Here is a 57,671-nt window from a genome sequence, read left to right as displayed (position 1 = left end):
ACTTCTTTAGACTTTAATTCATTTCGTTTACATCTAACTGGCAATCAGAAGCAAGTTTCGTCAGCAAATTTTAACGCCTTTACATAGACGTTGGTTTGGTGGGAACGTCTATTTCTGATAACCACCACGAGTACTAAACAAAAATATCGGCTTGTTAAAATAGAATAAATGCTAGAGAAAAAAGGGATCGGGTACGAATGGCACTGACTTAAGCCTGTTTGCCTTTATTATCAATCATACAAGGATGTGGTGAGGTAACGAACCGCATCAAGTCGGCTGAACATTCAGCTTATGCCTAATTCGCGGAAGATGCGGTTCGTGCCTCACCACGTCCTACGTAATTATATCTTTGAATATTAAAGAAAATTCGCTTAAGTCAGTGCCATTCGGGTCGGGTACGTTTTTATTTATTAGGGAAAGCAGGCTTTTTTACAAACAGATTGAAATAACCACTAAGATTCCCACTCAGTTTTAACCCTTGCAATTACCTCATTTAACAAATTCGGACCGAAGTGCAAGGTTGTTTTTTGGGGAATTGCAGTTAACAGCGCTAAAATATCGGATTTTGAACGCAAATCCCGCCTAACAGCACGGATTAACAAACCTATTGAGCCATGAGCTACAATATTTAAGCTTTTAGCTGCTAAACTAGCAGCAGTATCATCGGTAATCAAAAGGTTAATGTTATTCCTTAAGCACAGTGTCAGTGCTTCATTTTCGCCTTGATGCAATGTATACAATGTCACTATTGCTTTGATTTGCTCAACAACCGGAGGTGTTGCCAGTCTTATTAATTTTATCTTCTTATTTTTTAAAGCCTGGGGATGATGATGTTGAACCTTAAGCCAAACTGCATTTGGCACTAGAACTGCACTAAAATCACTTAAGAGATCAGGCGCATTTAGTTCGTCTTAGTGGATTAACGGCCCTGAGTCGGCGACAACTAACTCGGAGCTAGTCTTCACCATGCAACCCCCATTCAACATCTTCTCGTATAAACGCTTCGGTTAATACGCTTTGATGCGATTCCAAATGTCGCCGTAATGATTCAATTACTATTTCTTGAACATTAACGGCCCAACCTTGTTGCACTAGTGTTTGCGCCTGTTGCAATAGTTGGTCTGGAACTTCCGTTTGAATAGAGCTGCTCTTTAGTTTGCTCCTTTTTGACAGTATGTATTTTAACAGTAACTTTGCTTTAAGGATAATTGCTCATCAGCCAAGATTACTTGAATTGCAATCTATAAAAGGAGGTTACATGCCAGAAATTACCTTTTATGCATTACTCGTGCAATCGTAGTTTGTAGCTAAACGGCTTTTTTCCACTATTTGGTCATCAGCAACATAAATTTGTAACATTAATCTGATAAGTTTGTTGTTTGATGAATTTATGACAAAAACGCTAGACAGCTAGGCTGCAACCAAACGTTTTAGGGTAATAAAAGTATCCTTAATTTTGTCAACTAACTTGATGCCTATTACAGTAGTAGCCAGTTTAATATCTGCAAGCTCGACCCTGGTTAACCGAGGATCAAATATCGATTCATCTAGAAGATGAAATATTACGCCAAACAAATTTAAAGTATCGTTATGAATAAACAGATTCGTAAAACACAATCATTCGCGGCCATCGCTATTACATTGCTACTAACAGCATGCGCATCTGGGCCGACTAAAACTGTTGCATTTGATGCGAGTGCGGTGGCATTTGCTAATCAGACTGGAAATTCAATTGTTTCTGGCCAGGCATTCTATACCCGCGATAAGAATGGAGCCAATTCGGTCGACAATACAACCTATTCCTGCGCCGGGCGTAAAGTAAGGCTCATTCCCTTGTCGACCTACACAAAAGCAGAAACAGACGCTTGGGTGAAGAAGATTCGCTGGTCTGATCCAAGACCTATAGGCAGCGCACCATATAACGAGCGGTCAGCTGTTTGTGATGCCCAAGGTAATTTTACATTTGAATCGTTGCCGGCTGGAAAATGGATTGTTTTTGCATCGATTCCGTTCAAGAGTGCCAATGGTTCCTCTGTTGCAGGCGCAGATGTCAATTTCCGAGAATTTACGGAGACAGATGGTAAAAACACCGTGCGCGTCATTTTGGCCGAGGCTGCCAATTAAATTGGTCAAGTTGATTAGGTTTCTAGCCACCATTTAACTTCGCATCAGCTTAGCGAATGGCTTTTTAATTTAATCAACTCGCACACTTTGCTTCTGTATTGCCCCTTACCGAAAAAATGAACAGCTATTAAGCCAAATAGCTGTCGACCCACTTAACGCTGCCGAAACCGCACATCACCAAACAGTGTTTTCAATCCATAGGGTTGGCAACGCCAGTATTGAGGCGGTGCCTCGATCTGCGCGTTTAATTTAGCGGCTGCGTGCCATGGCCAGCGCGGATTGTAGAGTATGCCGCGCGCCAAGCCCACCATATCTGCACGGCCTGTGGCGATAATCGCTTCTGCTTCTTCAGGTTCTGTAATCAGGCCAACGGCAATGGTGGGTAAACCCGTTTCAGCGCGGATGGCTTCTGCAAAAGGGACTTGATAGTTGGGCGCTGGGTGAATTTGCTGTAAGGTAGAAAGTCCACCCGTGGAAACATGAATATACGCGCAACCCCGCTCACGCAAGGCTAGTGCAAAGGCAATACTTTGAGGCAAATCCCAGCCACCGTCAACCCAGTCTGTAGCAGAAATACGAATGCCAATCGGCATGTTGTCTGGTACCACTGCGCGCATGGCCTCAAACACCTCCAGAGGATAACGCATACGATTTTCTAAGCGACCACCGTATTCATCCTGGCGTGTGTTTGAAAGGGGCGATAAAAACTGGTGTAACAAATAACCATGAGCGGCATGAATCTCTATGGCAGATATACCTAAACGATGCGCGCGTTGCGCAGCAAGTGCAAAAGCCTGCAAAATTCGATGTAAACCAGAGCGATCCAGCTCAATGGGGGCCGGGTCGTTAGCCGCAAAGGCAAGGGCAGAAGGCGCAACGGTTTGCCAGCCGCCTTGCTCAGGCCTAACCAGTTCACCACCGTCCCATGGGGCAGCGGTAGATGCTTTGCGTCCGGCATGGCCCAACTGTATGGCAATGGGCATGTTAGAATATTGACGGATACTGCTTAATACTCTGCCAAGAGCGGCTTCGGTCGCGTCGGACCAAAGCCCCAGGTCGGCAGGAGAAATACGCCCCGCCGGTTCAACGGCTGTGGCTTCGATAATTAATAAGCCTGCCCCAGACATAGCCAAATTACCCAGATGCAATAAATGCCAGTCGCTAGCAGCACCCTCATTTGCCGAATATTGACACATGGGGGCAATTATAATTCGGTTAGATAGCGTTACTTGACCTATTGAAAACGGGGAAAACAGTTGGCTCATGCAAAGCTCCTTAGGAAAATGATTAACGCTTGGGGATTGTATTTATTTGCTGCATTGAGTGGCATGCTTCAAAACGCTAAATAGTGCTTGTTGACTGAGTGATAACCTCATAATCTTATCATTTAAACCCATAGGCAGTTGGGTGGGCTGAACACAATGAATCGCTTTTGTCGGGATTGATGCGTTACGTATATATACTTAACTCTTTGCAACTTGCTGCACTAATTGGGTTAATTTTGCCATTAACGCTTTGCGTGCCGTGGTTTTGCGCCAAACCAAGCCAATGGTACGTTGGGGTGCGGGTGTCACAAAGGGGATATAGCAAATGCCTTTATCTGCTTTACGCACGGCTATGCTTGGCATAAATGTGATGCCTGTTCCGGCGTATACCATTTGCCGCAGTGTCTCCAGTCCGGTTGCACGTACATCTTGTTGTTCTTCGGCACCCATAATTTGGCAGACTTGTAAGGCTTGTCCACGCAGACAATGGCCTTCATCCAGCAGCAATAATTGCTGCCCAAATAAATCAGAGGCTTCTACCTGAGATTTTGCCGTCAAACTATGGTCACTCTGCACAGCCAATAAAAATTCGTCGTCGAATAATTCCACTGATTCCAAAAGTTCTTCGTTAATCGGCAAGGCTAGCAGAGCAGCATCCAAGCTTCCATTTTTCAATTGCTGTATCAATATATCCGTTTTTTCTTCCACCAATATCAGACGCATACGCGGCAATGTTTCCTTAATCGCGGTAACCAGCGCTGGAAATAGGTAAGTAGATAAAGTGGGGAAGGCACCCAATCTTAAATTACCTGCTAATGGGTCCTGAGCGCTTGCTGCCATTTGTTTGATGGTTTCTGCTTCTTGCAATATTCGCTTTGCAGAAATAATGATTTGTTGCCCCACTTCGGTAGGCAGCACTTTTTTGTTGCTGCGCTCGAAAATTTGTACTCCCAGGCTTTCCTCCAGCTTTTTGATTTGCATGCTTAAGGTTGGCTGGCTGATAAAACAACGCTCAGCTGCTTGTACAAAACTACGCAATTCTGCAACGGCAACCAAATAATGTAGATCTCTGAGATTCATAAATTGAGAGTGTATAGATAATATCTATTGTTATTATAAAATCAATCGATTTTATTTGGTAATAATTTCTCGGTACACTAACCCCGTACTGAATCAAAACCGATTCTAGTATGGTGGTAAACAGCGCAAGCCGGCTGTTGAAGCCTTATGAACTTATTTAACTGGAGAATAACCATGACTACCCCTGTTCCTAATAGTATATTCAAAACCCGCGTGCGTGACGAAAGTATTGGTGGCGACAATCCATTTCGTTGGCAAGATGTTAGCAGTGATGACATTTTCAAAGGCAAAAAAATCATTATTGTTGCATTGCCCGGTGCCTTTACCCCCACTTGTTCCAGCACGCATTTGCCAGGTTATGAAGCAAAATATCAGCAAATCATTGCTCAAGGTATAGATGAAGTGTATTGCCTGAGTGTAAATGATGCTTTCACCATGTTCCAATGGGGAAAACACCTTGGTATTCATAATGTAAAAATGTTGCCCGATGGCAATGGTGATTTTACACGCGGTATGGGTATGTTGGTGAAAAAAGAGAATCTAGGTTTTGGCTATCGCTCCTGGCGCTACTCGATGTTGGTAGAAGATGGTCAGATTGTTAAATTATTCAGCGAACCCGGTCAGGCCGACAATCATCCAGAAGATCCATTTACGGTCAGTGATGTAGATACCATGCTTGCCTATTTGCAACAGCGTTAATTTTACAACCGGGTCGAATTAAACATTTTCGATCCGGTTTCATTTTTCTTTTAACAGGAGTTAATGTAAATGACTAACTACGATGTCGATTTATTTGTAATCGGTGCAGGTTCTGGCGGCGTCCGTGCTGCACGGATGGCGGCTGGATTGGGAATAAGGGTGGCTATTGCCGAACAGACACATTTGGGCGGTACCTGTGTCAATGTGGGCTGTGTACCCAAAAAATTGTTTGTATATGCCTCGCATTTTCATGAAGATTTTAGGGCTGCCCAAGGCTTTGGTTGGTCTCTCACACAGCCACAATTTAATTGGCAGCAGTTACTGGCGCAAAAAGATCGGGAAATTGGTCGCTTGCAAGGTGTGTATCAAGGTTTGCTCGATAACTCAGGTGTGCAGGTGATTACTGGACAAGCACGCTTGCTGGATGCCCATACCGTAGCAGTGGGTGAACAACAATTCCGCTGCGAACGTATTCTTATTGCTAGCGGTGCGCAGCCTTCCATATCGGATATTCCCGGTAAAGAATTGATCGCAACCTCTAATGAGATGTTTGCATTAAGCCAATTACCCGAACGGATTTTAATTGTGGGCGGTGGCTACATTGCCGTTGAATTTGCAGGCATTATGCACGGACTGGGGGTAAAAACCAGCTTGTGTCATCGCGGTAATCAATTATTACGTGGTTTCGATGACGATATCCGTGATTTTGTTGCGCAGGAAATGATAAAAAAAGGCATTGCTATTCATTTTAATACTCAAATCGAGCGTATTGAGAAAACCGCTAGCGGTTTGCTGGCCTATACCGATCAGGATCAACCCCTTGCCGCTGACCTGATTTTGTATGCCACTGGCAGAAAGCCCAATACACAGGATTTGGGGCTGGAGGCGTTGGGGGTAGAAATGACAGAATCAGGTGCTATTAAAATTGATCAATATTACCAAACCAATATTGATTCAGTTTACGCTTTGGGTGATGTTGCCAATCGTGTTAATTTAACCCCGGTGGCCACTGCCGAAGCGATGGCCTTTGTTAACCACTGTTATACCGGTCAATCAACACCTGTCGATTACGACAATATTCCAACCGCAGTTTTCAGTCAGCCAAATATTGGCACTGTGGGTTTGACAGAAGCGCAGGCCAGAAACAGGTATACAGATATTGATATCTACAAATCGGTGTTTACGCCGATGAAACACACTTTATCGGGTTTAGGCGAAAAAACCCTGATGAAAATGGTGGTCAGACGCAGTAACGATAAAGTGTTGGGTGTACACATGGTGGGTGCTGATGCGGGCGAAATCATGCAGGGTATTGCCGTTGCCATTCGTGCAGGTGCCACCAAAGCAATTTTCGATTCTACGATAGGCATCCATCCTACCGCAGCTGAGGAATTTGTAACTATGCGTAAACCCGTGCAGGCATAATGGCTAAGCAGGCTAACTGCGCAAATGACCGTCTCCATACGCCACCCATTTGTAGGTTGTTAGCTCGCTAGGCCCAACCGGTCCACGCGCATGCAGTTTATCTGTGCTAATACCGATGACCGATCCCAGCCCATAATCGCCACCACCTGATAAACGGGTTGAAGCATTAATCAATACCGAAGCCGAATCAACCTGTTGTTCAAATTGTTGCGCCATGGCCAGGCTTTGCGTAACAATGCTGTCGGTGTGTTTAGAACCATAGTGATTGATGTGTGCAATAGCCTCATCAATTCCGTCAACAATCTTTATAGAAAGAATAGGGGCCAGGTATTCGGTAGACCAATCCTCTTCTGTGGCTGCGGCAATATCCGGCAATATTTGTTGCGTTTGGCTACAGCCACGCAGCTCGATATGGTGGGCATCGAATTCGCTGCGTAGCAAAGGTAATAGTTGATCAGCACACTGCCTATCCACTAACAGGGTCTCCAGTGCATTACACACCTGAATGCTTTGGCATTTTGAGTTAATCGCCAGCTCTATGGCTTGAGTGGGGTTGGCATCTTCAGCAATATAAAGATGGCAAATACCATCGTAATGTTTTATTACCGGAATGCGGGTACCTTCGGCAATGCGTTTAATCAAGCCTTTACCACCTCGTGGAATTAATACATCCACATAAGCATCCATTGTTAGCAATTCGTTCACAGCCTCGTGGCCGGGGGTGCGGATAATCTGAATGCTATTTTCTGGCAGCCCTGCGCTTAGCGTACCTGCCATCATGGCATCCGCTAACAAGATATTGGTTTGCAGTGCTTCAGAGCCACCGCGCAAGATAACCGCATTACCACTTTTAATACAAACAGCAGCGGCATCGCTAGTCACATTGGGTCGTGATTCATAAATTATGCCGATAACGCCAAGTGGCACCGATTTTTTGTATACCCTAAGCCCGTTCGGGTTGGTATGTCCTTCCAGCACTCGGTTCAGCGGATCAGGATTTTGCGCCACTTTTCTAAGTCTGGAAAGCATGTATTGAAATACTTTATCGTCTATGGTTAAACGCTTAACCATCGCCTCAGACTGACCCTCTTGTCGGGCTTGCCATACTTCCTGAGCATTAACCTCCAGCACCTGATGCTTAACTGCTTCCAGTGCCTCAGCCATTTTTACTAGCGCTAGATTACGCAGTTTTTCAGAACTGGACGCTAGCTGTCTGGCGGCGATTTGACTTTGTTTGGCAATAACTTCAACACTACTGGTATGCATATTCTCAAGCAGAGGGTATTTAAAACAGTGTAGATTATCAGCTAAATATGCGATGTACAAACCATGTGATACTAAACCGTAAAAGGGTTTAATAATTGGATCTCGGTACGTTGCATAACCTCAACATTACTGGTTACTAGAATCAAATCATGCTCAAGTGCTGTTGCAGCAAGTAAACTGTCAACAACTGGAAATGGGTCTGCCACATTTAACCGCCCCCAACGCTCAGCAGTACTGATGGTAACTGGAAGAATCCCTTCTTTCATGTCGGTTTCTACACTAGTAAGCCATAATTCAAGGTTTTCTGCTGATGCAAAGCCTCTCTGCCCAAATCATGATTACGGCGATAATCGTCAACCTCACACACATCTGGCATTGAGCCCAACAGGTTTTTAATACTTTGTCCTGCATTGTCATTATCTCGATCATAAATAATGGCGACACGTACAAGTCCAATGGGGATTTCTGGGGGAAGTTGCAAACGTAGACAGTGATCAACAGGTATTTCAGCAACAGCTTCGTAATATTGAGTAGTCATTGGTTATGCCTCAGTTTATTGATTTCGTTTTTTCAATAGTAAAAGTGACATTGCTATCAGACGTCGTTTGCTGCTGTCTTCCAAATGTGATTTAAAGGTAATTCGGTAGTAAATCCACCGAGTGATCCAGCACGAACAAAAAGTCATTAATGTTGAGCTTTACCTAAATATTAATAAGCTGGGAGTATAGTTAGGTTATTACTATTGCGGTGGCGTCGGTGCAACTTGTTCCCATCCATTTGGACAAGTGTTCACATACGGATAATAAGCATTCGATTCACGGCAGAAATACCAATTACCTGCCACATTTTGGTTGTTAGTGGCTGAGTTTTGCCCAGGTTGTGCAAGTGCTGCAGGAGGTGGGGGTATGGTTGCGGGTTGGGCCGATTGCTGAATATAAACCGGAGCAGCCTGCTGTATTGGCATGGCCGATTGTGAATAGTATGGGTAGTTATAACCGTAATTGTAAGGGTAGCCCATGCTACCATAATAGAGGCCGCCTAAACCTACCATAGCACCCAGCGCATAAGCGCCGCCGTAACCACCATAGCCACCTCGATTATAACCGCCACCCCAATGCCCGCCACCGCCGCCGTGACCTCCGCCGTGACCGCCACCGCCATGGGCAAAAACATTGCTAGTTAAGGCATTGCTGCAAAGTACTAATAATACGGCAATCATGCGTGTATATTTCATTTCGACTCCAACCATTTAATCATTAGGACTGTGTCTGCCCTAATTAGTGCCAGAAGACGGATAAATATTTTCGATGCGTTTGTAGATACCGCTCAAACCACTGTCTGTTTCAAGTAACCCCTCTGTCGGAATGCGCAGTCAATTCAGGACTCGACTGAGCGCACCAGCAACGGACAATTCATTTTCTACCATCACAGGCAAGTAATTTATTCTCTACAAGTTAGCTGAATTCACTAATGTCCATGATTTTGCTTAAGAATCACATCAGCTGCCTTTTCTGCAATCAGATAAATCGAGGTAACAATAAAAAATCCGGGTATTTTGGGGAACACAGAGGCATCTACCACACGGAGTCCCTTAATGCCGCGCACTCTAAAGTCGCTGTCCAGAACTGCAAGTGGATCAGAGTCACTACCAATCGGACAGGTACAGGAGGCATGGTGTCCCCAGGCATTGTTGCGAATAAAGTCGCGTAACTCTGTATCAGATTGTAGGGCAGGGCCAGGCAGTTCTTCAGTCAGGATACCTTGCTCAATTAATGGCCGGGTAATTTTGCGCACAAACTTTATGCCTTCCAATACCGCATCCAGGTCTTTACCCTGGCTATCACTACCTTCCTCAAAATAGCGGAAATTGATGTAAGGTCGGTCACGAGGGTCAGCAGAACTTAATTTCACTTCACCGGCGCGGTTTAAAGTGTGAGCTTTGAGGATTGCCCAGGTTAAGTAGTTAAGATCGTCTCTAATTAATTTTGAATAGCCTGGAAAATAGCCTTTAAATTTACCCAATACCGCAAAACAAAACAAATCAGGTAACGGTTGCTCTGCCAACGAGCGTTTGATCACAGCCAATACCGCTCCATTAGTGGTATACACACCTTTATGTTTGTTTTGCCATTCCTGGTATTGCGGATCATCACTACTGTAGGTGACTCCTTCAAGTACCTCCCAGTTTTTTTGCATCCGGTTAACCACTCCCACTTCATAACGGTCCTGCAAATTGGCTCCAACGCCGGGTAAATCCAATACGACCGGAATAGCGTGTTTGTCCAGCTCCGCTTTGGGACCAATGCCAGACAGCATTAATAGTTGTGGCGTATTAAAAGCACCGCCAGACAAGATTACTTCCTGTGAAGCAAATACCTGATTGGGCTTACCAGGCATTTGGCTGGGATTAGAATGCGCTCGATACAGCTTTTCGCCTTTTAAGTATTCAACGCCGATAGCACGCCTATTTTTATCAATAATGACTTTGCTGACCAATGCATCCAGTTCTATGGTTAAGTAGTCTGGATGCGCAGCCTGTACGTCCAAAAGGCGTTCGCGGGTACTATGTCGTTTGCCGTGCTTTGTTGCTAGTGGCGTAAAATGCAAGCCCGTGGCGTTTTTTTGTACAAGTCGCCAATCATTCGGATCGCCAAGCCCGGTAAAAAACCATTTTAAGCGTGCCAGTAAATTGGGGAGTGCTTCTGCCGCTTTAAGTGCACTTTCGATGACTGATAATATAAGGATTTTGTCTTTTGCCAACGCTTGCAAAGGCAGTGCCGCTTCGGTCTGAAACCAGCCGTTCCAGCCGTGTTTTGACGGGTTAAAACCTAATTTTGCCCAAAAGCGCAGAATAGGGCGGTACTGACAGGTTTCGAAGTTTTCAAAATACTGGCGCATCTGCGTGGCACTCCAGCTGGCATCACCTGTTAGCTGAACGATGTCATCCCAGTCTGCATTGTGGGGGTAGACGCTTATCATGGCATTATGCGCAGTACAACCGCCCAAGGCACCGGTACGTGGGTACAAAACGCCATCTTCAGCGCGGATAAATTTATCGTCTTTTTCCTGTGTCGCCAAATCAGCATAATGACGGACAAAATAATCCCAACTGATTGCTGAGTTTTCGCTGGCAAAGGTATGAAAAACTGGTACTTCGTAGTCTTGTGGTAGCCGCTTCTCACCGGGAAAAGCCTTATCATCGCCTTGTAATTGTTTGGGATCGCTACCGGCTTCCAGTACCAGTACTTTTTTGCCCTGTTCTGCCAGTCTGGCAGCTATTGTACCGCCACCTGCACCCGAACCAACCACAATGTATTCATATTCTGTGTTATTTATTGCGTTCATAATAGTTGTTCTCCTGCAATCAAGGCTATCGATACAGATCGAGTCTGACAATGAGTGATAGTCTTGATGATTTGCTTTAAACTGAGGTAGGTTTCAAGTGGAATGTCGCTAGTTAGCACGCATTCCACTTGAAAAAATCGAACACTTAAAATGTTTTTAAGAATTCGATTAAAGCGCGTTTATCGGCATCGCTTAGACCGGGTTCAGCTTGGGTATCCTGATAGTAGTCTGTCCCAAAATAATGGCCGCGATTGACAATGTAGTCAGGACATTTGCTGTTTTTGACTAAGGGTTCAGCCAGATTACTAAACACTTTACGCGCTTCTTCATCACTGGCATCTTTAGGTAAAGCCAATAGATCAGATTTGATTTTTTTGAGCAGTTTTAGTAATTGAACATCGTGTTCGACGCGATTGATGACGCCTTCACGTTTGTCCAGGTCGATATTGCTGAGTAAACTAACCGGGGTGCCAGCAGGAATAGGCCCCAGTTCCAGACCTTTTTCATCGACAAATTTGCCACCCTTAATTACAGAGATCAACTCATCAAGCAATTTGGGCAAATAACCGCTGGGTACACGTAAAAAGCTTTTTTCTGTAGTGGTGTCTATCCAGCCAGGTAACATTTTTCCAGAAACTGTTTGGAATTGAACATTGCCCTTACGTTTTTCCGGCCACAACATTTGCTCAATGGAACTGTTGAATGATTGCATCCGCGAGTCTACATCCGGTTTCCAGTAAAAGTCGCCGACACTATTGTTAAGTAGGAAAGGTGCTGTTGACCATAAACTGATTAAAGACGCTGGACGTGTATAGCCACGTCCGCCAGCTGGCATATTGTATTTCCAGGGTTTAACTATGCCTTTGTCATCTGCAAACGGATAATGCACCGTGTAATTACCAACTGCAGGTAATTGTTTGTAGGATTCTGAGGAAAAGTCATTCCAGATATTTCCGGCAATGGCGTTAGTGGCCAAAGGGCTGCAAGCGTTGGTTTCCAGTAAAGTAACAGGTACGCGTAAATCAGTGGATAAGAAATTGTCTTTTAGAAAATCATCTTTACTGACAATTTCTTTGATTGCCGATTTAAATTCGGCTGTTCCCGTCCATTTCCAATAATTATTCCAGCAGGTCAGATAATCTTTACCCACACAGCCATTTGGAAAAAAGCTATAAGCTTTATCTGGAAGCTTACTGGAATGACAGCGGGCGCAACGTTCGCCAAAAATGTTTTTACCTTGCGCCAATACCTGAGTATCTTTACTAAGATATGTATCAGAGGCAGGTGCGTTTTTCAAATAATCGGGTTGTGCACTGGCTAGAAAAAATAGGGCCAAATTAGGGGTTTGGCTTTCATTAGCTTCCCAATAGGCCGAATTTTGACGAGAAGATTTAATCGGCATAGGCGAGATGGGTTTACCGCCAATCAGTGGGTTAAAATGCTCCAACCATTCTTCACTAAACAAACCAATATTAATGTATACTCGATTTAAGGCTCCCAGCGCCCCTACCGAATCCGAGCCGTCTTTCAATACGCGTGGCGTAAAGACTGTGTTAGGTGCTTTGTAAAAATCATTCAGCGGGCTGCCGGCAGGGGCATACTCATTAAGCTGTTTGTTATCAATATTGCCACTACCCAGTTTTTCCATGCCAAATTTTTTGGCATTCTGTAAACGAGCGGCCAAATTATAGACCGCATTCATGGTACGTGGATTGTTGATGTAGTCACTAGAGACTAACGATGTATCCAGAGCGCCGGGTCGTGAGGTATGAAATAATTGATAGGGGAAATTGCTATGGTCAGCATTCCAGGTAAAAATTCTGTCTATCCAGAAATATTGAGCGCCAGGGTTAGAATTAAGATTTTCCCATTTTGGATTTTCTGGGTCTTTGGGGGGATTAGTCGGGTTAGGACCTACATGGCAAAAACCACAAGACATGCCTACCCGATAAGGTCTGATCAGGTTTTTGTCGTTGTAATATTTTTCATCATTGTAATAACGTTCCGGGTCCCATTTTTTTTGGGCATTTTCGTCGAACTCGGGATTGGGGAACAGGCGCAAACCGACAATACCAGTTGCATATCCATAATACGAACCTAAGGGTATGTTTTTGCCGCGCGCACCTATTTTAACGCCCGGATATTTTTCTTCATTTTCAAACGGGTCTTTAGGGCAATCTGCAGAGCGTTCATCCAGCCATAAGCCGAAACGATCAGCACGGGGTTTGTCAGGTTTTTTAAAGCAGGGTTCATTGACCAAGCCTAAATATTCCCAGCGATTACTGCGACTAAAAACTAAACTGGGATGATTGGATAGGGTTTTCAGAAAATCCAGATTACCACGACTGTTGTAGCCTATTTTATCCCAGAAACGGTCGTTACCCGCTGTCCAGACTATCCAGTTATTCCGACCAATGGCAAGGCGTTTTACTGCGTCTTCTGGAGTAATTCCTGGAATGTAGGGTGCTAAAGTAGCCGCGACTTCTGCGGGATGCTTAGAGACGCCGTTGTCCATGTCCTGAAAATAGTCTTCGTCCGCACCTGGTAAACTGGTTGCGTTACGTCCCACACAACGGGCTTCATCCAGCACTTTTCCCGCCTCTCCAAGCTTGCATGGATTATCGGCCCAACTGTTTTGACAATAGGTAGTTAGGCCAATAAGGCTGGTTATCATGAACGAAAGCAAGAGTCTGTGTGCTGGCAATTTCATAGCGTTCACCTTTTGTAATTATTGTTATCGTTATTTGAAACCGCTGTTAATAGACGGATTTCATTATCACGATTAGACAATAATTTTTTCGCACAGGCAATGTCCTTTTAGTACCAGTACTAAAGTACTGGGTCATCATTAATTACTCTTGTGGTTTAATGGGCGCAACCTTTTCCCAGTCCTGTGAGCAGGAGCTAACATAAGGATAATAGGCCTTGGTGTCACGACAAAAATACCAATAGCCCGCTTCGTTTTGATGTTGAGTGGTAGTAGTATTTTCCGCTTCTATCGCTGTTGGAGAGGATGACACCTGTGCAACGGGTTGTGGAGATTGTTGCATATATACCGGGTTACCCTGTTGTATGACAAGACTTGAAGTTGAGTAATAAGGATAAGAATCAGGGTAGGCATAGCCGTAGCGATTAGGGTAGCCCATGCCATAATAGAGGCCACCAAAACCATTAATGCTGACTGGCACTATATAAGGTGCTGGAACAGCAAAACTCGCATAGTTGCCAAACCCACCTCCGTAGTACCAGCCACTAAAATTCCCTCTGGCATGATGATGGCCGCCCGCATGGCCGTTGCTATGTCCTCCACTCGTATGCGCATAAATATTGCTGCTTAATACAATACAGCTAAGTACTAATAAAGTAATCGGTAGGCAGGTATATTTCATTTCGATTCCTAAACATATCAGGCTAGGGCAGATGTGCTCTTCTATTGATGTTAGTCAGTCAATACATTATTAACATTTTATAGATCACTCAATCCACTGCCTGTTCCACCAGTTGATCAATAAAACACCAAAAATTGGGTTGGGTGATGAAGCCGTGAGTTGGAAAAATGCTGCTATCGGTTTGTACCACCCAATACGGATCATAATTGGTCGAGTTTTGTAAATGGCTAACTTGCAATTGACTGCTGTCTGTAAATAAAGCGGGCTGGCTGATATTGTCACCTGTATCCCAGCCAGTCGCTAATGTTGTTGTTTGTCTTTCAACAGCCAGATTTAACCAACCCGTGCTGGTAGAACAATGATATTGATCAGTTAGGGCGGCGTGAGTTTGCAATCGATGGGTAATAAAAGGATGAAAATGTCCAATCGAAGTAGTATCCAGTTCCCACTCAGAAAGCGGTGCTTGTAATTCCTGAGTATGGTTATCCAGCATGCGATGCTGTTCAAACAGCGTCGTCACTTGTCTGCTTAACGAAAAGTCCAGTTTAGTAATAAGATCGTTTGCTGAAGTCGCGACCACTAAAAGTGGATTTTGCTGCGGACTAAATTGAAATTGTTGTGCATAACGTTGTGCAGCATGACGCAAGGTTGTATAGCGAGTCGCTTCAAAAGCAGGATTGATTAAAACCACCAAATCGCCAAAGCCTTTTCGTACGCTGTTATCTTCAGGTTGGAGCAAATGCTGAAGTAATATTGGATATAAGGCATTGAATGTAACCGAAGCACCCAAACTATGACCTATGGTAATGAGTCGGTTTTCTGCATTTCCCTGTACTTTGACAGCGGTTTCCACCTGTAATAAAAAATCCAGCAAGGCATTCCGTCCGACTTCTTCACTGACTAGCTTACGGTCTGCAAAGGTTAGGGCGCGCAATCCTGGCAGAGTTAGCGTTTCACCTCGCCAACCTATATAAATACCTGTTACTGATAATTGCGGATGTCGGCGTTTAGTGTCTGTTAACAGCGTTTTAAAACGGCTAATACTAGAATCATCGGCATCGGCATTATGGTGCCACCCATGTACATATAGGGTAACATATTGTGCTTGTGTCTGATTTTTTAAGGTTTTGATCAGCGTTTCTACTTGGCGATTATCATAAAACTGGCCTTGATCATCGATTTCTACAAAGCCTAAAGTAAATGCATCATCCTCGTTTTGAATAAGGTTGGCATGCAAACAATTTTGTTGGCTGTTGACTTGGCAAGGTATCGCAGAAATATCAGTGCGAAAATGCTGTTTGGATACGCATGCACTCAACAAAAATACGGCTATCAGACCTAGGCTGATTATTTTCATATTGCCAATTCTCCGAGATCAATTGCAAAGTTGTCCACATATCTGGAGTGCACTACGCGCATTGTGTTATTAGGGATATGTTTAAAGTGGTAGTGAACAAGCTTTGTTCATCATTAATGGTGGGTTGTTGACAGTATAATTTACTGAACTAATCGACAGTTTTTATACGGGTTCTGATAACTGCATAACACATCATAAATATAGTGTTTTAAACGGGTGATCAATAGTACCTTTGTACAATGAGTAACGCAAATAAATGCAATACATTGCATCTAACAATATTCTGTTATGGATGGAATTATGAAAAAAACTTTTGCTATCTCAGCTTTATATACTTCAATTTCGTGCCTTGCTCTTTTGCCTGCCGTGGGTTCGGCTGCGATAATTACTTATGATCAACGTGCTATTACAGATTATTCCGTACTACCAAATGATGCTGGAAATTATCAGGGTAGTAACCCTTTGAGTACCACGTCAAGCCCAGATTACTCTGCAGTTTGGGCTGCACAAAACTCACAAATTACACAATCAACTCTGACATCCACTAGCAGTATTTCTGAAAATAATTTTTCGGTCGAAGAACTGAGTATTTCATTCTCAGCAGCCTCCACCGAAAGCTTAGGATTTCAATTTGCTTTAGATGCGGGTTTCGGTGGGGCTCTATATCTGGATGGTAAGGAAATTGCCTATAATGCTAAGGATATGTGGTGGGCTTATAACTGGAATAATAGCAGTCAGATTCTGGCAAGCACCCAGACGATAAATGCGGGTGACCATACCTTAATCGCTTATTGGTCAGAAAATTGTTGTTCAGGTAGTGGTGCTGCCAGAGTTTCAATTAATGACAGTAACTATCAGGATTTGTCAGTCTTATCGTCACCCATTGGTGGAGCCAACAATGTTCAGTCTATTCCAGAACCGACTACTTGGGCTATGTTGGCATCGGGTCTACTTATTCTAGTTACGCTACATCGTAAAACTTTGCAGCTGTCATAAAAACTGATGGTAATGGGGAAGGGCTAATCAGGTTAATCAACTCGCCATTAGCCCTTTACTGATTAATGGCGTTATCGGTTTTAATCGCATCCTTTAAACGCATTTTAATCAAAAATCAACGCTGAATTTGGATGCAGTGTGGTTTTAAATACGCTGTTAAGTCCTGAATTGTGCAATTGAAGATTGTAAATTATGTGCAATTCTCAGTAGGTTGTGTGCTTCATTTTCCACTTGTACTGCATCTGTGGCATTGGTGGTGGTCACATTATTAATATCAACTACATTTTGATTGATATGTTCAACCACCAGTTTTTGTTCTGCAACGGCGTTAGAAATAAAATTATTCATCTGCGCTATTTGATTAACCATAGATGAAATATGATCAAGTACAGTTCCGGTACTTTCAATGACTGTGACGGTTCCCTTTGCTTGAGCCTGGCTTTCAGTCATGGCATTTACTGCCCCTCTTGCTCCATCTTGTAGACGCTCTATCAATTGCTGGATGACCAGTGTCGATTCCTGGGTACGGCTGGCAAGAGTCCGTACTTCATCAGCCACGACTGCAAAACCTCGGCCTTGCTCACCAGCACGAGCAGCCTCAATAGCTGCATTCAGTGCCAGCAGATTGGTTTGATCTGCAATGCTTTGGATAACATCAAGTACAGAACTGACATTCTTACAATCAGTCTCAACATTACTTATTACCAGGCTGGCTTTATCAATTCCAGCAGAAAGCAGATAGATGGCTTTTACAGTGTCGTTCACGACGGCCTTGCCCTGATTGGCGGCTTCACTGCTTTCGCTAGCTGTATGAGCAGCGTTTAAGGTGTTTTTGGCTACTTCGGCAACAGTGGCTGATAACTCAGTAACTGTGGTGGCTACCTGATCGGTCCCCGCCTGTTGTTTTTGCATACCTTGTTTACCACGATGCGACATTTCATTTAAACGCTCGGAACTTAAGGATAGTTCTTCCGTTTCCATGGATACCTGGCGCATTAAAGAATGCAGTAAAGTCAATAAGTCATTGAACAAGCTAATAATTTCGCCAATTTCATCATTGCTCTCATGGGGGATTCGTCGGGTTAAGTCCGCTCCACCCTGTTTCATGCTAGTCAGCGATTTTTTTAGTTCGGTTAAAGGGGGTTCAATTTTAAAGTAAATTAATATTAAAGCCGTAATGACAAACAAAGCCAGAAAACTGGCGACACCTATACAAAGCAGGCTATCTTTATCAGTTTCTTTATCCAGATTCTGTTTTGCAGCCAATTGTTCGTTATAAACTTGTTCATTTAAACTTTCTAGCTCCTGTGTCATGCGTTTGGCTGTAACATCAAGTCCGGTATTGGGTTCTTTCATTGCCGCATTTCCGGCTTCGGTACCCTCATTAATGTATGCCCATGCCATTTTAACCCCAGTGTCATGCATGTTTTTTATTTGATTTTTTAAGCCAGTAGTTCGAGATTCTAAGTCGGGTCTCAGTTTAGCAATGGCATCCAGTTTTGACAGAACCTGCTCAAGATTTTTTTTCGCTTCCTCTAAGCCTTCGCTATCGTGAGTGGCACCCACATCGGTTAAAAACTGTTGTATTTGAACGGTATGAAAACGGGTATCTTTAAGTGATTCAAAAACCAGTTCTTGTTTGGTTGATGACAGCAATGCCACATCAATGTTGGTGAAAGCTTTCCAAAGTAGAATCACGTAAGCTAGGCTGGCGATGGCCAATGCTACTGAAACTAGCGTTAGAAATGCTTTTATTGAGGTATTTTTAAACATATTGATCTTTAATCCTTAATGATGAGGTTGTTTGCAAAAACTCAAATATGCGTCGGTTGGTAACGGGCGACTTAATTAATAGCCTTTGTACTTATTAAGCATCCATTGGCATTGAAGTAGTCTCGTTTTTGGCATTACACAAAACCCAAATATTGGGACAGTGCGGTAGTGGTAGCAATAATTAGGATATTACCTTGTTACCCTGCACAAAAAATTAATCCATTTTCAATGGATCTAATGGCAAGCCATGCCAATAGCAAAGTAAAAAGTAAAGCTATCTACGTAAATCCAAAGCCCATTTGTTTGAGCATCAGCATAAGTGTAATCGCTTCTTCAGCATTGTCCAGTAATAGACTCACTGTAATTTTCAGCAGGTATCAATATCTAATCCCTAACTCAGAAGGGTTAAATTTAACAAGACTTCATTTAAGATATTTCATCACTTGCTCAGCTGTCAGCGGATGACTAAAAAAATAACCTTGGGCCTGATTACAACCTTCGTTACGTAAGATATCCAACTGCATCTGAGTTTCCACGCCTTCAGCAATAGTTTGCATATCAAAGCCTTTTGCCAGTTGAATGATTGAACGCACAATAGCTAGGTCGTGACGATCAATTTCCAGATTGCGGATAAAAGATTGATCAATTTTCAGTTTATCCACCTGAAAGCGTTTTAAAAAAGCCAGACTGGAATAACCGGTACCAAAATCATCAATTGACAAGGTGAATCGTAATGTTTTAATTTTTTTTACCACGTCCAAAATATATTCTACATCCTGTAACATAATGGTTTCAGTTAGTTCCAGCTCAATATACTCTGAGTCGATTTCATGTTCGGTAGTTTGATCGGTAATCATCTTAATCACATCGCCACGTTTAAATTGTAATGATGATAAGTTCACTGCAATTCTGATGGGTTGAAGACCTTGTAATTTCCAGGCTCGAGCCTGACAACAGACTTCTCGCATTACCCATTCCCCTATGGGTACAATTTGCCCGGTTTCTTCAGCAATTGGGATGAATTTATTTGGATAAATGAGTCCATATTCGGGGTGATTCCAACGTATCAACGCCTCCAGCCCCGTCAAAGAACCATCAACTAAATCAAATTGCGGTTGATAATGTAGAACGAATTCGTGTTTGACTATTGCCTCTGCTAAGCCATTGTGCATGCGTAGCCGCTCTAGTGCATCGATATTCATTTTGTCGGTGTAAAAACGATAAGTGTTGCGCCCACAATCTTTGGCATGATACATGGCGGTATCAGCTAGTTTTAGCAAGGTGTCAAAATTGTCGCCATCGTCTGGATAAATGGCAATACCGATACTGGTGGTGAAAGTTAGGGGAAAGTTGTCGATTTCAAATACGGTACTAATTTGCTCAAGTAATTTTTGTGCCACACATGATACTGCGTGAGTATTTGGCATGTCGGTTAGGATAATTACAAATTCATCGCCGCCCAAACGACTGACCGTATCAATTTCACGGACATTGGCTTGCAAGCGCTTTGCTACGGAAATGAGAAGTTTGTCTCCCATTTCATGACCAAGCGAATCATTGACATTTTTAAACTGATCCAGATCCATAAATAATATGGCAGTCAAACCATTGGCGTGTCGTTCATTTATGCCAACCGATTGGTAGAAACGGTCACGTAGCAATAAACGATTGGGTAATTTGGTCAGTGGATCATGAAAAGCCAAAAATGTGAGTAAAGCCTCATCGGCTTTAGTTTTGGAGATATCACTAAAAATAGCGACATAGTTACATAGATTGTGTTCACTATCGAATACAGTGCTGATATTTAGCCATTTTGGATAAATATCACCATTTTTACGCTGATCCCAGATTTCACCATGCCAAGATCCTTCGTTTAGAATTTTATGCCACATTTCTTTAAAAAAAACCTGGTCGTGGCGACGAGAGGAAAGTAGGCGAGGATTTTTCCCTGACACTTCTGCAAGAGTGTAGCCCGTAATTGTTGTAAATGCTTCATTAACATAGATAATATTGTTCTGGGCGTCGCTGATCAAAACTGCTTCGCTACTGTTCGACAGAACACGATCCATGAGCTTGGTTTGACGCTCGTTTTCCATACGATCAGTAATTTCCTGACCAAGAATGATCAACGCTTTACGTGTGCCGTTTGCCTCAAATTTAGGGGTTTTACTGATTTCAAAAAACCTTGTTCGTTGTTGATCATCCGTTTTTGAAAGTATGCTCATGACAAAATCAACGGTTTTACCTGATTGCCAGGCATGTTCGTCACTTTCAGGGCAAAATTCAAAATTAGTTAAGTCTTGTTCCTTGCATAATTTGACTAGTTCGTTAGTTGTTTTACCTTGCCAGGGTTTACCAATCAGACCATATAATTCCAGCGTGGCATTGTTGGCAATTTGCCAACGATTTTCGCCGTCTTTTAAAGTAACCAGATAACTGGCCGTATTAATGAGTAAGAAAAAGTTTTCTTCATTCACAAAGCTGGCTGGTTTGCCGATTTGACCAATAAATCGATAACCTATGCCATATTCGGTTTTTATTAAGCATTCAGCACCGGGACTGGCTTTTCGTAAAGCGGATTTTAAAACGGACATGGAACGGGCAATACTTTCATCAGAGGTATTTGCGTTATTCCAGACCTTAGCAATCAGTTCTTCTCGGGATACGCGCTTACCCGCTTGTTTGACCAGAGTGAGTAACAAATTAAATTCTTTCGGATGTAGGTTTACAGGTTTGCCAGCGAATGCCAGTCCTTGTTCGCTATCAATCACAAAACCATAAAAATCAGCGTGAAAACTGTTGTCCATTTTTCAGATACCCTTAATGTAAACAGTACTAAAATGATTGCTAAAGTTGCCTATGTAACTTAAAGAGTGGTTTAACATAGCTATTAAATATTTGTTTTGATTAGCATTAATATTTATGGAAATAGTTCGCAAATACACCAAGTTTTATTCAATTCAGGCAATATCCAGGCGAAACAATCGGCAATAGTAACTGTTTTTGCACCATGAAACTTTATGGAATTATTAGAAGTTTAGCTTCTTGATCTGCTTGGTAAGATTTCCATTTGATAACTATTTCATAAGGTATACGCTAGAAAGTAAGGAAATGCAGCCATGAATATTTATATCTGTCCAGGTATGATTTGTAAGCCTAGGCTGACGTATTCGGTTTAGTCAGTTATAATGATCAACAATTTCTTGTTAATAAACCATTGGACAATAATACTGAATAGCGCCTGTTGAGTAATGTGTTTTCGGGGCTGATGTTTTTTAGTTTTTTAACGTATTGTCTATCCATTACAGTGTGCTGATATGGATTTTAAATACCTATAAGCATTTGATTTTAATGTATTCCAATTGCAAAGCCCACCAAAATATAATCAGATTGAATGGTTTTTTCAAATACCTTGGCCAATCTGAATCATGCGCAGTCTAAGCAAAGCTATCCTGCTTTTGGGGTATTGTTATTTGTCCTGGGCCAATGCTGCCGACCAGGAAGATTTAACCAACCTTAGTCTGGAAGAACTCCTTAAAGTAGATGTAATCAGTGCCAATCGTTTAGGGCAAAAACTCAATCAGGCTCCCACCTCCATGTCAGTGTGGACCGCTGGCGATATTCGAACTTTTGGCTGGCGTACTCTTAGCGAAGCCTTAAATGCCATGCGCGGCCTGTTTACCAGCAATGATCGCAACTACAGCTATGTGGGTGTGCAGGGCTTTAGCCAGTCGTTTGATTACAATTCCAGAGTGCTGTTCATGATAGACGGTCAGCGTATGAATGAGAATATCTACGATGGCGGCTATATGGCTCAGGAGTTTATGCTGGACATGGATATGGTTGAACGCATCGAATTCATTCCCGGCGCAGGTGCTTCCATCTACGGTGCCAATGCATTTTCCGGTTTAATCAATATCATTACCAAAACCGGACATGCCATTAATGGCACACAACTAGCCGCCGAAGGCGGTAGCTACGATACCTATAAAGGTCGCATTAGCTACGGAAAAAAACTGGAAAATGGCACGGATGTGCTGGTTTCGGCCTCCCATTATGATAGTGCCGGGGTGCCTAGTCTGTCTTATCCAGAATTTAACAATCCAGCCAATCCGCTCAGCGCCAATAAGGGTGTGGCTAAATACTCGGATGCAGAATATGCAGATCGCTTATTTGGCCGGGCAACTTTTCAGGAATTTACCGTAATGGGTGGTTATGTCGGGCGCTTGAAGCAAATACCAACGGGTTCTTTTGGTGTTAACTTTAACGATCCGAACAATCGTTCTAACGATCAGCAGTTTTTTGGTAATGTTAAGTATCAAAAAGACTTGTCCAGCAAAACATCTATTATGCTGAAAGGCTCCTATCAAGGTTATGATTATTCGGCTGTATCACCCTATAGCACGCCTACTGTACTTAATATGGAAGGTGCCAGTGGTCGCTGGTGGACCGGAAATGCACAATTAACAAGCACGGTTTTTAATAGGCAACGGCTGCTGATGGGATTGGAATATCAATACGATCAGCGCCAGCATATTTACAATTATGATATTTTGCCGCATCAAAATTATTATGACACGCGTAACAACGGCAGCCGTGTGCAACTTTACACACAGGATGACATTCAGCTTTTGGATAATTTAGTGTTTAGTGCTGGAGGGCGGTTCGATTATAGTCATTTGATGAAAAATCTACAAATTAACCCAAGATTGGGTTTAATCTGGAATCCCAGAGAAAATACAACCTACAAACTGTTATACAGCACCACTTTTCGTGCGCCTAATATTTGGGAAAATACCTACAATATAGGTTTAGTGGCAAATCCCACCAATCTGGAAGAAAATATTAAAACCTATGAAGGTATAGTTGAATGGCGATTAAGCTCAGGTCTGAAATTAATGGGCAATTTGTTTTACAACGATATCTACCAGATTTTGCAAACCGCCAATACCAGCAATGGTGATATTGTAACTAATGACGGCCATTATCATACCCGTGGTGCAGAACTGGAAGCTGAGCAGCGATGGAATGAAGGCCGCATGCTTAAGTTTTCTTATACTTATAATTTGCTGACAGATGCTAATCATGCCAATGTGTGGGGCTATGGTTCACCGCAGAATATGTTCAAATTGCATTATGCCGAACCACTGTTTAATAACTTTGCGACATTGGGTGTGGAAAATGTCTATATCGGTGACCGCAAGGCATTACAAGGCGGTTTAGCAGATGCCTATAATCTGATTAACTTAAGCCTTAGTTCTGATCGCCTTGCCCGTGGATTGTTTGCATCAGTTAATCTCTATAATCTCCTTGATACCCATTATCAAATGTTAGGCGGTACCGGATCAAGCGACATTACTCAAAATATTTTGCTAATGAACGGTCGCGAGTTTCGTGTCAAATTACAATTTACTTTCTAGTTTGAGCGCGTGAATATTTCTTTCTCCCTCACACTCGATTTTCTATTTCTAGAGATGCAATTGTTATTGCATGATATTTATGTGGTTAGGGATGGCCATGTGTAGTATTTATTTAAAATCGGGCATTGGATTGTTCAGAATTCTATTGTTTGGGGGCTTGGTCATATCAGGTTATGGGCTGGCCGTTGCAGATGGCGTCAATGCTGCATCAGTTCAGACCGCATTCATGTTCAATTTTTTTAAATATATAGATTGGCCCGCATCTGGTAATCATCAAGATGTGTTTACGTTGTGTACTACGGAAGGGGATCAATTAGGAAATAGTCTGTCAGTACTGGAAAACAAAACCTTATCAGGTAAGTTCTTGGTGATTCGACGCGGACTTGGTGGTAAAGATTTGAAAGATTGTCATATGGTATTTATCTCATCCACAGCTAATGCAGCAATTATTATTCAAGAGTTAAAAGAATTGCCTATCGTTACGGTTAGTGAACAAGCCAATTTTATTGATCAGGGTGGGATTTTAGGTTTTGTGCAAAACGATAATCATATCGGTTTTGAGATCAATTTGGGCGCTGCCAATGCAGAGGGTTTGCATATCAGTGCCCAACTACTTAAATTGGCTAAAAGAGTCAATACTGAAAAATGATGCTTATACTGTTTACTGACAATTTATGAAATTTGAACATTTTGCTAATTTGCCCATTACTACTAAACTGCTTCGCTTGCAGTTTGTCACGGTAGGATTGGCGCTAATATTTGTATTAGTGGTCAGTATCGCCACTCAATTTTGGCAAGAGCGTCAGGCAATGTTGGATGACTTGACTTCGACCGGTAATATGATCAGCTTTAATGCTTCAGCTGCCCTGTTATTCGATGATAGTCTTTCTGCAAACACAATTTTAGCGGCCTTGCACAGTAAAACCAATATTATCGCCGCGCAGATTTATACCAGTCAAGGCGTGCCCTATGCCTCATACTTCGCCGGAGAGCGTTTAATACAGTTGCCTGTTGATTTAGTTGCCGCTGAGCAGCAAGTGCAAAATGATAGTTTGCTAACGTTGACACATGTGGTTATCCAAGCGATTAAAAAAGATGAAGAAACAGTGGGTTTTTTATATTTATTGATTGATCTAAAGCCAATGTGGTTTGGATTGATGAATAAGATTGGTCAAATCTCTTTAGTAATGCTGGTGGCATTGCTGTTTAGTTTATTTCTGGGGCGGCGTCTGGCTAAGCAAATTTCCTTGCCCCTGATCAGGCTGGCTGAAATAGCTGAGGAAATGTCGCAACAGAAAAAATACAATCTGCGTGCATCAGGAGAAGGTAAGGACGAAGTCGGTTTACTGGTTAAAAGTTTCAATCAGATGATAGAACAGGTACAGCAACGCGATTTTGAACTGGCAAAGCATCGAGATAAGCTTGAAGAAGAAGTAGAGCTTAGGACGCGGGATTTGCGTCTGGCTGTTGGTGAAGCGCAAGCGGCTAGTATTGCCAAATCTCAGTTTTTAGCCACCATGAGCCATGAAATTCGTACGCCCATGAACGGAGTTTTAGGGATGGCCGAATTGTTGTTAGATACGCAATTGACAACTACCCAGCGGCGTTTTACAGAAATGCTGCAAAAATCGGGTGAGTCACTACTCGCCATTATTAATGATATTTTGGATTTTTCTAAGATTGAAGCCGGACATTTTGAGCTGGAAAGTCTAGAATTTAGTTTGTATCAAATTATTGAGAATATCGTTGAGTTGTTTGCCGAGTCAGCACTTAACAAAGGTCTGGAACTTAATTATCGAATAGCCACTGAAGTACCTAACTACGTTAACGGTGATCCTACCCGATTGCGACAAATTTTAAGTAATCTGGTGAGTAATGCTATTAAATTTACCGAGCATGGCGAAATTTTGATTGATGTCAGGCTTGCCGACAATACTGATATGGTAACCGAAAGTATTGATGCTGATCGCTTGAAGGTGTGCTTTGCAGTACAGGATACCGGCATTGGCATTCATCAAGAGGTGTTGCCGCGTTTATTCCAGTCATTTTCTCAAGCGGATAGTTCCACAACCCGTAATTATGGGGGTACGGGTCTCGGATTAGCAATTTGTAAGCAGTTAGTAGAATTAATGGGTGGAGAAATAGGTGTTACTAGCCAGATTGGTTTTGGGAGTATGTTTACCTGCATTGTGCCTATATCGGTGTCAAAATCCACACTGCCCAGCCATATAGAGAGATCAGGACGGCTTCAGGGGCTGAGTTTACTGATTGTTGAGGATAATACTATTAATCGAGACATTCTTTACCAGCATGCTTTGTCTTGGGGGATGAAAGTTGAGGCTGTAGCAAGTGCATTATCTGCCATGGAGTTGCTCAAATTAGTTTTAGATGACGGTACTTCGGGATATGACTTGATAGTCATTGATATGAAGATGTCTGATATGAACGGCCTGGAATTGGCTAGGCACATCAAAGCCAATGCTGAACTCGCGCATATACCTTTGGTAATGCTGACCTCTCTGATGATGAAAGATTTAGCTGAGGAAGCAAAAAAAGCCGGGTTTGCAGCCTATCTGACCAAACCCCTGTATAAAGCAGAACTCTATAAAGCGCTGTCAAGTGTCCTGGCCGCTAAAAACTATAGTCTGACAGACCAAAATATTGATTTATCGCCTGTAGAAAAAAATACTTTTTCTGGGAGGTTGTTGTTGGCAGAAGATAATTTAGTTAATCTTGAACTGACTACAGAAATCTTGCAACGTTTCGGATATTCGGTAGACATTGCGCATAATGGTCTGGAAGCATTACAAGCGATTGAGCACAATCACTATGATCTGGTGTTGATGGATTGCATGATGCCTGTAATGGATGGCTTTGTAGCCACAGTTGAAATAAGACGGCAGCAAAAAGCCGGTAAGTTATCCCCATTTCCTATTATTGCACTGACAGCAAATGTGATTGAAGGTGATCAACAAGAGTGCCTGGAAATTGGTATGGACGATTATTTGTCCAAGCCGTTTAAAATCGAAGCATTGGTGAATAAAATTAATTTTTGGCTAAATGCAGCTGAGCAATTACCTAAACATGAGGCCAATGACTTGACCAAGTTAAAGGGTGATTTAGTGATTAACGAAGCCGTGCTAGATACTATTTGTAAACTTGATCCTAAACACGGTGATGAATTACTGTGTAGCCTAATCAAACTTTATCTAGCTAATACCGATACGATTCTGACAAAGTTGGAACAGGCTTGGGAACAGGGGGACATTGATGGTATTCGTCAGGCATGCCATACACTTAAATCCAGTAGTCATCAACTGGGTGCAGAACAGCTGGCTAATTTATGCCGCGAAGTTGAGAACGAGGCGCGTAATCATTGCTACGATATTTCCGGGGAGGCACTAATGCAAATAAAGCAATCGTTTTTCCAGACGCAGGCAATCTTGACGCGTTATCTGGATAAATGAATACATCTCAGGAAAGCAGATATATGAATGACCAACCCCACATTATCGTAATTGATGATGATTCCATGATTCGTTTGATGGTAGTCGCTGCGCTAAAAGCGGTCGGATTAAATGCTAGCGAAGCAGGCAGTGGAGAAGAAGGCTTGCAACTATTTGTTGAAAAGGGGGCGCATGCAATTTTGCTGGATGTCATGATGCCAGATGGTATGGATGGCTTTGCAACTTGCATAGCGTTTAGGCAACTCCCGGATACGTTAAATATTCCGGTACTGATGATGACCGGTTTGGATGATATAGAATCAATTAATCGTGCTTATGATGCAGGAGCGACAGATTTTATTACCAAACCAATTAATTTGTCGCTGTTAGGTCATCGGGTACGTTATATGTTAAGAGCGGCAAAAACCACTAATAACCTTGTCGAAAGCGAGCGACGTTTACATCGTATGGCCTATTTCGATAGTCTTACCCAGTTGCCAAATCGCGAGTTTTTCAAGGAGCATTTAAAGTGTATGGTAGCCTTGGCAGAACGCAAAAGTCTGAAATTAGCGGTGTTGTTTCTTGATTTGGATGGCTTTAAACGTATTAATGACACTCTGGGCCACCAGCTTGGCGATTTGGTTCTACAAAAAACCAGTGACGAACTACGCAATAGTATCAGAGCTTGTGATGCCTTGATACGGAGCGGTACTACACGTGAAGGCGATGCAATTGCTAGGTTGGGTGGTGATGAATTTACCGTACTGTTAGCGGGAGTCCAGAGTAATGCGGATGCTGCGATAGTTGCTGAACGTATACTTAGCAATCTTTCCAAACCATTAATTTTTGGTGAGCATGAACTGTATTCTACCACCAGTATTGGTATTGCAATATACCCGCATGACGGCAAAAACTCTGAAGAACTATTAAAAAACGCTGATTTGGCAATGTACTATGCTAAACGTGAGGGTGGTAACGAATATCGCTACTTTACTGCAGAGATGTCCGAAACAGCATTACAACGACTTAATATGGAAAATCAGCTGCGTAAAGCCATCGAACGTGGTGAGCTTGAACTGCATTATCAGCCGCAATATGATTTATCGGCTGATTGTTGTTGTGGAGTAGAGGCGTTGTTACGCTGGGATAATCAGGAGTTTGGGCGCATTTCACCAGCTGTATTTATCCCGCTTGCAGAGGATTCGGGTCTGATCATCAGTATTGGCGAATGGGTGTTGCGCACGGCCTGCTACCAGTTTAAACGCTGGCAAGAGCAAGGTGTACCGATTTGTCGAGTAGCCGTTAATGTTTCTGCAATGCAATTTCTGCATAAAGGATTTACCGAGCTAGTGGCGAGTATACTCAATGAAACCGGTGTCCTGCCTCAAATGCTGGAATTGGAATTAACTGAATCTGTTTTGATAAATGACGAGGCTATTGTCCTTGATACTTTGAATACCCTAAGTAAAATAGGTGTACAACTGGCGATTGATGATTTTGGAACAGGTTATTCCAGTTTGAGTCGCCTGAAACATTTTCCAATAAACCGTTTGAAGATTGACCAAAGTTTTATACGTAATATTGAATACGATAGCAAAAACGCCGCAGTGGTGGTTGCTATCATTGCTATGGCTGAAGGAATGAGTATGAATGTGATTGCAGAAGGTGTAGAGAATGCTAGTGAGCTGGCATTCCTGAAAAATAAGCACTGTTTGGAAGTGCAGGGTTTTTTTATGAGCAAGCCGTTACCCGCGTCAGAAATTCAGGTGGTTATCGCTAAATACATAGAAAATCAAGTTTGAGGGGAAACACTAGGGACAAACCTTTTGCCCCTAGTGTCTAAATGTTAGATAAAATTGCAGCTTTTTAAGCCAGACTGTTCAAATAGTCTTCATAATTACCGTTAAAGTCCACTATACCTTTGGGCGTTAGTTCAATAATGCGCGTGGCTAGCGAGGAAACAAACTCACGGTCATGACTGACAAATATCAGTGTGCCAGGATAGTTTTCCAATGCCGTATTTAAGGACTCTATAGACTCCATATCCAAGTGATTGGTCGGTTCATCCAACACCATGATATTGTTTTTTTGTAAAATTAATTTACCAAAAATCATGCGACCCTGTTCACCACCGGACAGCACTTTAACTGATTTACCTATGTCATCCTGCGAGAACAACAGTCGGCCTAAAGTGCCGCGTATGGCTTGATCATCGTCAGATTCTTTACGCCATTGTCCCATCCAGTCAATTAAGCTCAAATCTTCGGCAAAATCTTCGGCATGATCTTGTGCATAATAACCAATTTCAGAGTTTTCTGACCATTTAACCAAGCCAGTATCCGCTGTCAGATCACCAACCAGAGTTTTTAGCAGGGTGGATTTACCAATACCATTTGGACCAATGACCGCTACTCTTTCACCGACGGGTATCATCAAGTTTAAGTTTTCAAACAGTGGTTTCTCGCCATAACCTTTACCCAGATCTTGCACTTCCAACGCTAGACGATGCAGTTTTTTGCTTTGGTCGAAGCGAATAAACGGGTTAACCCGGCTGGAAGGTTTAACTTCATCCAGTTTGATTTTTTCCAGCTGTTTGGCGCGAGAAGTGGCTTGTTTAGCCTTAGAAGCATTAGCAGAAAAACGGCTGACAAAGGTTTGTAATTCGGCAATTTGTGCCTTTTTCTTGGCATTGCCCGATAGCAAGCGTTCACGAACTTCGGTAACTGCTGTCATGTAATCATCATAATTGCCAGGATAAACACGCAATTCACCATAATCCAAATCGGCCATATGCGTACAGACACTATTGAGAAAATGCCGATCATGCGAAATAATAATCATGGTGCATTCGCGATCATTGAGTAAGTCTTCCAGCCAACGTATGGTGTTAATATCCAGATTGTTGGTAGGCTCATCCAGTAACATGATATCTGGATTGGCAAACAAGGCCTGTGCCAGTAACACCCTCAGTTTCCAACCGGGGGCAACTGCACTCATCAGGCCAAAATGTTGCTCCACCGGAATCTCCAGACCTAACAGTAATTCACCCGCTCTGGATTCGGCGGTATAGCCATCCATTTCGGCAAATTCAACTTCCAGTTCTGCCACTTTCATGCCTTCTTCTTCCGACATGTCCGGCAAGGCATAAATTCTGTCGCGTTCCTGCTTAACCGCCCATAATTCCTTGTGTCCCATAATCACCGTGTCAATCACGGTGAATTCTTCGAAAGCAAACTGATCCTGACGCAAATTACCAATGCGTTCATTGGGGCCAATACTGACATTTCCTGCAGAGGGTTCCAGATCGCCGCTGAGTATTTTCATCAGCGTGGATTTACCGCAACCATTGGCACCAATCAGGCCGTAGCGGTTACCGTCGCCAAATTTGACAGAAATGTTTTCAAACAGGGGTTTAGCCCCAAATTGCATGGTGATGTTGGCTGTAGAAATCAAAATAATATCCGGAGAATAAAAAAGTCAGAGTTTAATGCGGGGGTAAAGGGCAGGGGAGGCCAGTAAACTGTCTACCCGAGAGTATTTAGAGTATCCTTAATATAGAGTAACTGTTCAGCGTAAAAGAAAGTTTTATAGGTGTAGACATTAGGCGTCGCGTCAATCGCGACAGATGCGCATCACTTCGTTCAGCACATATATGGACTTCCCCCCTATTGCAAGACAAATTTTACCAAAATGAATGATTTCAAAAGTAATCAAGATTGCCGCCATATATTCGGTTTCAATTAGAGGTTGATTAATTTAACCACTGAACCTTGATGAACGTATTCGCGCGCTATTTCCACAAACATCCTAACGATTTTTAAAATCTATGTGCTTGAACGGGATAAATAGCACCGGTCTGACCTGTTGTTATCATCAATTGGATTTACTTGCCTCCGCAATCTGTTTTACTCTGTGTTACACCATTCACTTTTAATCATATCAACTGAGGGTTATCCACGCCTTACCCAACACCGGAACCCTTCTATCACGTGTAGGTGTTGGGTAAGGCGTGGATAACCCGGCCTACACGCTACGACATGACTACATCGGCGGACCTAACCTCATACCTCTTATTTTGTGTAGCCATTACCCACAAAATTCGGGCATTTTTATTGGCCAGTGCGACGGCCGCTTTGTTAAAACCACGTCGTTCAATTAGCGCCTGCAACCATCGACTTAGCGAGTCTGTTTTACCTTGGCAGTTTTTCAAGACTGATCGGGCGCCGTGAATCAGTAAAGTTCGCAGATAGCCATTACCTCGTTTACTGATACCCAACAACACCACCTTGTCACCACTCGTGTGCTGTTTGGGTACAATGCCTAAACTGGCTGCATAATTTTTGCTTTTGGTATAGCCTTTACCGTCCCCTATATCCGATGCAGCCATAGTAGCCGTAATGGCTCCTATACCTGGAACCTCTACAAATCGTTGACATAATTCGCTCTGAATACAGAGTTGATCAATCTGCTTATCATACTCTTTGATCGTTTTATCCAATTCCTTGAGTTTTTCAAGCTGTTTGGCAAACAGATTTCGACTGATCACGCTTAAACCATTCTCAGCATCTTCAATAATTTCAGTGAGGTGCGTTCTGAGCTGATTGATGCCTATAGGCAGCACAATTCCCCACTCACCTAAAAAACCCCGAATTCGATTCGCCACCGCCGTCCGTTCATCCACTGTACTTTGACGCAATCGATGCAGCATTTGAATATCTTGCTGCTCAAGCGTCTTAAGCGAAACTGTTCGTCTTTTCGGTTGGTGTGTTGCCGTCCAAATAGCCTCTGCATCGTTATAATCATTTTTATTGCCCACCACAAACCCTTTCACATAACGGGCATTCAGCAATACCACTTCATGCCCCAGTTTCTTGATTTCTCGCGCCCAATAATGCGAGCCTCCACAGGCTTCCATACCAATGATACTGACTGGCAAGTTCGCTATGTACGACAATAAATCCGCTCGCTTTACTTTCTTTTTAATCTGTTTCAGTTCAGCATTAAAACTCACCAGATGAAAAATGTTTTTTGCTAAATCTAAACCAATTACGTTATTCTTGATCATGGATTTCTCCTTACCCTTGTTTATTTGCCAGGTGCATTATGACACCGTTAGGGGTGGGGAGAAGTCCATGCCATCATCCTACAGCCTGTTGATTTTAAATTATAAATGCTTAGCTGGAAATGGTTACGATTTAATTAACTATAAATCCTTAATATCAATAGCTTATCAGGATTGGGTTAGAGTGTAAAGCGGTTTTAGGCAAGTTAAGGTGTCTGTTTGGTTAGCAAAACCTTATCCCACTCGCCGAAACTGACCTAAATTTTCTACCTCGCAAACATATTTACAGCAATGGAAATTATTCCAGAACCAGCAAGCTGTATAATTGTTTTATTTACCTGCCCGTTTAATGGATTACCCAGAACAATTAAATCAATTATCACTACGTATTGAGCAGTGCATGAGTGTGGATAAGCATGGACTTAAGCGCCAAGTGCAGCGTTTACGTGGTGAACTTAAGAAAGTGAAACAGCCCGAGTCATTGCTAAATGCGTTGGCAACTAAAATCGAGCAATCGCAAGCGCGTTGTCAGCAACGCCGTGCCACAGTGCCGCAGATTAATTACCCGGATTTGCCTGTTACCGCTAAAAAGGATGAGATAGCGGCTTTGATCCAACAGCATCAGGTAACTATTATCTGTGGCGAAACTGGCTCCGGTAAAACCACACAATTACCGAAGATCTGTCTGGAAATCGGTCGGGGTGTGAGTGGTTTGATTGGTCATACCCAACCGAGGCGCATTGCTGCGCGCACGGTGGCAGATCGTATTGCTGAAGAACTGGGGCAAACTATTGGTCAGGCGGTGGGCTATAAAGTGCGGTTTTATGATAAAACCCATGAGCAATCTCTGGTTAAATTAATGACCGATGGTATCTTGCTGGCAGAATCACAGCATGATCCTTATCTTAATCAGTACGATACTTTAATTATTGATGAGGCTCACGAACGCAGTTTAAATATCGACTTTTTGTTGGGCTATCTGAAATGGCTGTTACCCAAACGCCCAGATTTAAAACTGATTATTACTTCAGCCACCATCGATCCAGAGCGTTTTTCCAATCATTTTAATCAAGCGCCGATTGTCAATGTCTCAGGGCGCACTTTTCCGGTTGATATTCGCTATCGTCCCATAGAGTTGATTGAAGAAGACGATGAAACGGCCGCCGATTTGCAACAGGCCATTTTAGATGCGGTGGATGAATTACATAGGGATATTCAAGGCGATATCCTGATTTTTTTAAGTGGTGAGCACGAAATTCGTGAAACCACAGAGGCTTTGCGTAAGCATCATCATAGCAATCGCTATGAAATATTACCTTTATATTCCAAACTGAGTGTAAGCGAACAAGACCGGGTGTTTAAGCCGCAAGGCAACAAACCACGAATTGTGTTAGCCACCAACGTGGCAGAAACCTCACTCACTGTGCCAGGCATCCGTTGCGTGATCGATTCTGGTCATGCCCGCATCAGTCGTTACAGTCATCGTAGTAAAATTCAACGTCTGCCTATAGAACGTATATCGCAGGCCAGTGCCAATCAACGTGCCGGGCGCTGCGGGCGGGTAGCCGAAGGTATTTGCATACGCCTGTATTCCAAAGAGGATTATTTCGCCCGACCCGAATTTACCGAACCGGAAATTTTGCGTACCAATCTCTCGGCGGTTATTTTACAGATGGCAGCTTTAAAGCTGGGCGATATTGAAGACTTTCCTTTTGTCGAGCCGCCAGATGACAAAATGATTCGCGACGGCAAGAACTCGCTGTTTGAAGTGGATGCGTTGGATAAACAAGGTCAGCTAACGACAACCGGTCGGCAGTTGGCGAAAATTCCGACTGACCCAAAACTGGCCAGGATGCTATTAGCCGCTGCCGAGCAATCCAGTTTGACGGAAGTGGCCATTATTGTTTCAGCTTTGAGTATTCAGGATCCGCGCGAAAAACCAGCCGATAAAATGCCGCAAGCAGAAGCCAAGCATGCGCAATTTAAAGCAGAAGATTCCGATTTTTTAAGTTTGTTAAATATCTGGACCAAGTTTGAAGAGCAGAAAAAACACCTGTCTAACAGTAAATTGCGCAAATATTGTCAGGATAATTTTTTATCTTATATCCGCATGCGCGAATGGTTTGATATTCATGCGCAAATCATGCAAGTGGTGCGTGGTGATTTAAAACTTAAATTTAATGACAATCCAGCCAATTACTTACAAATCCATTGCGCTTTGTTACCGGGCTTATTATCCAATATTGGATTTCGGCATGAACAATATGAATATCTGGGTGCCAGGGGCTTAAAGTTTTTCATTTTTCCCGGTTCCGGACAGCATAAAGCCAAACCGAAATGGATAATGGCTGCAGAGCAGGTTGAAACCAGTAAAGTCTATGCGCGCATGGTAGCCAAAATAGAGCCGGAATGGGTTGAAGCTTGCGCTCAACATTTAGTTAAACATAACTACTACGATCCACATTGGGAAAAAAATGCCGGTCGCAGCGGTGTTTATGAACGTACCTTATTATATGGCTTAACCTTGCAGGCCAAACGTAAAGTGCCTTATGAAAATGTGGATGCCAAAGCGGCACGACAAATGTTTATTAGTCATGCGCTGGTTAACCACGATTATCATAGCAATGCGCCTTTTTATAAGGCCAATGAAAAACTGCTGGAAGAGGTGGGTTATATCCAACACAAAGGTCGACGTGTCGATTTGGTGGAAGATGAACAATGGTTGTATGCCTTTTATGATAAAAAGCTGCCACCTGAAGTGGTTAATGGCATCACTCTGGATCAATGGCGTAAAAGTATAGAAAAAACCCAGCCGCAATTTTTATTTTTAAGCAAGGCAGACTTAACTCGTCACGAAGAGGGACAAATCAGCGATTGGGATTTTCCTGACAGCAAAAAAGTGGGCGACTTAACGATCGAACTGCATTATCGCTTTGAGCCGGGACATGATGAGGATGGGGTTACTGCTATTATCCCAGTACATCAACTTAATCAAATTCGTACCACCCCTTTCGATTGGTTAGTACCGGGTATGCTGGAAGAAAAAGTGGTGGCTTTAATTAAAGCCTTACCCAAGCATTCACGCAAGCATTTTGTACCGGTACCGCAAACCGCTAAACAATGTTTGGAAATAGAACCGGATTTTAAAGGTTCCTTGTTTGATTGGTTAAGTGGTCGTTTGCGCAAAATTAGCGGTGAGTCCATACCCTTGAATGAATGGCAACCGGAGAGTGTGCCTGAGCATTTGAAAATGAATTTTCGGGTGGTAGACGAGCAAGGCAAAGCTTTGGGTTACGGTCGCAATCTGGCCAAATTACAGGCCGAATATGCCAGCAAGGCAGATGATAGTTTTGCCAAACTGGCTGAAGAAGAAATGCAATATACCGCTTGTATTGCCTGGGCTTTTGCAGACTTACCAGAAACAATGCAGTTTATGCAGAAAGGTCAAAGTTTTATCGGCTATCCTGCCATCATTGATGAGGGAGAAAGTGTCGGTGTAAAAATAATGGATACGCAAGCTAAAGCCGACGCTACGCATTTTGTCGGTTTAACGCGCTTGTTTCAGCTACAGTGCCGAAAAGAAGCCCAGTTTATAATAAAGAATAGCAACGTCAGCGCACCGCTACAATTAGTTTATCAACAGTTAACTGCCCATCCATTGTTAAGCAATCGTGCGGGTGGCGATTTTAAACAAGATTTATTATTTCAGATTTTTAGCAGTAATTTTGTGGAACAGTCCAGTACCCGCACCCAACAACAGTTTGAGATGGTATTACAGAAACAAAAACCTAGTTTGCTACTGTTGGCACAAGAGGTGGGTAAGCAAATGACAGAAATCATGGCAAACTACCAACAGATACAGCAGCGATTGCAGCAACCCGGCATTACGGCAGCATTGCAAGCCGATGTTAATCGGCAGCTGGCGTGTTTGGTGTATAAAGGCTTTGTTCGTCATACGCCCTTTGCGCAATTACAGGCTATGCCACGTTACCTAAAGGCCATAGCCTTCCGTCTGGAAAAACAAAAGCCGGATACGCCGGATGTGGCGGGGCTTAATAGACTTTGGCAGCATTATTGGCAAGCGGTGCAAAAACAAATAAAAGTGGGTTTGCCAAACCCGGAACGCGATACTTTTCGTTGGCAGTTAGAAGAATTGCGCGTATCTTTGTTTGCACAGCAACTGAAAACGGCTTACCCAGTCTCTGTGCATCGCTTGGAAAAGGTTTGGCACGAGGAGTTCTCATAAGCTGTCAGAACTTTTTTGAATTTTATTACATATGGGAACCTTAAATGATACCTATTAGAGACTCCATCCCTTGTTTAACCAGACCCTATGTAACCTGGGCTATCATGGTGGTCTGCGTAGTCGTGTTTTTGGCCATGCTGATAATGCCAGACCACATGGCACAGCGTATCCTGTATTTATATGGCATGGTGCCAATCCGCTACACACATCGAGCGTGGGCTTACGATTTTGGGCTACCTTACGATTATTATCTATCATTTATTACCAGTTTATTTATACATGGCGGGTGGTTGCATATCCTGTTTAATTTGGTGTTCTTATGGATCTTTGCCGACAACATAGAAGATTTGATGGGGCATGGTCGTTTTATAGTGTTTTATTTATTGTGCGGTTTTCTAGCCACCTATGCTCAATGGTATTTTTCGCAGGAACTGGTGATACCCGTAGTCGGTGCTTCTGGTGCCATTGCCGGGGTGTTGGGCGCTTACTTTTTCCGCTTCCCGTATGCCAAAGTATTAATTTTAGTGCCAATTTTTTTCTATCCGCTTTTCTTTGAAATACCTGCGGTAGCTTTTTTAGGCTTTTGGGTTATCTTGCAGTTACAGGAAATTAGCACAGCGGCAATGTTTGCTGGCGCAGCCACCAGTTCAGCCTGGTGGTCGCATCTGGGTGGCTTTGCTGCCGGTGCACTATTGTATCGATTTTTTATTAAGAGTAATAGCGCTACCGTTGAAGAATAATTCGACTTGTATTTATCCTGTTTAACCATTTTCGTACCATTGTTTGCTGGCATTGACGACCACAACTGCCAGCAACATGACCGGTACTTCAATTAATACGCCAACCACTGTGGCCAATGCCGCGCCAGAATCAAAGCCAAATAAACTAATGGCTGTAGCAACGGCTAATTCAAAGAAGTTACTGGCACCAATCAGCGCTGATGGGCAGGCGATATTATGTTTTTCACCCACTTTACGGTTTAACCAATAGGCCAGGCTGGCATTAAAAAACACCTGAAGCAGAATCGGCACGGCAAGTATGGCAATGACTAGGGGTTGCTTAATGATCGCTTCACCCTGAAAACCGAACAATAGTATTAGCGTAATTAACAAGGCCGCCATCGACCAATGCCCCAAGTGCTGCATAACCGTAGCGAAAGCAGTTTCGCCTTTTTTTAGCAATAATTTTCGGCAAAGCTGGGCAAGTATCACTGGTATCACGATATACAGTAGTACCGAAGTTAATAGCGTATCCCAAGGAACGCTAATCGACGATATGCCGAGTAACAAGGCAACGATGGGCGCAAAGGCAAATATCATGATGGTGTCATTTAATGCCACTTGAGTCAGCGTGAATAAAGGATCACCATCGGTCAGCTTACTCCACACAAACACCATGGCGGTACACGGTGCTGCCGCTAGTAAAATCAATCCAGCGATGTAACTGTCCAGTTGTTCGGCAGGTAAATAGGATGCGAAAATGTGTCGGATAAATAACCAACCCAGTAAGGCCATGGAAAAGGGTTTAACCGCCCAATTGATAAATAAGGTAACACCTATCCCTTTCCAATGAGTTTTGACCTGATGCAAGGCGGTAAAGTCCACCTTAATCAACATGGGAATAATCATCACCCAAATCAATATACCCACTGGCAAATTGACTTGCGCATATTCAAGGCTACCTATGCTCTGAAATACCTCAGGCCATAGTTGCCCAAAACCAATACCAGCCAAAATGCAAAGAGCGACCCATAACGAAAGGTAGCGTTCAAACAGATTCATAAATTTATCCTGTATCAAATGTATAGATAAAGAAACGCTAACGGTGCAGCGCAGTTTTAGTGCAATTATAATCAATGGCCTATAGGGTAAGCTGAGCAAAGTGAAGCGCATCTGTCGCGATTGATGCGCCTCCTGGCGTCGGCATATCCTATGCAGGCGGTAAATAGTGACAAAGAAACATGTAAAGCGACTGCCGCATTTTTATCGTATTAGTCTTGGCTGGGTGGACAGGCTAGACATTCTAACGATACAGGTGGATTGCCCCCGCAGCAGTTTTCAGTCATAAAGGCCAATAAGGCATTCATCGTGGCAAAGTTGGCCGCATAAATAACAAAGCGACCCTCTTGGCGCGAGCTGACCAGATTGGCAATACTCAGTTCTTTCATATGGAAAGACAGCGAGGAGGGCGGTATACCCGTGGCCTCGCTAATCTTGCCTGCAGCCATGCCCTGTGGGCCTGACTGCACTAAGGTGCGATAGATAGCCAAGCGGGAATCCTGTGCGAGTGCAGCAAGGATAATCACCGCTGATGATATTTCCATATTTAACCTATAAGTTGGGTAATAAATAAACTTTGGTAATTACTCACCGTAAAAGTAAGCCTGGATAGGATGTGCCGACGTCAGGAGGCGCATCATTCGCGACCGATGCGCTTCACGTTGTTTATAGTCAATTAGTTTTAATTGAAAAAAACTACGCTGCATAGTTACAAACTTTGCTAACTATCCATCCTTCAGAAATTATGTTGGTTTTTAATAACCCAAATGGATAGTTGTATTTAAGGCAACAACTCACCAATACGATCCAGTTCCTTTTTAAGTTGCGCTTGATCATTTTGTAAAGCAGTTAAAGGCAAAGCCAAAAACTGTTCTATGCGATAACGCAAAATGCCATAAGCCTGCATAAAAGCCGCATCAATTTCTGCATCGCTACCCGTTACATGCGCCGGATCTTCAACACCCCAATGGCTACGCATTACCGGGCCTAAATAGGCCGGACAAGTTTCGTTAGCCGCATTGCCACACACACTAATGACAATATCCGGCGTGACGGGCAAATCCTGCCAGGATTTACTGAAATAGCCTTCGGTAGAAATTCCTTCGCTTGCAAGTAAAGCCAATGAGTGTGGATGCACTTGGCCAGTAGGTTTACTACCAGCACTCAATGCCCGCCAACCCGTTGGGGCTAGGTGATTAAAAGTCGCTTCAGCTAAGATTGAGCGACAGGAATTGCCTGTACAAAGAAATAAAACATGCATGGTTAAATTGATTTGATAGCTGTGAGAAAAAGTTGATAACTGAGGCTATGATAAAATATATATTTTTATATTTCAATAAATATTGAAATATAAGTTTGTATAGCACCCTTCAAATCAAATAATCAATTTAATGGGGGGGCATGCATAAAGGCTGAATAATTCGTAATAGACTTAGCAGTATTGCGACAAGACTATACAGAACATTACCCTGAATCTAATGCGATCTGGATGGTTGTCGCGAATTATCGGTTGGGGGTAAATTAATTGGTTATATGTATTTTAAGGATGTAAATCAAAACGGCTTTTGTTTTTAAAACGTACCGTTGTCAACACCAGTCGAAAACTGACTCATTGCCGTCAATGATTCGACTTGGATCAAAAATCCAGCAGACTTTTCGCTTCTTTGATCGTTCGGATCGGCACCGTATGTCTACACCCGCACGGGTCACATGTGCCAAGAAGTCAGGCTCCTCCTTTCCTGTGCGGCACGGGTAAAAAAGATCTAGGCCTACCTGCGCTCAACGACCGGACCCACTACGGCAAGCTGGTTAGCTCGAACGTTTACCGTCCATTGCAAACTCTTGTGATCATCTTTATGATAATATACAATTCATATACGTTTCGTATATTAAAGGTAGTTATGGGTATCGTTAAAATCAGTGATGAACTACATGAAGAGATCCGGAAAGCCAGTGGCACAATGGTTCGCTCTATCAATTCTCAGGCTGAGTTTTGGATAAAAATCGGCATGCTAGCTGAAACACATCCCAACATGACTTACACAGAGATTTTACGAGAACAACTAAGCCTTGCTTCCGTTGGGTTATTTGAGGTTAGCAATGGCTAGTGTTATCCTAAAAAATGAGAAGGAACTTGAATTGATGCGTGAATCAGGGCGTTTGCTCGCATCTGTGTTTACTTATCTCGATCAACGCATCAAAGTTGGCATTTCAACCATGGAAATAAATGATTTGGTTGAAGATTTTATTACCAACACATTAAACGCAAGACCGGCCAGTAAAGGACAATATGATTTTCCTTTTGTTATAAACACATCAATCAATGATGTTGTCTGTCACGGCATGCCTTCTGCTACCCAATTACTTAAGTCTGGCGACATCATAAATGTCGATATAACGCTCGAAAAAAATGATTTTATCGCCGACTCAAGTAAAATGTACATAGTCGGGGATGCTTCACCTATAGCCAAAAGGCTAGTTAATAAAACTTACGACGCTATGTGGCATGGTATTCGTGCTGTAAAACCTGGAGCAACACTTGGTGATATTGGTTACGCTATACAAAAATTTGCATCTTCACAAGGCTATTCAGTTGTACGTGAATACTGTGGTCATGGTATTGGTCAAGAAATGCATGAAGGACCTCATGTTTTACATTACGGAAAACCGAATAGCGGAATTGTTTTGCAAGAAGGTATGACTTTTACAATTGAGCCAATGATCAACCAAGGCGAAGCTAAAATTAAAACAAAGCGTGATGGTTGGACAGTTGTTACTCGTGACAAAAAGCTCTCTGCACAATGGGAACATACTATTGCGGTTACAGAAGATGGCTATGAAGTTCTGACTCTGCGAGATGAAGAGCGTGTTTAACAAAAACTTTAAGTTGAAAGGCAGCTCATTAAATTCTAGCGGACATTGAGCGCAAAGCTGTAAATGTCGCTTTGGGGTCGTAGGACTAAACCGCTAATGAGGTCACCTTATATCAGATGTAGGCCAAGTTTTATAGCTTACTAAACTGTTTATCTATCTAATGGCATTCTCTTCGGAGTGGTGGTTGTACTTGCCATAAATCCCATTGTGTTTGCATATTAAGCCAAATTTCCGGGGATGTATTTAACCATGCCGAAAGCCGCAATGCCTTACCTACCGTTGCGCCGGATTTGCCATTCAGCACCTTTGAAAGCGTTACCCGAGAAACTTGCAATTGTTTAGATGTAGCGCTTATTGACATGTTTTCAGGCAACCATTCCCGCAATAACCCGCCAGGGTGAGCCGGATTGTGCATTCTACTCACATTCATCAGTCTTAATGGTAGTCTTGATAGTCAACTTGCTCAGCATCTTTACCACGGGAACGTTTCTAAAAAGGGATGCTAAGCATAATTGCGCAGACTGTATGATTAAGGTGCAGGCTTCAGCGCAATTTGTTGCAAGTTGATTACGATAAATTCAGCGGGTTTTAATGGCGCAAATCCAATTACAATATTCACCAAGCCCTGATTAATATCAGTCTGACTGGTAGTAGTCTGGTCGCATTTTACAAAATAGGCCTGTTGTGGTGTTTGCCCCTGAAATGCGCCTTGCTGAAACAGTGTTTCCAAAAATGTTGAAATGCTTAAGCGGATTTGCGCCCATAACGGTTCCGCATTGATTTCGAACACCACCCACTGTAAACCACGCTTCACACTGGCTTCGATAAATAAGGCCGTGCGTCTGACAGGAATATATTCCCACTCCGAACTCTGACTGCTACTGCCCTGTAAGGTTCTAGCCCCCCAAATCACCATTCCATAGCTGGGAAAATTGCGCAGACAATTAATCGCTTTATTATTTAATACGCCTTGTTCCTGATCATTAAGCGTTTCAAGCAATGAGCTGCTACCGCGAATGCTGGCATTAACGCCAGCCGGAGCTTTCCATACGCCGTTATTACTGTCAATCTGTGCATAAATACCAGCCACAAAACCGCAGGGTGGAAATGCGCGTAAATTATTTTGTTGCAGAGGATCAGGCGCATTAATCCACGGAAAATAGTAAGCTGCGTTGCAGGCGTTGTCACCCGTTAAGCGACTATCAGGGGAAGCGTTTTGACTCAGGTTGGCATAGGTATCCGTACTGGCAGAGCTAGTAATTAGAAATGCAGTGTTTTGTTTGGCAAAAGCCTGTAACGTATTCACGGTAACCGGGTCGGATTCACCCGGCACCACCAATAAATTAAACAGATCGACTTTTGTTAACAAGTATAGTCCGGTATTAACGCCATCTCCTGCTAAGGCGGCATGGAATTGTGCACTACCCGGATTTAACACACTGCCATCACTACCGTTTGCCAGCAGATAATCACCTGCTACCGGCGCATTACTGGCATTGTTGACAGTAACTTGAATAATATCAGCGCTATTGGCGATTACAGTGCTGACATACTGTGCATCAGTGGCTTGTAGCGATAAATTCGCATAGCTTGATAGTAAAGGCGCATTAATGCCAGCTCCATAAACATGTAAATTAAAACGTTGCGCATCATTGGCTATGGTTTGTATGTTAATGCGGTAACCATTAAGCCAGGAACCTGGCGCAGAGGCTGTTACCGTCATTCCCGCAATTGTTACGCTGGCTGATGTGGCTGTTGTTGGATCAACCAGACGCACAATATAAGCTTGCTGGCCACCGTTTTCGAAATACTGATTAACAGCATAGCCCAGATAACTTCGGCTATCCAGGCCACCATACAGCCGGCTGTATTCGGACCAGCTGCTGATAGCTTCCGCTTTGGAAATACTACCCTTTGGTGCCCAACCTATAAAGGCGGTAATAGCAGTGGTAACTCCTATAATAGTATGATCACTGCTAGAAATTTCCTGAATATATACACCTGGATAGGTAAGGCTTTGGGTCATTTGAATATCTCCGTACACTGTTTTTATTGGTTTAACACTGGCAACGCGGGTGCATTTTTAGCCATTCGCACCAGATTGACAAATTCGGCCCGGTAGCCAAAATGATCATCCCCCTTAGCCGCGTCTGCCAGAGCAATCACATCATCATAACTATAGTTTTGTAAATATGGATCGCCACGCAGTAATTGACCAAAAGCAGCAACAGCCGTTGCAAATCGCGCATCTTGCGCTACTCCAGTGATCGATTTACTTTCTTGACTAGCCGTTATTGGGGTGGTGATTAAGCTGCTTTTATCACTATTTGGCAATTTATAGCGGATTTTAATAAACCCGTACTCATCAGTGATTTTGCTCATTTCTGGTTTTGCGTTTTGCGGGGCATAACGCAGTTCGTCAATGGCTTTGCTTTGGCTGTTTACCGGGGTAATTTCATACAGTGCTGTTACCGTATGTCCAGATCCAATATCGCCTGCATCCACTTTGTCGTTGTTAAAGTCTTCGGTTTTTAGCTGCCGAGTTTCATAGCCAATCAATCGATACTCTGCAATCTGAGCCGGATTAAACTCCACCTGTATTTTCACATCTTTGGCTATAGTGAACAGGGTAGAGCTAGCTTCGGTGACTAAAACTTTGCGGGCTTCGTTCAAGGTATCGATATAGGCGGCATTGCCGTTGCCGTTTTGCGCCAGAGTTTGCATCAGGCTGTCATTGTAATTCCCCGTACCAAAACCCAATACCGACAAGCTTACGCCGCTGGCACGTTCGTGTTCGATAAAGCTTTTTAATTCGTTTTCATCGCTAATGCCCACATTAAAATCACCATCAGTGGCCAAGAGCACCCGATTGACACCTTTGGGGTCAAAGTTTTGTTTGGCCAGTTGATAGGCTTGTCTTATGCCTTCCGCACCTGCGGTTGAGCCCATGGCCCCCAGGTTGTCAATAATACTGATAATTTTGTTTTTGTCTTTAACATGGGTTGGTTCCAGTGCTACCCCAGCATTACCTGCATAGGTGACTATGGCGACACTATCCTCAGCACTTAAACTATCGAGTAACAGTTTTAAGGCATTTTTGACTAAGGGTAGCTTATTGGCTTCATTCATAGAGCCAGAGGTATCTATCAAAAACACCAGATTCGCTTTGGGTTTTGCTTGTACGGGCAATTCATAACCCTTAATGCCTATGTGTAGCAGTTTATTATTGCTATTCCAGGGTGAAGGAAACACCGATACCTGGGCTTTAAATGGTTCATTCGCTTGCTGGGCCGGACTGTAGGCATAAGGGAAATAATTAATCAGTTCTTCAACACGCACCGCATTACGTTGTGGCAAAACATTTTGATTTAAGGCATTGCGCACAAAACTGTAAGAGGCCGTATCGACATCTATGGAAAAGGTGGATACCGGTTCCTGTTTAGTCAGCTTAATTGGGTTAGGGGTGCTGGCTTTAAATTTGTCGCCTCCCTGACTGGGTTGATTATATGGCGATATAGCATCCGCCATTTGCATGCGGGGCATATTGGTGATGTTTGGGGCGCTTGAACGTATGGTATTTAAAGGCGTTATAAGCGCTCTACTAAATTCAGGCGTATTTTGATTTACGCTTTTTTCTTTAGCCGCAACAATCGGTGTACTTTCCGGAAGCTTCTTACTAAGCTCAGAATCGGGTTCTTCTAACTTCGAAATCACCGGCTGTGCGTCTGGTTTCATGTCCAATAATAAGGTTTCGCTAGCCTGTTGTAGTGGGTTGGTTAACCAAACAACAAACAAGGCACAAAAAGCCCCGACTAGCAGTATTTGATATTTTTTCATCTGTGTTCTCCCAAAAATAAAGTGTCCAACCATAAAGGCTGTGTCTTTTAGACGATTGGACTTGCTAATTCCTTGGGTTAACCTTGAATTATTTTTTTCAAACTGACTTAATGCAGCGTTAATTGCGGCTTTCTTGGCGGCAGGGTTGGGTTTTATATCAGGTGTTTGCCGCAACAGGTGTTTAAGATCTTCCCATTCATCGGTCATGATCGTTCTCCATTTGCGCTTTCAGTTGCTGACGAATTTCGCTCATTCGTCCGGAAATAGTCGATTCTGCACAGCCTAAAATTTGACCGACCTCGGCGTGGGATAAATCTTGCGCCAACACTAAAAAGGCCGTTTCTTTATAAGGTTCTTTTAAGCTGGCTAATTGTCTATACAACCAGCTAATTTGCTGAGCGTTTTCCTGGCTGAAGTTACGGTGCTGTTCGGCAAACTCCAGATAAGGATTTATTTTGCTCTGTTGATGTTTGGTTTTTCGTTGTGCATCCAGGCAGGTATTTATCACTATACTGTAAAGCCAGGTTTTAAATTTTGCTTCACCCCGATACGATAGTATTTTATTTGCCAGTCCCAAGCACACCTCTTGGGTAATATCCTCAGCATCTTCCGTATGCCCTGTAAAACGATAGGCTATTTGATAAATCAGGTCGTAATAATGTTCCAGCAAGGTCTGGAATGCTTGTCGATTCCCTTGTTGAATTTGCGCCAGGCAATGTGCCTCAATAAATGCAGGCACTTCGCTATCCGCCGATGGTAAAAGCGGTGCAAGTCCAAGCCATTTTTTAAAGGGCAGCATGTTTCAGGGTGTTTAAATTGTTATTATAGGATGGAAGTAATAGTAAACGTTTTGTAAGTCGTCGAACAAGTCTCATTTTTATAATAAAGACTATAGACAGGCGTTTTTGGTCAGCCAGTGCAGTACTTGTTAATCAAAGTTGTTAGTCATAGATAAACCTTAGAGTGATGTATAAATGTCGTCGCTTATATTTGATTAACAGTTTGATTATAAAACTATATATTCATAATATGACGTGATGGTTTTTACGGAAAGTTCTGTAGATAACTATCAGGCAAAACATAATTCCCTTGCTATACTCAATAGTGATAGCTTGCTTATAGAGCGGCAAATTAGTCAGTTTGTTGGCAAGCTTTTCTCAAATCTTTTTTTCGGTTGTTAACCTCAAGAATATTAATGCTATTAGCCCTAATTAGAATCGCATTCTTAATTTCGATTTCTCGCTACCGCTATTTGGGAATGACCTCACCGTTGCCTAATCTTCAAAAGTTAATCTGCCGTGATTAGGGTGAATACTGGCAAGTTTTGTGTACAATGTTTGGGGCTGGTATGTGTTTGTGTTATCACTGTTGTTTGCGCTACGGAAGGCGGGGGCAGTAATTATTTGCCCGGTTTTTATGGTGATTTTGCCATGGGTAGCATGCCGGGTAAAGGTAGTTATTTTACTAATTTTATGACTGCCTACCAGGATAAAACTGGCAAAACCGCAACATTGATAGAACTACCCAGCTTAGTACAAGTTACCGATTATAAAATTCTGGGCGGTAATTATATCGCTGGAATCTATCCAGGAATTAACATTACAAAAGATTATACTGGCAGAAACAAACAAGATAGATTGGGAGCTGCTGATGCTTATCTAATGCCGCTGGCCGTCAATTGGCAGTGGGAACACTTCAGTGCCTTATTTTATGAGGGAATAATTGCACCAACTGGATATTATGCGAAAGGTGCTGTAAATACCAGTCGTAATGTCTGGACATTTGACCATATTTTGTCGTTAACCTGGCAGCTACCGGCTGACAATGAGGTATCGACCACGTTAGGGTATATGAATAATCTCAAAAATTCGGCTACTGGCTATAGTAGTGGTGACGAGCTGCATTTTGATTATTTGTTAGGTCATTATTTTAACCCGCAATTAGCAATGGGGTTGGCGGGTTCTTATTATCAGCAAATCACTGCGGATCATGCTCCAAGCAGTATTTTGGCCGCTATGCCCAGCGAAGCATCCAGTATAGGTCCGGCATTAATGTTGACACCTCACCTTTTAGCGCGTGATGTAATCTTTTCAGTCAAGTGGTTACATGAATACAATGTACAAGGACGCATAGCCCAGGATTATCTGGTGTGTAGGGTGTTTTTTGCATTCTGAGCACTTTGCTAATCGTTATAAATTATTTAAGCTACTTTTGTTCAATCCACCTAAAAAATCGATACAATGCTTATAAAACAACGATACTAAGGAATGGCAATATTGCTATGCGTTTATTTCATTATTTTTGCCTTTTGTTTTGTCTGTCGTTATTAGTAGCCTGTAGTAAACAGACACAGCCAGTTTTTAGGGTTGCCACTAATGTATGGCCGGGTTATGAACCTTTATATTTGGCCCGCAGTCTGGGATGGTATGAAAACTCGACACTGCGATTGGTAGAAATGCCCTCAGCCAGTCAAGTGGTTCATGCATTTCGCAATGGTACTGTGGAAGCGGCCGCTTTGACCCTGGATGAAACCCTGACGTTAATTCAGGACGGTGACGTTGATTTGCGGATTATTTTGGTTATGGATATTTCCAACGGTGCCGATGTGTTACTCGGACATGCCAATATTCCCAATTTGCAAGCTCTGCGGGGCAAACGAGTCGCCGTCGAAAACACAGCTACAGGTGCGGTGTTGTTAGATGCAGCATTGCAAGCAGCGCAATTGCAGGCCCATGAAATTAAATTGGTGCCTAAAACCGTCAATGATCATTTGGCCGCCTGGAAGAATGGTGAAATCGATGCCGTGGTCACTTTCGAGCCAGTCCGCACCGCTATTTTAAATGCGGGTGCGGTTGAATTATTTAATAGCGGTCAAATCCCAGGTCGTATTATGGATGTGTTGGTAGTAAGGGCGGACGCCATACAAGGTAATGAAACCGTATTGAAACAATTGGTATCAAGTTATTTCGAAGCCTGTGATTATCTCGCTCATTCGCCACAAGATGCGTCGGTACGCATGGGGCCACGCTTAGGAACTGCTGCTGAGCAAGTGTTCGCTCAGTTTAAGGGCTTGCAATTGCCAAGTCTGACTGAAAATCGCAAATGGTTGTCAGTACCTGATATGCAGTTAATCAATACAGCCAGAGAATTAGCCCAACTGATGAAAGAGCATCAACTTTTAGTGGGTAACGTTAATCTCGACGCTCTGGTGGATGCTCGTTTTTTACCAGAAGCACTCCAATGAGTCATATACGGACTATTCGTTTAAAACGTGCATTACCTTTGCTAGTCATTGGTTCATTTGCAATGTTACTGTTTTTTTCAGTCTTTTATCAGCATCAGCAAATGTTGATGTCTATTGAAAATCAGGCGCTTGATCGATCGCAGCGTTTATTAGCCAATACCCAACTACAGGTTGAAACCCTATTAAGACATGAACAGCATGATTTAATTGAAGAAGAAATTGCCGGTTATGGTGTGGATGCCGATGTCAATAATCTCGCATTGGTTGATGATACAGGGCGAGTTATGCAAGCCACCCGGCTGGAATGGATAGGTCAGTCTTATCAACAGGTACTTCCACAGTTTGTCGCCGAGAAATTTCATGCAACCCAAAGCCTGCATCGAACCTTTATTGAGTTTTCTGCCGACAGGCAAAGCTTGTTCGGTTATCAGCCGGTAGTACTTGCTGCCCAGCCAGGACAAATTAGATCCAATAAAATAGGCGTACTAATACTCGATTTCGATCTGTCTCGCGCCAAAGCGGCAAGTTGGGATGTGCTGATTAGATCTATGTATCCCATTTTTGCGGTGGGTTTGTTGTTGATGTTAGTAATGGGCTACATAATTTCTCACTGGGTAGACCGACCTCTACGCCATTTAACTGAAGCGGTGAGTCGCTTGGCAACAGGTGATTATGCTGCTGTCGCAAAGTTAACAGGAACCAGTGAGCTGGCCACTTTTGCAGAAGCCTGGAACAGGATGCTCAAGCAGTTAACAGAAACTATCAGTCTGCTAGAAGAAAGTAAAGAGCGCCTGTCTGTGACGCTGTTTTCGATAGGTGATGCCGTTATAGCCACAGATACAGATAGTCGCGTTACGTTTATGAACGAAATTGCTCAGAAATTGACTGGTTGGCGACAAGTAGATGCGGTGGGTGAACCGCTCGAAAGAGTGTTTAACATTATCAATGCCCATACTCGGCAAGTTGCCGATAACCCGGTTAAACGGGTACTGAGTACGGGGCAGATTATTGGTCTAGCTAATCATACCGTACTAATTAACCGGAATGGGAACGAATATCAAATAGCCGATTCTGCGGCCCCCATACGTACTCAGGACGGCAGCATATTTGGCGTGGTATTAGTATTTAGGGATGTGACCGAAGAATATGACTTACGTGAATCATTGCTGCATGAAAGAGCGCTGTTAAGGTGCATCATTGATGCGGTGCCAGATTTAATTTTTATTAAAGACTTGAATAGTGTGTATTTGGGTTGTAACAAAGCCTTTGAAAAATATACAGGACATCTGGAAGCAGAGCAAATTGGCAAAACTGATTTTGATTTCTTACCTCAACAAATTGCAGAAGACTTTCGACGCCGTGATCTTGAGGTGTTGGCCGCTAGACAATCGCAAAGTAACGAAGAATGGGTCGTTTATCCAGATGGCAATTCTGTACTGCTCGATACCATTAAAACCCCGTTTTATACGCCGGATGGCGAATTGCTTGGGTTGGTAGGCATCAGCAGGGATGTGACGGAACGCCAACGCTATATGGAAAGACTGGCTGAGAGTGAAGAACGTATTCGTTCGCTGGGAAATAATCTGCCACATGGCTATATTTATCAATATACTCTGGATAGTGATGGCAATTCCAAGTTTTTATTTATTAGTGCCGGTGTAGAAAAAGTGCATGGTATTTCTGTCGATGCAGTACTAAATAATGCTTTTACCCTGCTTGATCAAATTGACCCGGCACAATTAGCAGTTTATCGGGAAGCTGAGAAAAAAAGTGCTCATGAGCTGAGTGATTTTTCTATGGAGTTATGTTTGCAGCAGCCAAATTCTAGCAGGATTTGGATACAAGTGCGTTCTCGCCCAAAACGAGTCGACGACATAACCCTTTGGGACGGCATCGCAATTGATATTACCGACAAGAAATTGTCCGAGGAACAGATTTGGCGGCAAGCCAATTTTGACCCGTTAACAGGCTTGCCAAATAGGCATATGTTTCATAACCGTTTAGAGCAGGAAATTAAAAAAGCGCATAGAAACTCCTCTTCGTTTGCTTTGCTGTTTATTGACCTGGATCGCTTTAAAGAAGTGAATGATACCTTAGGTCATATGTTAGGGGATAGGTTGTTGGAAATTGCCGCACAACGCTTGCTGACTTGTATTAGAGATACAGATACAGTAGCACGGTTGGGTGGAGATGAATTTACCATTATTTTGACTGATTTGGACAATCCAGAAGCGGTGCAACGTGTGGCGCAAACTATTCTGGACAAAATGATGGAACCGTTCCCGCTGAATGGCGAACAAAGTTATGTGTCAGCCAGTATTGGTGTTACCATCTTTCCAGACGATGGCAAGGATATTGCCCAGCTTTTGCAAAATGCTGATCAGGCTATGTATGCGGCAAAAGATCGGGGTCGAAACGGTTTTAGTTACTTTACAGCTGCTATGCAAGATGCTTCACACCATCGTTTGAATATGGCTAACGATTTGCGCATAGCACTGGCAAAGCAACAATTTCAGGTTTATTACCAGCCTATCATAGAGTTGGATACTGGATTCATCCATAAAGCAGAAGCCCTGATACGTTGGCATCATCCCAGTAAGGGTTTAATCAGTCCTGCTCTATTTATTCCAGTAGCTGAAGAAAACGGACTGATCCATGATATTGGAGACTGGGTGTTTAAAGAGGCTGCCCAATACGTCAAGAATTTGCGAGAAACCATTAATCCCTGTTTCCAAATCAGTATTAACCGTTCGCCTGTGCAATTCCGCAGATTGGCTGGTTTCCACTTTAACTGGTTGAACCATCTACAAATGTTGGGTTTGGCGGGTGATAGTGTGGTGATTGAAATAACCGAAGGTCTTCTGCTTGATGCCTCTGTTTCTACTTCTGAAAAGTTGTTGGCCTACCGTGATGCTGGAATTCAAGTATCGCTTGATGATTTTGGTACTGGCTATTCATCGTTATCTTATATTCAGAAATTTGATATTGATTATCTTAAAATTGATAGAAGCTTTGTTAATAATTTGGCTAAAAACTCTACCAATATGGCCTTATGCGAAGCCATTATATTGATGGCCCATAAACTGGGTATTAAAGTCATTGCAGAAGGCATAGAAACCGAAGAGCAATGCGCTTTACTGACAGCTGCAGGATGTGATTATGGTCAGGGCTATTTGTTTTCCCGGCCAGTACCACCCGTAGAATTTGAACAATTATTTCAAACTTACAAGTCTTGCGACTAAGTATCTGATAGAGAAATCATAATCCTATGCTCTACTGCTTTATTGTCCGTGCCGCTACAAATTTCCCCTATTCGCGTTTGCCAATTCATGCATAGCCTACCTTAGTTGGGACACATTGCTCATCAGGTTTATTAATGAGCGTTTAATGTTGTGGTAGATTTCGTTACTTTTGAACTGCTAAAATTAGCATGCATGAGTTATGGAGCTCATAAATAACAGGTTACAGTTCTATGCTCACAATGTTTTACTTTTTACCCATTTCACCCGATGAGAGTCACTTATACCAAGGCTATTACAATTTCTGGTTAGTGGCAGTCTCAGTGCTGTTGGCCTTTGTTAGTGCTTATGCTGCACTTAATGCGGCAAGCCGTATTGCTCAACAAGATATATTTAGCAAGCTGATGTGGTTAGCTATCTGTATGCTTACTTTAGGAATCGGTGTATGGTCTATGCATTTTATTGGCATGCTGGCCTTAAATTTACCTTGTACTGTGCATTATGATATGCCGCTTACATTCTTATCTATGCTCCCCAGTATTCTGGTCAGTGGGTTGGCTCTTGTAAGTCTAGGACAGCAGGGGAGTAAACGCTTACCACCTATTATTGCCAGTTCGTTTTTAGGCATAGGTATTGCCATGATGCACTTTACTGGTATGGCTGCCATGCAACTGGAAGGTTTCGTTGGCTATAATCCGTATTTATTTGCTGTGGCAGTCTTTGTAGCAATTGCATTGTCCTATTTACTGTTGCGGACCATAGCAACGCAGACTGATTGCAAATCAAGAAATAATGCTTTGCTGGCGCTTGTTCTTGCTACGGCGGTATCCGGCATGCATTACATCGCTATGTCTGCCGCCTATTTTATTCCAGCTGAAATAGTGCCAGACCCAACGACTAATTTGGGCTTCAATACCCAGACACTTGCTGTTGTGGTTATACTCACTACCGTTATTTTGGGTTTGTCTACCTTGATAGCTGCTACATTTTCACGAAATTTGGAAACAACCAGACAATTACGTGTTAGCGAAGAACGGCTAAAAATTGCGACCACTTCAGGTCAGATTGGCATATGGGATTTAGACTTGCAAACACTTAAATTGGTTTGGGATGACACCATGTTCAGTCTGTATGGTGTTCGTCGCGAGGATGATTCAGATGCCTACCAGATCTGGTTAAGCAGGCTACACCCTGCTGATAAATCTCAAGCGCAGGCGGTACTAAAAGCGGCTATTGCTGACAAAAAAGAATATCAGCCAGAGTTTCGGGTAATTTGGCCGGATGGTACTTTACGTCATCTCAAGGGGCATGCGCATTTAGTTAAGGACTCACTGGGCAATCCACTGCGTTTAATTGGAACCCTATGGAACAATAATGATTATGTACTGAGCCAGCATCAACTTAAGCTGGCATCGGCAGCCATGAATAAAAGCAATAGCCCGTTTTTTTGGATAAACAACCATGCTCAGGTGATTGATATTAACGACTCAGCCTGCAGCAGTCTTGGCTATTCGCGTGCGGAAATCATAAACCAGCCTATTTGGTTTTTTGATCCAATGATCACGCCCGAATCCTGGACTGAGCATTGGGAAAAACTAAAGAAAGGGTTAACGTATACCTTTGAATCAATTCATCAACGTCAGGACGGATCGGTTTTCCCGGTAGAAATTACCACAAATTACATTGTTGATGAGGGTGAGGAATTTTGTTTTTCTTTTAGTCACGATTTGACCGAGCGCAAGCAGGCAGATATGCATATGCGTATTGCGGCAACTGCTTTTGAGGCTCAGGAGGCAATGGTCATTTCGGATACCAAAAGTATCATTTTACAGGTCAATAATGCTTTCATTGCATCTACAGGTTATACAGCTGCAGAACTGGTGGGACAAAAAATAAGTATACTTAATTCGGATAGTTACGATGAAGCTTTTTATCAGAGTATCTGGCAATGTGTGGCTATTAATGGCCGATGGCAGGGTGAAATTTGCGGACAACGTAAAAATGGAGAAAGTTATCCAAAGTGGTTAACCATCACAGCTGTTACCAGCAATGATGGTCAAATTACGCATTATGTTGCAACGCATGAAGATATTACGCAACGAAAAGTAGCCGAAGAAGAAATTAAACATCTGGCTTTCTATGATGCGCTCACCGATTTGCCTAACCGCCGCTTGATGTTGGAACGTCTTAAGCATTGTATTGATGTGGATCGGCGCGAAAATAAACAATTGGCGCTACTGATGCTGGATCTGGATCGATTTAAAGCCGTTAACGATCATTTGGGCCATCTGGCTGGAGATGATTTGCTGCAACAAGTTGCGGGGCGAATTACCAGTCGCTTGCGTGAAATAGATTTGGTTGCGCGTTTGGGTGGTGATGAATTCTTGATATTACTCGATAATATTATCCACCCCGATGATGCAGCACGGGTAGCTAAAGAAATTGTGGCGGATCTAAGCAAACCTTTCCAGCTTTTGCAAAGTGACGATGTCAGGATTGGTGCCAGCATTGGTATCAGTCTCTATCCTCAGCATGGTGATAATCCGGAAGTATTAATGGATCATGCCGATACAGCCTTGTATCGTGCCAAAGATCAGGGGCGGGGTTGTTTTGCTTATTTCTCTGAACAGTTAACTCTTTCAGTGCGAGAGCATATCGAACTGGAAACTCGCTTGCGACGCGCGATTCAACAACAAGAGTTGTGTTTGTACTATCAACCTAAGGTGGATATTTGCACTGGGCGTATTATAGGAGCTGAGGCTCTACTGCGTTGGCAAGATCCTGATGAGGGACTGATTTTACCTTCTCGATTCATACCCATTGCTGAGGAAACCAGTTTAATTGTTGAGCTAGGTGAATGGGTGTTGCGTGAGGCATGTCAACAAGGACAAAAATGGCTGGCTATGGGTTTATCTCCTGTTAGTCTGGCTGTTAATCTATCGCCTTATCAATTTAAGCGTAGCGATATTTGTGCTATGGTTGCCAAGGTGTTAAAAGAAACAGAATTTCCGCCGCAACAACTTGAATTGGAAATTACTGAAAGTGGGTTAATGGATAACCATGAGGAAAAAGTTTATATTTTAAACTGGTTACATACGCTAGGCATACGTATTGCTGTTGACGATTTCGGTACCGGTTATTCATCTCTGGCTTATCTAAAACGGTTTTCTCTTGATGTACTGAAAATCGATAAAAGTTTTATTGATGAGATTCCCAACAATGTAGATGCGATGGAAATTGCTGCCACCATTGTGGCCATGGGGCATACACTAGGCATGAAAGTGTTGGCCGAAGGGGTTGAAACTCAGGAACAACTGGCATTTTTACAGGAAAAAGGTTGCGACATGTATCAGGGCTTACTTAAAAGCCGCCCACTACCGAGTGAAAAATTTGCTGAATTATTATGCAACCAGCATTTGGTTGGGTTAATGCTAGGGGATGCATTTAACTAATACGATCCATAAGGGCTATCGGTTTTTAATGTATTGGCAAAATATACAGAAGGGAGATTCGAAAAACCACCCTTCGACAAGGCTTTCCTGAGCAAAGTCGAAGGGCTCTGTGTGAGCAGTGGCTTCTATCTATTTTCTGTCTGTATTGCCTTGGTGACAGCGGCGGCTCGGGTAGAAACGCCCAGTTTTTCAAAGATATGTTCCAAATGTTTATTTACAGTACGTGGACTGGTATTAAGAATCAGGCCAATTTCCTTGTTGGTTTTTCCGCGTGATATCCACATCAAAATCTCAGCTTCCCGAAAAGTTAATTTAAGTTTCTGTTTAAGTTCTTCCGCATCCCAGCTATTAGCGGTTTCGTTTCTATGTAGTTGTATCAAATACTTATTAGGATGTTGGCAGGTACTAATGCTAGCAGTTAATGCTTGATTAGAGCTAGTATAAATAGCTTCGGCTTTTTGTTCCCGCCAAGATTGAAACCATAGCAGCAAAGGAGCAGGTATCAAATCACCTAATTGACACGCTGATAAATGGGGTTGCGATTTAAGAAAATCTAACAACCATAAATTGGCTGCTGGTGTCATCCAATCAATACAGCCAGTGCTATCGATAGACAATGCCGCAAACTCACTATCAATCAGGATACTTTCAGCACGATGTAGATTACGTGTTTGAGTGAGATGTACTTCTATACGCACCAAAACTTCAGCGGGTCGAATCGGTTTGACAATATAATCTAGAGCGCCTTCATGAAAACCTCGCAGCAAATGGTCTAGTTCACTCAGTCCGGTCATAAATAATATGGGTATGGATTCAGTATCTGGATTTGCTTTGATACGATTACAGGTTTCGAAGCCGTCAATACCCGGCATCATGACATCTAATAAAATGATATCCGGTTTGATATACTGAATCTGTTCAATAGCTGATGCACCATCAGTTGCGACTAACACCCGGTAACAAGCTTCAGAAAGTGTATCTGATAATAAAGCCAGATTGCCTGGGGTATCATCCACGATTAAGACAGTACCTAGATTGGGCATCGTAGCGATCATTACGTAGTCTCTTTATGGGTAGAGTTCGTTAATAGGGTTTTAATTTCACCGACTCTAAACTGGCTGGCCAGATCGGTAAGCTTGGCAAAATAGGGGGCGTATTCAAAGTGTTCTGCACTGAGTTCTCGTAGCAATTGCTGTAATCCTAACAAATCACCAATACGTACACATTCAATACATGCTTGTAATAAGTGTGTTGGTGGAACGATTACTGCGCTTAGTTCTTGCTGTTCTGCATGTTGTTCATCATCTTTAAATTGCCACGACAATGCCAGATAAAGTTTAAGTTTACTAAGTAGTTCCGGCACTCGAAATGGTTTGGTTAAAAAGTCGTTACAGCCCGCATTTAAAGCCGCAACTCTGTCATCGGCGAAAGCGTTGGCGCTAATAACTACAATGGGGATGTTGATATCCTGCTCCCTTAAGCGTAGTGCAGTTTCAATGCCATTAATGCCACTCATTGACATATCCAGTAACAACAAATCGGGTACTTGATTTGCTATTTTGCTCAGACAATCTTCACCAGAATAGGCTTCACTAAGATAGAACCCCAAAGGTTCCAGTAACGATAACATCAATTCACGATGTTCGTGTTGGTCGACCACTATCATGATACGCCGCCGCCGTCCTTTGTAACCGACAATATCGGCTTGCGGCTCTGTTTCCAGTTCGGCATTAACACTGGGTAATAACAATCTTACTGAAAACGTCGATCCTTGATTGATTTGGCTTTGTACTACCAATTCTCCACCCATCACCTCAGTTAAAATCTTACTGATAGTGAGGCCAAGTCCACTGCCTGAAGTAGCGTTACCCATGGAATTATCCAAGCGAGTAAATGGCTGAAAGATATTTTGTTGTTGTTGTTCATCAATCCCGGTACCGGTATCAATCACTTGAAAGGTGGCAACCCCACTACTATAGCCTATGCGGAAGTTTATACTACCAGTGCTGGTGAATTTTACTGCGTTGCCCAGTAAGTTCATTAAAATTTGACCAACGCGATTTTCATCTCCGCGAATGTATTGCGGTAATACGGTGGTAATCTGGCAATTAAAAGCGAGCTGTTTATTTTCTGCCTGCGCTTGAAAAACTTGTACCAGATGTTCGATAAAGCTGGGAAAATGGAATGGTTGATATTTAAAATCGAACTTGCGGGCTTCAATGCGGGCAATATCAAGCACATCTTCTATCAATGAGCAGAGATGTTCTCCGCTACGTTTAAGCGTTTCAATGGCTTGGCGACGGTGAGCTGGAAACTTGGGGTCTTGATGCAGAATATGAGTGTAGCCAATGATA

At 42.9% G+C, this 57,671-nt stretch carries 41 protein-coding genes (1 of these 41 cut by a window edge); 16 read left to right on the top strand and 25 right to left on the bottom strand.

All coding sequences use genetic code 11. The features are described 5' to 3' along the window. Positions 1–452: 452 nt before the first annotated feature. Together ABH008_RS16230 and ABH008_RS16225 are read right to left on the bottom strand one after the other, a co-directional pair. The gene (locus ABH008_RS16230) at positions 453–863 is read right to left on the bottom strand and encodes a DNA-binding protein (RefSeq protein ID WP_347986658.1); all 411 of its coding nucleotides are present in this window, start codon (positions 861–863) and stop codon (positions 453–455) included. 91 nt (positions 864–954) lie between these two features. Beyond that, positions 955–1,092, bottom strand: coding sequence for a CopG family transcriptional regulator (locus ABH008_RS16225; protein ID WP_347986657.1), 138 nt, complete (start codon positions 1,090–1,092; stop codon positions 955–957). Positions 1,093–1,590: 498 nt separating this feature from the next. On the opposite strand from ABH008_RS16225, the gene ABH008_RS16220 reads away from it, so the two are divergent. Beyond that, positions 1,591–2,124 carry a hypothetical protein gene (locus ABH008_RS16220; RefSeq protein WP_347986656.1) on the top strand — a complete coding sequence of 178 codons (534 nt, stop codon included), beginning with the start codon at positions 1,591–1,593 and terminating at the stop codon, positions 2,122–2,124. Positions 2,125–2,276: 152 nt separating this feature from the next. On the opposite strand, the gene ABH008_RS16215 is transcribed toward ABH008_RS16220, so the two are convergent. Next, positions 2,277–3,389 carry an NADH:flavin oxidoreductase/NADH oxidase gene (locus ABH008_RS16215; RefSeq protein ID WP_347986655.1) on the bottom strand — a complete coding sequence of 371 codons (1,113 nt, stop codon included), beginning with the start codon at positions 3,387–3,389 and terminating at the stop codon, positions 2,277–2,279. 198 nt (positions 3,390–3,587) lie between these two features. Further along, positions 3,588–4,469 (bottom strand): LysR substrate-binding domain-containing protein, encoded by an 882-nt coding sequence (locus tag ABH008_RS16210; RefSeq protein WP_347986654.1) that lies wholly within the window; start codon positions 4,467–4,469, stop codon positions 3,588–3,590. A 174-nt stretch (positions 4,470–4,643) separates the two neighbouring features. Here ABH008_RS16210 and ABH008_RS16205 point away from each other — a divergent pair, with 174 nt between their 5' ends. Both ABH008_RS16205 and gor read left to right on the top strand, forming a co-directional pair. Further along, complete coding sequence (locus tag ABH008_RS16205) at positions 4,644–5,168, top strand: peroxiredoxin (RefSeq protein ID WP_347986653.1); 525 nt, start codon at positions 4,644–4,646, stop codon at positions 5,166–5,168. 69 nt (positions 5,169–5,237) lie between these two features. Beyond that, complete coding sequence (gene gor / locus ABH008_RS16200; RefSeq protein ID WP_347986652.1) at positions 5,238–6,593, top strand: glutathione-disulfide reductase; 1,356 nt, start codon at positions 5,238–5,240, stop codon at positions 6,591–6,593. Positions 6,594–6,605: 12 nt separating this feature from the next. Here the strand turns inward: gor and ABH008_RS16195 are convergent, their stop codons facing one another. The 8 genes from ABH008_RS16195 to ABH008_RS16160 all read right to left on the bottom strand — a co-directional run bounded on the left by ABH008_RS16195 (position 6,606) and on the right by ABH008_RS16160 (position 15,950). After that, on the bottom strand, positions 6,606–7,859 hold the full coding sequence (locus ABH008_RS16195; RefSeq protein WP_347986651.1) for a glutamate-5-semialdehyde dehydrogenase: 1,254 nt from the start codon (positions 7,857–7,859) through the stop codon (positions 6,606–6,608). Positions 7,860–7,930: 71 nt separating this feature from the next. Next, positions 7,931–8,125 carry a hypothetical protein gene (locus tag ABH008_RS16190; protein WP_347986650.1) on the bottom strand — a complete coding sequence of 65 codons (195 nt, stop codon included), beginning with the start codon at positions 8,123–8,125 and terminating at the stop codon, positions 7,931–7,933. An 8-nt stretch (positions 8,126–8,133) separates the two neighbouring features. Further along, entirely contained in the window at positions 8,134–8,397 is a 264-nt protein-coding gene (locus ABH008_RS16185) for a hypothetical protein (protein WP_347986649.1), read from the bottom strand. Positions 8,398–8,598: 201 nt separating this feature from the next. Continuing rightward, entirely contained in the window at positions 8,599–9,093 is a 495-nt protein-coding gene (locus ABH008_RS16180) for a hypothetical protein (protein ID WP_347986648.1), read from the bottom strand. 233 nt (positions 9,094–9,326) lie between these two features. Next, positions 9,327–11,204, bottom strand: a complete 1,878-nt coding sequence (locus ABH008_RS16175) for a GMC family oxidoreductase (protein ID WP_347986647.1) — start codon at positions 11,202–11,204, stop codon at positions 9,327–9,329. Between the two features lie 145 nt (positions 11,205–11,349). Continuing rightward, a complete protein-coding gene (locus tag ABH008_RS16170) occupies positions 11,350–13,914 on the bottom strand; it encodes a hypothetical protein (protein ID WP_347986646.1) in 2,565 nt (854 codons plus the stop codon). A gap of 142 nt (positions 13,915–14,056) precedes the next feature. Next, positions 14,057–14,593, bottom strand: coding sequence for a hypothetical protein (locus ABH008_RS16165; RefSeq protein WP_347986645.1), 537 nt, complete (start codon positions 14,591–14,593; stop codon positions 14,057–14,059). 88 nt (positions 14,594–14,681) lie between these two features. Further along, a complete protein-coding gene (locus tag ABH008_RS16160; RefSeq protein ID WP_347986644.1) occupies positions 14,682–15,950 on the bottom strand; it encodes a hypothetical protein in 1,269 nt (422 codons plus the stop codon). Between the two features lie 300 nt (positions 15,951–16,250). Here ABH008_RS16160 and ABH008_RS16155 point away from each other — a divergent pair, with 300 nt between their 5' ends. Then, positions 16,251–16,946: a CCXG family PEP-CTERM protein gene (locus ABH008_RS16155; protein WP_347986643.1), complete on the top strand. Its 696-nt coding sequence runs from the start codon at positions 16,251–16,253 to the stop codon at positions 16,944–16,946. Positions 16,947–17,102: 156 nt separating this feature from the next. Here the strand turns inward: ABH008_RS16155 and ABH008_RS16150 are convergent, their stop codons facing one another. Together ABH008_RS16150 and ABH008_RS16145 are read right to left on the bottom strand one after the other, a co-directional pair. Continuing rightward, on the bottom strand, positions 17,103–18,719 hold the full coding sequence (locus ABH008_RS16150) for a methyl-accepting chemotaxis protein (RefSeq protein ID WP_347986642.1): 1,617 nt from the start codon (positions 18,717–18,719) through the stop codon (positions 17,103–17,105). Between the two features lie 422 nt (positions 18,720–19,141). After that, positions 19,142–21,526 carry an EAL domain-containing protein gene (locus ABH008_RS16145; RefSeq protein WP_347986641.1) on the bottom strand — a complete coding sequence of 795 codons (2,385 nt, stop codon included), beginning with the start codon at positions 21,524–21,526 and terminating at the stop codon, positions 19,142–19,144. A gap of 621 nt (positions 21,527–22,147) precedes the next feature. On the opposite strand from ABH008_RS16145, the gene ABH008_RS16140 reads away from it, so the two are divergent. The 4 genes from ABH008_RS16140 (at position 22,148) to ABH008_RS16125 (ending at position 29,387) form a co-directional block, all read left to right on the top strand. Beyond that, positions 22,148–24,139, top strand: a complete 1,992-nt coding sequence (locus ABH008_RS16140) for a TonB-dependent receptor (RefSeq protein WP_347986640.1) — start codon at positions 22,148–22,150, stop codon at positions 24,137–24,139. A 97-nt stretch (positions 24,140–24,236) separates the two neighbouring features. Then, on the top strand, positions 24,237–24,788 hold the full coding sequence (locus ABH008_RS16135) for a YfiR family protein (RefSeq protein ID WP_347986639.1): 552 nt from the start codon (positions 24,237–24,239) through the stop codon (positions 24,786–24,788). Positions 24,789–24,813: 25 nt separating this feature from the next. Continuing rightward, positions 24,814–27,606, top strand: coding sequence for a response regulator (locus tag ABH008_RS16130; RefSeq protein ID WP_347986638.1), 2,793 nt, complete (start codon positions 24,814–24,816; stop codon positions 27,604–27,606). Positions 27,607–27,629: 23 nt separating this feature from the next. Beyond that, positions 27,630–29,387 carry an EAL domain-containing protein gene (locus ABH008_RS16125; RefSeq protein WP_347986637.1) on the top strand — a complete coding sequence of 586 codons (1,758 nt, stop codon included), beginning with the start codon at positions 27,630–27,632 and terminating at the stop codon, positions 29,385–29,387. Positions 29,388–29,451: 64 nt separating this feature from the next. Here the strand turns inward: ABH008_RS16125 and ABH008_RS16120 are convergent, their stop codons facing one another. Then, positions 29,452–31,038 carry an ABC-F family ATPase gene (locus tag ABH008_RS16120; protein ID WP_347986636.1) on the bottom strand — a complete coding sequence of 529 codons (1,587 nt, stop codon included), beginning with the start codon at positions 31,036–31,038 and terminating at the stop codon, positions 29,452–29,454. 577 nt (positions 31,039–31,615) lie between these two features. Then, positions 31,616–32,650, bottom strand: coding sequence for an IS110 family transposase (locus ABH008_RS16115; protein ID WP_347985910.1), 1,035 nt, complete (start codon positions 32,648–32,650; stop codon positions 31,616–31,618). 346 nt (positions 32,651–32,996) lie between these two features. Here ABH008_RS16115 and hrpA point away from each other — a divergent pair, with 346 nt between their 5' ends. Both hrpA and ABH008_RS16105 read left to right on the top strand, forming a co-directional pair. After that, positions 32,997–36,893 carry an ATP-dependent RNA helicase HrpA gene (gene hrpA / locus ABH008_RS16110; protein ID WP_347989988.1) on the top strand — a complete coding sequence of 1,299 codons (3,897 nt, stop codon included), beginning with the start codon at positions 32,997–32,999 and terminating at the stop codon, positions 36,891–36,893. Positions 36,894–36,937: 44 nt separating this feature from the next. Continuing rightward, complete coding sequence (locus ABH008_RS16105; protein ID WP_347986635.1) at positions 36,938–37,633, top strand: rhomboid family intramembrane serine protease; 696 nt, start codon at positions 36,938–36,940, stop codon at positions 37,631–37,633. Positions 37,634–37,654: 21 nt separating this feature from the next. On the opposite strand, the gene arsB is transcribed toward ABH008_RS16105, so the two are convergent. The 3 genes from arsB to ABH008_RS16090 all read right to left on the bottom strand — a co-directional run bounded on the left by arsB (position 37,655) and on the right by ABH008_RS16090 (position 39,932). Then, complete coding sequence (gene arsB, locus ABH008_RS16100) at positions 37,655–38,674, bottom strand: ACR3 family arsenite efflux transporter (RefSeq protein ID WP_347986634.1); 1,020 nt, start codon at positions 38,672–38,674, stop codon at positions 37,655–37,657. Between the two features lie 209 nt (positions 38,675–38,883). Continuing rightward, positions 38,884–39,216: a metalloregulator ArsR/SmtB family transcription factor gene (locus ABH008_RS16095; protein WP_347986633.1), complete on the bottom strand. Its 333-nt coding sequence runs from the start codon at positions 39,214–39,216 to the stop codon at positions 38,884–38,886. A gap of 236 nt (positions 39,217–39,452) precedes the next feature. After that, complete coding sequence (locus ABH008_RS16090; RefSeq protein WP_347986632.1) at positions 39,453–39,932, bottom strand: arsenate reductase ArsC; 480 nt, start codon at positions 39,930–39,932, stop codon at positions 39,453–39,455. Between the two features lie 640 nt (positions 39,933–40,572). Here ABH008_RS16090 and ABH008_RS16085 point away from each other — a divergent pair. Further along, positions 40,573–40,779: a ParD-like family protein gene (locus ABH008_RS16085; RefSeq protein WP_347986631.1), complete on the top strand. Its 207-nt coding sequence runs from the start codon at positions 40,573–40,575 to the stop codon at positions 40,777–40,779. After that, entirely contained in the window at positions 40,772–41,545 is a 774-nt protein-coding gene (gene map / locus ABH008_RS16080; RefSeq protein ID WP_347986630.1) for a type I methionyl aminopeptidase, read from the top strand. Before ABH008_RS16085 ends, map begins: the two co-directional genes overlap by 8 nt. A 157-nt stretch (positions 41,546–41,702) precedes the next feature. On the opposite strand, the gene ABH008_RS16075 is transcribed toward map, so the two are convergent. The 4 genes from ABH008_RS16075 to ABH008_RS16060 all read right to left on the bottom strand — a co-directional run bounded on the left by ABH008_RS16075 (position 41,703) and on the right by ABH008_RS16060 (position 46,181). After that, positions 41,703–41,960, bottom strand: coding sequence for a HigA family addiction module antitoxin (locus ABH008_RS16075; RefSeq protein ID WP_347986629.1), 258 nt, complete (start codon positions 41,958–41,960; stop codon positions 41,703–41,705). A 114-nt stretch (positions 41,961–42,074) separates the two neighbouring features. Beyond that, positions 42,075–43,571 carry a phage tail sheath subtilisin-like domain-containing protein gene (locus ABH008_RS16070; protein ID WP_347986628.1) on the bottom strand — a complete coding sequence of 499 codons (1,497 nt, stop codon included), beginning with the start codon at positions 43,569–43,571 and terminating at the stop codon, positions 42,075–42,077. 23 nt (positions 43,572–43,594) lie between these two features. Then, positions 43,595–45,589, bottom strand: a complete 1,995-nt coding sequence (locus ABH008_RS16065) for a VWA domain-containing protein (protein WP_347986627.1) — start codon at positions 45,587–45,589, stop codon at positions 43,595–43,597. Then, positions 45,579–46,181: an RNA polymerase sigma factor gene (locus tag ABH008_RS16060; protein WP_347986626.1), complete on the bottom strand. Its 603-nt coding sequence runs from the start codon at positions 46,179–46,181 to the stop codon at positions 45,579–45,581. Before ABH008_RS16060 ends, ABH008_RS16065 begins: the two co-directional genes overlap by 11 nt. Positions 46,182–46,785: 604 nt before the next feature. On the opposite strand from ABH008_RS16060, the gene ABH008_RS16055 reads away from it, so the two are divergent. From ABH008_RS16055 to ABH008_RS16040, 4 genes are all read left to right on the top strand, one after another. Then, positions 46,786–47,556 (top strand): transporter, encoded by a 771-nt coding sequence (locus ABH008_RS16055; protein WP_347986625.1) that lies wholly within the window; start codon positions 46,786–46,788, stop codon positions 47,554–47,556. Between the two features lie 107 nt (positions 47,557–47,663). Further along, positions 47,664–48,626 carry an ABC transporter substrate-binding protein gene (locus tag ABH008_RS16050; protein WP_347986624.1) on the top strand — a complete coding sequence of 321 codons (963 nt, stop codon included), beginning with the start codon at positions 47,664–47,666 and terminating at the stop codon, positions 48,624–48,626. After that, positions 48,623–51,868: an EAL domain-containing protein gene (locus ABH008_RS16045; RefSeq protein WP_347986623.1), complete on the top strand. Its 3,246-nt coding sequence runs from the start codon at positions 48,623–48,625 to the stop codon at positions 51,866–51,868. Before ABH008_RS16050 ends, ABH008_RS16045 begins: the two co-directional genes overlap by 4 nt. A 230-nt stretch (positions 51,869–52,098) precedes the next feature. Next, positions 52,099–55,317, top strand: a complete 3,219-nt coding sequence (locus ABH008_RS16040; protein WP_347986622.1) for an EAL domain-containing protein — start codon at positions 52,099–52,101, stop codon at positions 55,315–55,317. A 125-nt stretch (positions 55,318–55,442) separates the two neighbouring features. On the opposite strand, the gene ABH008_RS16035 is transcribed toward ABH008_RS16040, so the two are convergent. Further along, positions 55,443–56,372 carry a response regulator transcription factor gene (locus tag ABH008_RS16035; RefSeq protein WP_347986621.1) on the bottom strand — a complete coding sequence of 310 codons (930 nt, stop codon included), beginning with the start codon at positions 56,370–56,372 and terminating at the stop codon, positions 55,443–55,445. Then, a protein-coding gene (locus tag ABH008_RS16030) for an ATP-binding protein (protein ID WP_347986620.1) crosses the window boundary here: on the bottom strand, positions 56,372–57,671 show its end. 2,075 nt of this gene lie beyond the right edge of the window; 1,300 of the gene's 3,375 nt are visible here — the last part of the coding sequence; its start codon lies beyond the right edge, outside the window — the gene reads right to left on this strand; it ends in the stop codon at positions 56,372–56,374. Before ABH008_RS16030 ends, ABH008_RS16035 begins: the two co-directional genes overlap by 1 nt.

Origin of the sequence: Methylomonas sp. AM2-LC (genome assembly GCF_039904985.1) — a bacterium.
Lineage (GTDB): Bacteria > Pseudomonadota > Gammaproteobacteria > Methylococcales > Methylomonadaceae > Methylomonas.
The sequence above is the reverse complement of the archived record's forward strand: the minus strand, read 5'-3'. Positions and strand labels throughout refer to the sequence as shown.

Excerpts from the sequence above, each read along its gene's own strand:
- ABH008_RS16040 (WP_347986622.1), top strand. The coding sequence starts at position 52,099 with ATGCTCACAATGTTTTACTTTTTACCCATTTCACCCGATGAGAGTCAC.
- ABH008_RS16195 (WP_347986651.1), bottom strand. The coding sequence starts at position 7,859 with ATGCATACCAGTAGTGTTGAAGTTATTGCCAAACAAAGTCAAATCGCC.
- ABH008_RS16155 (WP_347986643.1), top strand. The coding sequence starts at position 16,251 with ATGAAAAAAACTTTTGCTATCTCAGCTTTATATACTTCAATTTCGTGC.
- ABH008_RS16070 (WP_347986628.1), bottom strand. The coding sequence starts at position 43,571 with ATGACCCAAAGCCTTACCTATCCAGGTGTATATATTCAGGAAATTTCT.
- ABH008_RS16220 (WP_347986656.1), top strand. The coding sequence starts at position 1,591 with ATGAATAAACAGATTCGTAAAACACAATCATTCGCGGCCATCGCTATT.
- ABH008_RS16175 (WP_347986647.1), bottom strand. The coding sequence starts at position 11,204 with ATGAACGCAATAAATAACACAGAATATGAATACATTGTGGTTGGTTCG.
- ABH008_RS16215 (WP_347986655.1), bottom strand. The coding sequence starts at position 3,389 with ATGAGCCAACTGTTTTCCCCGTTTTCAATAGGTCAAGTAACGCTATCT.
- ABH008_RS16045 (WP_347986623.1), top strand. The coding sequence starts at position 48,623 with ATGAGTCATATACGGACTATTCGTTTAAAACGTGCATTACCTTTGCTA.
- ABH008_RS16140 (WP_347986640.1), top strand. The coding sequence starts at position 22,148 with ATGCGCAGTCTAAGCAAAGCTATCCTGCTTTTGGGGTATTGTTATTTG.
- gor (WP_347986652.1), top strand. The coding sequence starts at position 5,238 with ATGACTAACTACGATGTCGATTTATTTGTAATCGGTGCAGGTTCTGGC.
- map (WP_347986630.1), top strand. The coding sequence starts at position 40,772 with ATGGCTAGTGTTATCCTAAAAAATGAGAAGGAACTTGAATTGATGCGT.
- ABH008_RS16145 (WP_347986641.1), bottom strand. The coding sequence starts at position 21,526 with ATGGACAACAGTTTTCACGCTGATTTTTATGGTTTTGTGATTGATAGC.
- ABH008_RS16105 (WP_347986635.1), top strand. The coding sequence starts at position 36,938 with ATGATACCTATTAGAGACTCCATCCCTTGTTTAACCAGACCCTATGTA.
- ABH008_RS16060 (WP_347986626.1), bottom strand. The coding sequence starts at position 46,181 with ATGCTGCCCTTTAAAAAATGGCTTGGACTTGCACCGCTTTTACCATCG.
- ABH008_RS16160 (WP_347986644.1), bottom strand. The coding sequence starts at position 15,950 with ATGAAAATAATCAGCCTAGGTCTGATAGCCGTATTTTTGTTGAGTGCA.
- arsB (WP_347986634.1), bottom strand. The coding sequence starts at position 38,674 with ATGAATCTGTTTGAACGCTACCTTTCGTTATGGGTCGCTCTTTGCATT.
- ABH008_RS16075 (WP_347986629.1), bottom strand. The coding sequence starts at position 41,960 with ATGCACAATCCGGCTCACCCTGGCGGGTTATTGCGGGAATGGTTGCCT.
- hrpA (WP_347989988.1), top strand. The coding sequence starts at position 32,997 with ATGGATTACCCAGAACAATTAAATCAATTATCACTACGTATTGAGCAG.
- ABH008_RS16090 (WP_347986632.1), bottom strand. The coding sequence starts at position 39,932 with ATGCATGTTTTATTTCTTTGTACAGGCAATTCCTGTCGCTCAATCTTA.
- ABH008_RS16115 (WP_347985910.1), bottom strand. The coding sequence starts at position 32,650 with ATGATCAAGAATAACGTAATTGGTTTAGATTTAGCAAAAAACATTTTT.
- ABH008_RS16165 (WP_347986645.1), bottom strand. The coding sequence starts at position 14,593 with ATGAAATATACCTGCCTACCGATTACTTTATTAGTACTTAGCTGTATT.
- ABH008_RS16130 (WP_347986638.1), top strand. The coding sequence starts at position 24,814 with ATGAAATTTGAACATTTTGCTAATTTGCCCATTACTACTAAACTGCTT.
- ABH008_RS16185 (WP_347986649.1), bottom strand. The coding sequence starts at position 8,397 with ATGACTACTCAATATTACGAAGCTGTTGCTGAAATACCTGTTGATCAC.
- ABH008_RS16150 (WP_347986642.1), bottom strand. The coding sequence starts at position 18,719 with ATGTTTAAAAATACCTCAATAAAAGCATTTCTAACGCTAGTTTCAGTA.
- ABH008_RS16035 (WP_347986621.1), bottom strand. The coding sequence starts at position 56,372 with ATGATCGCTACGATGCCCAATCTAGGTACTGTCTTAATCGTGGATGAT.
- ABH008_RS16065 (WP_347986627.1), bottom strand. The coding sequence starts at position 45,589 with ATGACCGATGAATGGGAAGATCTTAAACACCTGTTGCGGCAAACACCT.
- ABH008_RS16050 (WP_347986624.1), top strand. The coding sequence starts at position 47,664 with ATGCGTTTATTTCATTATTTTTGCCTTTTGTTTTGTCTGTCGTTATTA.
- ABH008_RS16095 (WP_347986633.1), bottom strand. The coding sequence starts at position 39,216 with ATGGAAATATCATCAGCGGTGATTATCCTTGCTGCACTCGCACAGGAT.
- ABH008_RS16135 (WP_347986639.1), top strand. The coding sequence starts at position 24,237 with ATGTGTAGTATTTATTTAAAATCGGGCATTGGATTGTTCAGAATTCTA.
- ABH008_RS16210 (WP_347986654.1), bottom strand. The coding sequence starts at position 4,469 with ATGAATCTCAGAGATCTACATTATTTGGTTGCCGTTGCAGAATTGCGT.
- ABH008_RS16205 (WP_347986653.1), top strand. The coding sequence starts at position 4,644 with ATGACTACCCCTGTTCCTAATAGTATATTCAAAACCCGCGTGCGTGAC.
- ABH008_RS16170 (WP_347986646.1), bottom strand. The coding sequence starts at position 13,914 with ATGAAATTGCCAGCACACAGACTCTTGCTTTCGTTCATGATAACCAGC.
- ABH008_RS16190 (WP_347986650.1), bottom strand. The coding sequence starts at position 8,125 with ATGAAAGAAGGGATTCTTCCAGTTACCATCAGTACTGCTGAGCGTTGG.
- ABH008_RS16085 (WP_347986631.1), top strand. The coding sequence starts at position 40,573 with ATGGGTATCGTTAAAATCAGTGATGAACTACATGAAGAGATCCGGAAA.
- ABH008_RS16125 (WP_347986637.1), top strand. The coding sequence starts at position 27,630 with ATGAATGACCAACCCCACATTATCGTAATTGATGATGATTCCATGATT.
- ABH008_RS16180 (WP_347986648.1), bottom strand. The coding sequence starts at position 9,093 with ATGAAATATACACGCATGATTGCCGTATTATTAGTACTTTGCAGCAAT.